Here is a 57,671-nt window from a genome sequence, read left to right on the forward strand (position 1 = left end):
GCATACACCACAGGGCGGGGAGATGTCCTTGCCATTACGGGAACCAACGGGAAGACCACCACTACCACACTGCTCGGTGAGATTATGAAAAACTATAATGAGAGCACCTTTGTGGTGGGAAATATCGGTAATCCCTATACCAGTATTGTGACGCAGACTACGGATCACTCGGTGATTGTCGCGGAGATGAGCAGTTTCCAGCTGGAGACCATACATAGTTTCCGCCCGAAGGTGAGCGCCATTTTAAATATTACGCCGGACCATCTGAACCGGCACCACACCATGGAGGCGTACATTGCCGCCAAGGAGCGGATCGCGGAAAACCAGACAGAAGAGGATACCTGCGTACTCAATTACGAGGATGAAGTGCTGCGCGTATTTGCGGAAAATGTGAAGGCAGATGTTCTATATTTCAGCAGCCGGCGTAAACTGAAAAGAGGGCTTTATCTGGAAGACGGGGAGATTGTCTGTGATCTGGGAGAGCGGATGGTGCTCTGCCGCACGGATGAACTTAAGATTCTGGGAACCCACAATTATGAGAATGTGATGGCTGCCGCGGCAATGGCTCTCGCTTACGGTGTTCCGGCGGACGTTGTCCGCAGCACGGTGAAGGAGTTCCAGGGAGTTGCCCACAGGATTGAATTCATTGCAGAGAAAAACGGCGTTGCCTATTACAACGATTCCAAGGGAACCAATCCGGATGCTGCAATCCGGGGAATACGCGCCATGAACCGCCCTACGGTCCTGATCGGCGGGGGATATGACAAAGATTCCACCTATGACGAGTGGATTGAAGCTTTCGACGGAAAAGTGAAGAAGCTCGTCCTGCTGGGCGCCACCCGTGATAAGATTGCAGAGTGCGCCAGAAAACACGGATTTACGGAGATAGAGATGGCAGACAGTTTCGAGGAGGCATTTGAGAAATGCGTGGAGTGCGCCTCCCCCGGGGATGCGGTTCTCCTCTCGCCGGCATGCGCAAGCTGGGGTATGTTCAGGAATTACGAAGAACGGGGAGATAAATTCAGAGAACTTGTAAATCAGTTGTAGGGAGTGGATATCTTGGAGCGTTCCGGGAAGAAACGTACATTTGACGACACCCTGTTTGTCGTTGTCCTCATTCTTGTGGGCGTGGGGCTTGTGCTGCTCTACAGTACGAGCGCCTACAACGGCAGGGTGAAATTCCACGATTCGCTTTACTATCTGAAAAAGCAGGGCTTTGCAGCCCTGATCGGGATTACGGGGATGCTTGTCATCGCACGCATCGATTACCATAAATGGGTGCCCTTTGCGATTCCCGGCTATATCACCGCAATCCTGCTCTCGATTGCTGTCATGCTCTTCGGAGACGAATATAACGGGTCCAAAAGATGGCTGTCTTTGGGCCCCTTCTCTTTTCAGCCCTCGGAGTTTGCCAAGGTGGCGGTCATCCTGTTCCTGGCATGTCTGGTAAGCTGGAATGTGAAGCGGATGGGGAGGTTCCGGATGCTTATCCTGACCCTTCTGACGGTTCTGCCCATTGTGGCCCTTGTGGGAGCCAGCAACCTGAGTACGGCAGTCATTATCCTGGGGATCGCCGTGGTGCTGATTTTCGCCGCCAGTCCCAAATATTCGCCCTTTATCTGGATGGGCGGGGCGGGAGTGGCGTTTCTGGGGATCTTTCTCGCCCTGGAGAGCTACCGCCTGGAGAGGATCGCCATCTGGAGGAATCCGGAGAAATACGAGAAGGGTTATCAGACCCTTCAGGGGCTCTATGCCATCGGAAGCGGCGGCCTTTTCGGAAGAGGGCTGGGGAACAGCGTGCAGAAGCTGGGATTTCTCCCCGAGGCCCAGAATGACATGATCTTCTCGATCATCTGCGAGGAACTGGGACTGGTGGGAGCCTCCCTGATTATCCTGCTCTTCCTTATCCTGATCTGGCGCTTCTTCGTGATCGCCACAAAGGCGAAGGATCTTCTCGGGGCGCTGATCGCTGCGGGAGCCATGGCTCATATGATGATTCAGGTGATCTTAAATATCGCCGTGGTTACGAACACCATACCGAATACCGGGATCACCCTGCCCTTCATCAGCTACGGAGGCACATCCATCGTTTTTCTGCTTCTGGAAATGGGGCTTGTCTTAAGTGTGTCCAATCTGATAGAATAGGGCATAAGGAGGAATTGGATGAAGAAAGCAAAGCACAGAAGGAAAAGAATATGGCCGGCAGTGCTCACTGTCCTGGGTGCCATCGTCCTCGCGGGACTGATCGTCGTCTTCGGGTTCCGGACCCGGGACTTCGAGGTGGAGGGAAACAGCTATTACGGCGAGACGTCCATCACCACATGGCTCCAGAAGGATGAACTCTCGGTCAACACGCTGTACATTCTGTTGAAATATAATTTTACGAAACCGGAGCTTCCCGCTGCGGTGGAGAGCATGGACGTATCCCTTAAGAATCCCTGGACCATCCATGTGAAGGTGAAAGAGAAAGAAATGGCCGGATATGTGGACTATGACGGCGCCTACCTCTATTTTGACGGGGAGGGCACCGCGACGGTGAGGACGAGCCAGGTGATCGAGGGCGCACCCTATATTGAGGGTCTGGAGTTTGATGCCTCGAAGGTGGTGATCGGAGAGCGGCTTCCGGTGGAGGATGACAGTATCTTCGGAAAGATTGTGGAAGTGTCCCGCTACCTGAAAAAGTACAGTCTTGCCCCGGACCGGATGTCCTGCGCGGGGGGAGATGTCCAGGTTTACTTCGGAAATGTGGAGGTCCTGCTCGGAAGCGGAAACTACGACGACCGTCTTGCCCAGGTGGAACCGATTCTGGAGAAACTTGCCGAACGGTATCCGGATACGCCGGGAACACTGCACCTGGAGAATTATGACTCGGCGTCAACATCCATACGCTTTGTGCCTTCTGCATAAACAGTATAAAAAATTCAGAAAAATAAGAAAAAATCTATTGATTATTTGCCAAAAAGACTTTATTATATACTTATTGAATTATAGCGTTCAATCTTAATAAGGGATGTATAAGAAATTAATAGGACGACAAAGGAGGAAATACTCTTGTTAGAAATTAAAACCAACGAATCGGAAGCAGCCGCTAGAATAATCGTTGTCGGGGTAGGCGGAGGCGGAAACAACGCCGTGAACCGCATGATCGACGAGCAGATTGCGGGTGTGGAATTTATCGCAGTGAATACAGATAAGCAGGCACTGCAGCTTTGCAAGGCGCCGACACTGATGCAGATCGGCGAGAAACTCACAAAGGGACTGGGCGCAGGCGCGCAGCCGGAAGTGGGAGAGAAAGCGGCAGAGGAGAGTTCAGAAGAGATTTCGGCAGCGCTCAAAGGTGCGGACATGGTGTTCGTTACCTGTGGTATGGGCGGCGGTACAGGAACCGGTGCGGCTCCGGTTATCGCCCGGATCGCAAAAGAGCAGGGCGCTCTTACCGTCGGAGTTGTGACAAAGCCGTTCCGTTTTGAATCCAAGACGAGAATGCAGAACGCTCTGGCCGGAATTGACAAGCTGAAAGAAAATGTGGATACGATCATCGTCATCCCGAATGACAAGCTGTTGGAGGTTGTGGACAGACGCACAACCATGCCGGAGGCCCTCAAGAAAGCGGATGAAGTGCTTCAGCAGGGTATCCAGGGTATTACGGACCTGATCAATGTTCCGTCCCTGATCAACCTGGATTTCGCAGATATCCAGACCGTTATGAAGGACAAGGGTATTGCCCATATCGGAATCGGTTCCGGGCGCGGAGACGACAAGGCTCTCGAGGCGACAAAGGAAGCCGTTGCCAGCCCGCTGCTTGAGACAACTATCCAGGGCGCATCCAACGTCATTGTCAATGTATCCGGTGATATCACCCTTATGGATGCATCGGATGCGGCAGATTATGTACAGGAACTGGCAGGAGAGAATGCAAGCATTATCTTCGGTGCCATGTATGATGATACGAAGTCTGACGAATGTACAATCACAGTTATCGCTACAGGCTTACATAATGTAGGCGGAAGCGCGTCGAAGCTGAAGGCGAGACTGGAAGGCCAGCAGAAACCGGGATCCATTCTTCCGCAGGGAGATTCTCCGGTGAGGAACCGCCTTGACAGCGAGAGAAAGACAGGCACGGCGGCGAGACCGCAGGGAGGCACGATGCCGACACTGCAGCCGAGAACTCCGTCCAGCCATGTGAAAGAACAGCAGATCAAGATTCCGGATTTCTTCAAGAAATAAAGCGGATCTGAGACTTTTATAAGAATACGGAAAGAAGAATGCAGGGCTCCTGCAGACGGGAAATATCAGTTTCCCTGTCTGCGGGGGCCCGTTTTTGTGCGCTTCAGAACCGGTTTCGCCGCTTCGAAACGTTGTTTTTCGGCGGAATATAATGTCGAAATATATTTCTTTTTATCTCCCATCATCTGACAAATTCCATTCTGTTCCCGGACTATAATAAACCACGTACCGATACAAAGGAGAAAGAAGGTGAGTCATGTATTATGAACTATACATAGATTTGTTTTTCCTTGAAAACTTTATGATGGACAGTCTGATCCTTCTTGCGGTAAACCGTATTATGAAATGCGGGGCAGGGTTCGGGCGTGTCCTTCTGGGCGGAGCGTCCGCAAGTGCGCTGACCTGTCTCGTAACAGCCGTGCCGTTTCCGGCAGTCATAAAACTGTTTCTCTTCCATATTGTCATCAGCGGATTCATGCTGGCAGCAGGACTGGGGATCCGAAATACCGGACAGTTTGTGAAGGCGTTTGTCCTTCTCTGGTTTTCTGCGGTCTGCATGGGAGGAATGATGCAGATCCTGCGGCCGCATATGAGATACATGAGTGTTTTTTATGCGGCAGCGGTGATCAGCTGGTTTGCTTTTACACGGCTGTGGAGGGCGGCGGTCTGTATACGTCGCCGGGAAGAGACGGTACTGGAAGTGGAACTCTATACCCGGACGAGAACAATCAGGGCGAAAGCTCTGTGGGATACGGGGAACCGGCTTGTGGACGGACTTACGGGAAGTCCGGTAAATGTACTGGACCCGGCGTTTGCCAGGGAGGCATTTGAGCCGGAAGAGAGGAAAAGAGGAATCCGCTATATTCCGTTCCGGTGTGTGGGCGGAGAGAGCGCGATGCAGATCTTCCGTGTCGAAAAGATGTGTATTCACATGGAGGGGGAGTATTGGATCATGAATCCGGTGTTGGGGATCAGCGGGGAGTCGTTCTCCTGTGAGGGGGAATATCAGATGATCCTGAGTCCGGGTGTGCTTGATCAGTAGTAGAAAATCAGACCAGGAGGAAGACAAAAATGTTTGTAAAAGTAGCAGTAGGGCAGCAGTTCAGACTGCGTGTCATGCCGGATATCAAAAGTCTCATATTCGGCGGAGGAAAAGAGGTCCACTATATCGGAGGGACCGAGGTGCTGCCTCCGCCGCTGGAGGGGAGCCGGGAGACGGAGATGATCCGGAAACTCGGGACGGAGTGTGACGAGGAGGCTAAGAAAACGCTTATCGAGCACAATCTCCGCCTTGTGGTGTATATTGCCAAGAAGTTTGACAATACAGGAGTGGGGGTGGAGGACCTGATTTCCATTGGGACAATCGGTCTGATCAAATCCATCAACACCTTTAATCCGAATAAAAAAATCAAGCTTGCCACCTATGCGTCCCGGTGCATTGAAAATGAGATTCTGATGTACCTGCGCCGCAACAGCAAGACGAAAATGGAAGTTTCCATAGACGAGCCCCTCAATGTGGACTGGGACGGCAACGAACTGCTCCTGTCGGATATCCTCGGGACAGAGGAGGATACCATATACAGGGATCTTGAGAACGAGGCGGAGCGCAGGCTCCTCATCAAGGCGCTGGGAAAGCTCTCCGGCAGGGAAAAACTGATCGTACGGATGCGGTTCGGACTGGACGACCCGGAAGGGAAGGAGAAGACACAGAAGGAAGTGGCAGACCTTCTGGGGATTTCACAGTCCTACATATCCAGGCTGGAGAAGAAGATCATGCAGCGCCTGAAGCGCGAGATGGTCAGATATGAATAAGTTAAGAGCTTTTTAAATGTCCGCCGGGGGACCGGCTCGGCCGCCCTGTATTGCCACGAAGGTCCGTAGAGGCAATACAGGGCGGTTCAGCCTGGTCGGCGGCAGGCATATGAAAAAGCTGCCTGCGCCTTACTCTCCCAGGAGGTACTGGCGCATGGTTTTCAGGGCGTTTTTCTCCAGGCGGCTTACCTGGGCCTGGGAGATGCCGATCTGATCTGCCACTTCCATCTGGGTCTTGCCCTCGAAAAAGCGGAGGGTTATGATATAGCGCTCCCGTTCGTTGAGCCGTTCCATGGCAGCTTCCAGGGAGAGTTCTTCCACCCAGTTTTCTTCTTTGTTCTTTTTGTCGCTTACCTGATCCATCACATAGAGCGTATCCCCTCCGTCATTGTAAACCGGTTCGTGCAGGCTCATGGGCGCCTGGATCGCATCCAGGGCAAAGACTACATCTTCCTTGGCGATGCCGATCTCATCGGCGATCTCCTGGACGGTGGGTTCCTTCATATACTGGCGGATATAACCTTCCCGGGCATAGATCGCCTTGTAGGCGGTGTCCCGCAGGGAACGGCTTACCCGGATGGAGCTGTTGTCCCGCAGATATCTCCGGATCTCTCCGATGATCATAGGGACGGCATATGTGGAGAAGCGGACCATCCGGTTCGGATCGAAATGGTCCACTGCCTTCATCAGCCCGACACACCCGATCTGAAACAGATCGTCCGCATTTTCACTGCTTCCCTCAAAGCGGCGGATCACGCTTAAGACAAGCCTTAAGTTCCCTTTGATATATTTCTCACGCGCTTCTTCGTCCCCGGCCTTGATCCGGGAGAAGAGCTCTTCTTTCTCCTCTTCTTTGAGCAGGGGAAGCTTCGATGTATTTACCCCGCACAGTTCAACCTTGTTCATCGTCATTGCAAGAATCCTCCTAAGCCATTTTCTACTTAGAATGATTCTCACTCCGGAACGAAGATATTCGGAACCGCCGGAAATTTTATAAACTTTTAGACCTTGACAAAACGGGCTGCCTGCAGGGAAACTCCGCGTCAGGCATCCGGGCTGCCGGCTGGTCAGTCATCCCACTTGTCGGCCAGGTTGTTGATCTGGCTTTCGAATTTCGCCTTGTCTTTGTTGGACAGTCCCTCGTGGCTGTAGATTACTTCAAGCAGCCGTTTTCCTGCCGCCACAAGACGGTCGAAAGCGGTATCCGCCTTTCTCTGTGCCGCCTTCTTCGCCTTTACCGGGATCCGCACGCCCTCGGCCGTGATCTCGTTTGTGATCAGGTCCGCCTCGCACTGGGGATAAGGCGCCCAGGTCTGATAGCCGAATTTCTCGGTTATGGTGCGGGCGAATTCTTCCGTCACCTCATCTTCCCCGTGGACGACAAAGACCCGGGAGATGGGAGAGTGGAATGCTCCGATCCACTGGAGGAGTCCGTTCATGTCCGCGTGTCCGCTGACCCCGTGGAGGCTCTCGATTCTGGCGTGTACCTCAATGGGTTCGCCGAACAGTTTTACATTTTTTTCTCCCTCAAGAAGCCTTCGCCCGAGGGTTCCGGCAGCCTGGTACCCGACGAAGAGAATGGTACATTCCGGCCGCCACAGATTGTGCTTCAGATGATGGCGGATCCGGCCTGCATCGCACATGCCGGAGGCGGAGATGATGACCTTGGGTTTCTCGATAAAATTGATCATCTTCGAGTCATCGCTTGTGGTTGATGTGTGGAGTCCGGGAAATACGAGGGGATTGATCCCTGCCCGGACCAGTTCCATGGCCTCCTCGTCAAAACAGTCCCGCATGTTCAGGCTGAACACCTTTGTCGCCTCGATGGCAAGAGGGCTGTCGAGATATACGTCGAAATCCGGATATTCCGGAAGCAGGTTCTTCTCCTTGATCTCCCGGATGAAGTAGAGCATCTCCTGGGTTCTGCCCACCGCAAAGGAGGGAATGACAACGTTGCCTCCCCGTTGGAATGTCTCTTTCAGAATCCGGGTGAATTCTCCGATGTAATCCGGTTTTTCCGCGGTGTGGATCCGGTTTCCGTAAGTGGATTCCACGACCACGTAGTCGGCGGATGTGGTGTAGGCGGGATCTTTTATGATGGGCTGGTCCGTGTTGCCCACATCGCCGGAGAAGACGATCTTTTTCGTCACGCCGTCCTCTGTCGCCCACACTTCAATGCTGGCGGATCCCAGCAGGTGCCCCACGTCTGTAAAGCGGATCTGGATGCCGTCGCAGATGGAGATTCTCTCACCGTACTGGCAGGGGACAAGGAGCTCGATGGCGTCCAGGGCATCCTGCATGGTATAGACCGGTTCGTATTCCGGCTTCCCGGCACGTTTTCCCTTGCGGTTGCGCCACTCTGCCTCGAATTCCTGGATGTGGGCGCTGTCGCGGAGCATGATGTTGCACAGGTCCACAGTGGCGAAGGTGGCGAAGATGTGCCCCCGGAATCCCCTTTTTGCCAGCCTGGGCAGCATGCCGGAGTGATCGATGTGTGCGTGAGTCAGAAAGACGAAATCAACGTCCTTTTCCGGGATGGGAAGACCGGGATTCTCGTACAGGTCCGGCCCCTGTTCCATCCCGCAGTCTATGAGGATGTTCTTTCCCGCTGCCCGGAGATAGTGGCAGCTACCCGTAACTTCGTGGGCTGCTCCGATAAACGTAAGTTTCATTAGTCAATCAACCCCTTTTTTCTTTTTTCTATATTGTAACATTTCCGGAGAAAATATACATCTTTTTTGTGCAGAATTCCCATACTTTTTCGGGCGGGAAGGGATTGAAATTTATACGGTATCATACTATGATAAAGGGGAAATCATTCTGCCGTGCAACAGGCGGGGCAAAAAAACAAGAGAGTAGGGAGGAAACCATGTATAGAGCATGCATATTTGACCTGGATGGAACTTTGACGAATACACTGGATTCTCTGACTTATTCCGTGAATGCAGCGATGCGGGAACTGGGAATGCCCGAGATTACAAGGGAGCAGTGCAGACTGTTTGTCGGAAACGGATCGAGAGTTCTTCTCGAGAAGACGCTTGCGGCGGGAGGAGATGAAAAGCTCGAGAAGCTGCCCGCTGCGATGGAGGCTTACGGAAGGATTTTCGACGAGAACTGCACGTACCGGGTGACTCCTTATGAGGGAGTGCCGCAGATGATTGAGGAGCTCAAGCTTAAGGGACTCAGGCTTGCGGTCCTGTCCAACAAGCCGGACAGGCAGGCGGTACATGTGGTGGAGGAGATTTTCGGGAAAGGGAAGTTTGACCTGATCCGCGGACAGCGGGAGGGCGTGCCGAGAAAACCGGATCCGACGGCTGCGCTCGCCATAGCGTCGGCGCTGGGTGTTACCCCCGGGGAGACCCTCTATATCGGGGATTCCGAGGTGGATGCGGCCACCGGGAAAGCGGCGGGCATGCGGACCGTGCTCGTGTCCTGGGGATTCCGCAGCATGGACGTCTTAAAGGCGGCAGGAGTGAAAGATATTGTGGATTCTGCCCGCGATATCGTGCGGATCGCAGAAGGCGAAAAAGAATGACAGGAGGGAAAGTATGGGAGATTACAGTGAGGAATGTCTGCTTACATTTCTGAAGAACCAGAAAAAACTTTTCGATGAGCCCGTTGCCGGGACGATGGAGGAGGCAGAGGCGTTTCTGGAGGACTGCATGGCAGCCGTTGTGGAATCGATCGAGGAAGTCAGAGAGTATTTCGAGGAGAGCGGAGCCGATGTGGACGGGATGAGCGACGAGGAGCTTGAGGACGCATCTGAGGTGTTCGCCCTTCCGGACGGGACTTATCTGATAGTGGAAGGATAGCAGAAAAAAGCCGCAGTTTCAGTTGACTGTGGCTTTTTCTACGGCTTCCTTTACCGCGTCCAGTATAAGCTGGGACGTATATGGAGTGTCCTGCGGCAGAACAACATCGTCCAGAGACTGGGTCTGGCAGACCTGGTCGGCAATCTCTTCAATTGCGGGCTGGATCAGCGGGAACATGGCGGTTACGGTTTCATCCAGATTGGAGAAGCGGATGGAGTTGATTCGGGATTCATCTACGGATACTTCGACCTCCAGATTCCTGTTTCCCAGCGTGATGGCGGATGTGTAGATGCCGGGGGTGTACTGCCGGCCGCCCGCAGCGCTGCCGTCATCTTCCCTGCGTCCGAACATGACGACGAGGAGAACGATGAGGAGTATGCCAAGAGCAGCGAAAATGGCTGTATAAATGATCTCCTTCATGTGCAGGACGATGATCTTTGTTCTGGAACCCATAGAGATACCTCCCAATACATTCGGCTGCCGGAAAATGCCCGGTCAGCTCTTTTTTTATTAATTGTATGACCGGGAAAGAAAAAATATTCACGTCTTTTGCGTGACAAACCCTGCGCCATGCGGTACAATAGACAGCGGCGCCGGGAGCGGGAAACCGTTTTCACCCGGCAAAGACGGGAAAGGAAAGATGAAACATGTTTATCATAGCAGGGCTTGGAAACCCTACAAAGGAGTATGAAGGCACGAGGCACAATGTGGGCTTCGAGGTCATAGACAGGATTGCGGAAAAATATAATATATCTGTGGACACAAAGAAGCACCGCGCACTGCTGGGGAAGGGGATTATCTCCGGCCGGAAGGTTATTCTTGCAAAACCGCAGACTTATATGAACTTAAGCGGTGAGAGCATCCGCAGTCTTATCGACTACTATAAAGCAGATGAAGAGCATGAGCTTCTCGTGATCTACGACGATATCAGCCTGGATGTGGGGCAGTTGCGGATCCGGGCAAAGGGAAGCGCAGGCGGACACAACGGGATCAAGAATATCATCGCCTGCCTCGGGACCCAGGTGTTCCCGAGGATCAAGATCGGGGTGGGCGAGAAGCCCCGCGGATATGATCTGGCGGACTATGTTCTCGGACATTTTTCGAAGGCAGAGCAGGAGAAGATGGAAGAAGGATACCGGGAGGCAGTTCAGGCGGCGGAGATGATCGTCTCCGGGGAACTTGAGGCCGCCATGAACGAGTACAACCGCAGAAAGAAAGAATAGAGAAATCAGAAAGAAAGCCCCCGGCGGGCAAAAGAAGGGAAGAAAAGAGTCATGCAGGCGTTACTGGCTCCGCTTACGGAACTTGCGGACTATCAGGAGATTTTAAGAGACAGAGGAAAAGAGAACGGATTTATTCAGATTGCAGGGTGCGTCAATTCCCAGAAGACCCATCTGATGTATGCACTGGGCGATGGCTGTGAATACAGAGTCATCGCTTTTTCCAGTGAGGAAAAGGCAAAGAAGGCCTTTGAGGAATACCGTTTCCTCACCGAGGATGTGTGGCTTTATCCGGCGAGAGATCTGCTGTTTTATCATGCGGATATCAAAGGGAAAGTGCTCACCGGGCAGAGGATGGAAGTCCTGCGGGTACTGACAGAGCAGAGGGAGGAATCCTCTGTGACGGTGATTACCACCATGGATGCCTTCCTGGACGGTCTGCCTTCTCCGGAAGAGTTGAAGCGGGCGCGCACGGTGCTCGCTCCCGGGGATGCCCTGGATTTCTCTGAATTCCAGAGCTATCTCGTCTCTGTAGGGTATGAGCGGGAGCCGCAGATCGAGGGACCCGGGCAGTTTGCAGTCCGGGGCGGGATTCTGGATGTGTTCCCCCTCACGGAAGAGCTTCCGGTGCGCATTGAGATGTGGGGGGACGAGATTGATTCCATCCGCAGTTTTGATGTGGACAGCCAGCGGTCCGTGGAGAACCTGGATTCGGTGAGTATCTATCCGGCCTCGGAAAACTGGGATGACACGATGAAAACGGTCTCCTTTCTGGAATATTTCCCCCGGGAAAAGAGTCTTCTCTTTCTGGATGAACCCCCGCGGCTTCAGGAGTCGTCCCAGGTGGTGGAGGAAGAGTTCTTCCACAGCCGTGAGAGCCGCGCCCTGGCGGGAGTGGAAGAAGAGGAGGAGGGAAAAGTGCCGGTCGTCTACGAGACGAAGGGTGTCATCGAGAAGATGAACCGGTACAGCGGGTTTGCATTTACCACCCTGGAGTCAAAATGCGGACTGTTCCGGATCCGCAGGACTTACAGTATCCAGGCAAAAAGCGTGAACCCATACAATAACAGCTTTGAACTTCTGACTAGGGATCTGAAGAGACTGAAGCGCAGCGGTTACCGCACAGTTCTCCTTTCCGGATCCAGAACAAGGGCAAAGCGTCTGGCGGAGGATCTCCGGGATTATGACCTGAGCAGCTTTTACAGCGAGGACATGGAACGGCGGGTGAGCCCGGGGGAGATCATGGTCACATACGGACATGTTTCGGAAGGGTACGAGTATCCGATGCTGAAATTCGTGGTGATCTCCGAGTCGGATATTTTCGGGAGAAAAAAGAAGAAAAAGCACAGGAAGAAGTACGAAGGCCAGAAGATTCAGGATTTCGCGGAGTTAAAGCCCGGAGATTACGTGGTTCATGAGAATCACGGAATCGGTATCTACCAGGGGATCGAGAAGATCGAAGTGGACAAAGTGACCAAAGATTATATGAAGATCTCCTATGCGGACAACGGTGTTCTCTATATCCCCGCCGCACAGATGAACCTGATCCAGAAATATGCCGGCGCGGACGCGAAAAAGCCGAGGATCAACAAGCTTGGAACTGCCCAGTGGGGGAAGACAAGAAACCAGGTGAAAAAGGCGGTTCAGGCGGTGGCGGAAGATCTGGTGAAGCTCTATGCCGTCCGCCAGAAATCCCAGGGCTATGTGTACGGGCCGGACACGGTGTGGCAGAAGGAATTCGAGGAGATGTTCCCCTTTGAGGAGACGGAAGACCAGATTCAGGCCATCGAGGATACCAAGCATGACATGGAGAGCACGAAGATCATGGACCGTCTGATCTGCGGCGATGTGGGATACGGGAAGACGGAGATTGCCATCCGCGCGGCATTCAAGGCCGTGCAGGAGGGAAAGCAGGTGGTCTATCTGGTGCCCACCACCATCCTTGCCCAGCAGCACTACAATACGTTTGTACAGCGTCTCAAGGACTTTCCGGTGAGAATCGATCTGCTCTGCCGGTTCCGGACCGCTGCGGAACAGAAAAAGACCGTGGAGGATCTGAAGAAGGGGCTGGTCGATATTGTCATCGGAACCCACCGGGTTCTGTCAAAGGACGTGGGGTATAAGGACCTCGGGCTTCTGATCATTGATGAGGAACAGCGGTTCGGCGTGACCCATAAAGAGAAGATCAAAAAGCTCAGGGAGAATATCGACGTCCTCACCCTTACCGCCACCCCGATTCCCAGGACGCTTCATATGAGCCTGATCGGAATCCGGGATATGAGCGTTCTCGAGGAGGCGCCCATGGACCGGATGCCCATCCAGACGTATGTGATGGAATACAATGACGAGATGGTGCGGGAGGCCATCGAGAGGGAGCTGTCCCGTGACGGCCAGGTGTACTATGTGTACAACCGGGTCGGAGACATCGCAGATGTGGCGGAGCGGATACAGAAGCTGGTGCCGGAGGCGAATGTCTCCTTTGCCCACGGGCAGATGAATGAGCGGCAGCTTGAGGATATCATGTATGACTTCATCAACGGGGATATTGATGTCCTGGTCTCCACGACGATTATCGAGACCGGTCTGGATATTTCCAATGCCAATACCATGATCATCCAGGACGCGGACCGCTTCGGACTCTCCCAGCTCTATCAGCTCCGGGGAAGAGTAGGGCGTTCCAACCGGATGGCGTACGCCTTCCTTCTGTACCGCAGGGATAAGCTCTTAAAGGAAGTGGCGGAGAAGCGTCTCGCCGCTATCCGGGAATTTACCGATCTGGGTTCGGGCATCAAGATCGCCATGCGGGATCTTGAGATCCGGGGCGCGGGCAATCTTCTCGGGGAGGCCCAGAGCGGCCATATGGAGGCGGTGGGATACGATCTGTACTGCAAGATGTTAAACGAGGCGGTGCGCCGCTTAAAAGGCGGGGAAGAGGAGGAGATCTACTCCACCACCCTGGACATCAATGTGGATGCATACATTCCGGAGTCCTACATCAGAAACGAATACCAGAAGCTGGATGTCTATAAACGGATCGCTGCAATTGAGAGCGAGGAGGAGATCGATGACATGACGGAAGAGCTCATCGACCGCTTCGGGGACATCCCCAGGAAAGTGCAGCAGCTGCTTCATATTGCGGCGCTGAAGAATCTGGCTCACAGCGCCTATGTGACGGCGGTTGAGCAGAAAGGGGAGGACTTCCGTTTTACCATGTACGAGCGGGCGAAGATCGATCCTTCCAGGATTCAGCCTCTTGTGCAGGCATATGCGGGGAAACTTGTATTTAAGGCGGAGGAGCCTCCGTATTTCCTCTATCAGAAACGAAACCGGGCGGTGAAAGAGACCGGGGAGGACATCCTCCGGCTGCTGCGGAAGATTCTGGAGGATATCCGGGGACTGCGTCTGGAAGGATGACAGGATGAAGATTTTGTGTTTTCTACTTGTTAGAAGGGGAAAAACGGAGTATAATAGTCGGGAATGCGGATCGGAAGAAGGCAGAAAGCCGGAACAGACGGGCTGCATCCCGGTCCGGGAAAAGTTACTTAGGAGGCTGTTATGATACGATTTGGAAAAAAAGCAGCGGCCGTCGCAGCGTTTTCCGTCATGGCGTCCATGGCGTTTACCGGCTGCAGCGGTTCGATTAATTCAGATGAAGTCGTGGCGACTGTAGGTGGGGAGGAGATGACTCTCGGAGTAGCGAATTTCTATGCGAGATTCACCCAGGGGCAGTATGAGACTTATCTTGCCGGCATGATGGGAACTACGGCGGAAGAGATGTGGGCGCAGGATGCCGGGGACGGTTCGACCTATGAGGAGTCCACAAAGGACGGTATTATGGAGAACCTGGAAAATATGTATCTGATTTCCCAGCATGCGGGAGAGTACGGCGTCTCCCTGACCGATGAGGATGAGGAGGCCATTGCAGCCGCTGCAGAACAGTTTGACGCGGATAATTCCGAAGAGGTGAAAGAGACTGTATCCGGCTACCGCAAGGATGTGGAGAAGGTTCTTGAGCTTCTGACGATTCAGAGCAAGATGTATGATCCCATGAGAGAGGGAGTTGATGAGGAAGTTTCCGATGAGGAGGCGGCGCAGAAGAGCATGCAGTATGTGTTCTTCTCCTACACGACAACCGATGATTCCGGAGCCAGCGTGCAGCTGACTGACGAGGAAAAAGAAGCGCTGCTCTCCACAGCACAGTCATTTTCTGACCGGGCGGCAGCAGGGGAAGACATGGAAGCACTTGCATCGGAGATGGGAGTTGAGGTGCAGACCGGAACCTTTGATTCGGACAGTACAACTCCGAATGCCGATCTGATTGCGGCGGCGGATGCGCTGACAGCGGAAGGAGAGGTTACGGCTCCGGTTGAGACCGACAACGGAATCTATGTGGCAAAACTGACAAGCCTTCTTGACCGGGAGGCGACTGACGCGGAGAAGGAAACCATAGTAGAACAGCGCCGGAGCGATCAGTACAATTCCCTTCTGGAAGAGTGGAGGGATGCTGCGGATATCAAGGTGAAGGAAAGAGTCTGGAAGAAGGTGGACTTCACCTACCAGGGAATCACCATCACCACTCCGTCAGAGGAGGATACGTCGTCGGATAGTGGCACAGACGGTGCTGCGGACAACAGTACAGACGGGACAGCAGAAGAATAAAAAAACAGCCTGGCATCTTCGATGAGATGCCGGGCTGTTTTTTTAGAATATTCTGAATCCGGATATTTTAAATATATTCCAGTTTTTCAAAATAGTGCATGAGGATATCCGCACAGTTCTCCACGCCGAGCTGGGACGTGTCAATGATCATGTGATAGTCGTTCACATCCCCCCAGGTCTTCCCGGTGTGCTCGTAATAGTAGGAAGCTCTCTCTTCATCAGTCTTTTCCACTTTTTCCTTCGCCTCGTCATAGCTCAGGCTGTCCTTCTCCATGATCCTGCGGATCCGGTCCTCCTTGTCCGCGCACACGAAGATATTCAGTACGTTCATCCGGTCTTTGAGGATGTCGGATGCGCACCGGCCAAGGATGATACAGGGCTTCTCCGCCAGTTTGCGGATGGCTTCCGCCTCGCTCTCATACATGTGGTCCGAGAGCTGCTCCTCGATATACGCTTTGTCATATACAGGGATGTCAAGCCGTTCGGAAAGCTCTTTTGCGATAATGCTGGCGCCCGTTCCGAAACGGCGGCTCATCGTGATAACTAATTTCATAAGAACTCCTCCTTCGTAGATGTAAAATCACTGAACTTCCGGTGTCCGGCAGAAAAGAAAGCCGGACAATCCGTTCGGTGCAGAGTATCTTTATTATAACACTTCCTGGGCGATTTGTCTGCTGAGAGATTTCAATTCTTCCATCTGTGCGTCCTTCAGGGAAGACTTGACCGTAACAGCGCCGTCCAGGACTGTCATTCCCTTCATCTCCCCGAGTTTGGATGTGATCAGCTTCGTGGACTGGGGAGCCCAGGAGCCGTTGCCGAGAACTGCCACCGTGCGGTTCTTAAGAGCCAGGGCCTTCATATCTTCCAGGAAATTATCCATCAGAGGATAGATGCCGTTGTTGTATGTAGGAGCTGCAAGAACGATGTGGCTGTACTTGAAGCTGTCGGAGATCAGTTCGGACACATGGGTTTTGGAGATGTTGTGCATGCAGATGTTCTTCACTCCTGCCTCGGAGAGCATCATGGCAAATACTTCCGCCATATTCTCCGTGTTGCCGTACATGGAAGCGTATGCGATCATGACGCCTTTTTCCTCCGGCTCGTATTTGCTCCAGATATCGTATTTCCCGATGATGTAGTCCAGATTGTTTCTCCAGATCACGCCGTGAAGCGGGCAGATGATCTGAATGTCAAGGGAAGCGGCTTTCTTCAACACATTCTGTACCTGCATTCCGTATTTTCCTACGATGTTTGTATAATAGCGGCGCGCTTCGTCCAGCCAGTCGCGGTCAAAGTCTACCTCGTCGTTGAAGATTCCGCCGTTTAACGCCTTGAAGGAGCCGAAACCGTCGGCAGAGAAGAGCACCTTGTCCGTCTCGTCATAGGTCATCATGACTTCCGGCCAGTGTACCATGGGCGCCATGACGAAATGCAGGGTGTGCTTTCCGGTGGAGAATGTGTCTCCTTCTTTGACGGTAACCATCTTTCCCTCCAGGTCAAAATCAAAGAACTGGCTGATCATGGGGAACGTCTTGGCGTTTCCGATCAGCTTCATATCCGGGTAGCGCAGAACCAGGTCGCCGATCATGGCACAGTGGTCCGGCTCCATATGGTTTACAACGAGGTAGTCCAGTGTGCGTCCGCCGAGAACGGCCTGTACATTCTCAAGGAACTGTCTTCCCACAGCATAGTCCGCCGCGTCAAAGAGAACAGTCTTCTCATCCATCAGCAGATAGGAGTTGTAGGAGACGCCGTCCCTTAACGGAAAGATATTCTCGAACAGCTCCAACCGGCGGTCGTTGGCGCCGACCCAGTACAGAGCATCGGTTACTTTTCTAAAACAATACATCAGATATTCCTCCTTTGGATTCCATTATGTATGGTGAATACTATTTCGACGTATCTATTCTATACACAAAAGTAAATTTTGGCAAGTTAAGACTTGATTTTTCCCGGAAATGCCTTGTTTTTTTCTCTGTACAGAAGCAAAATAATCTAGTATGCTTGTAGGGAAGCAAATGATTCAGAAGAAAAATCTGAAAAGTCTGTCTTTAAAAACATCGGAATAAAAACAGGAAATGGAGGAGATTACACATGTTGTTTATCTGTTATCCCAGATGCAGTACGTGCAAAAAGGCGCAGAAGTGGCTGGATGAAAAGGAAATCAGCTATGAGCTGCGCGATATCAAACAGGAGAACCCGTCAGCGGAGGAGATCAGTGCCTGGCATGAGAAAAGCGCTCTGCCGCTGAAAAAATTTTTCAATACCAGCGGGAATCTCTACAAAGAGATGAAATTAAAGGACCGTCTTCCGCAGATGAGCGAGGAGGAGCAGCTGCAGCTGCTCGGCACGGACGGGATGCTTGTGAAGCGCCCGCTGCTCATCGACGGAGATACGGTCCTGGTGGGATTCAGGGAAAAAGAGTGGGAGGAGAGGCTCCTTTGACGGGAGTTACTGGTCCCCGATACTGATATTCCCGTATTCTGTTGTAAATGTAATCGATTTTCCGGAGGACTCTTCTCTCTCGAAGAAGGGTTCTCCGTCTTCGTCCCGGAGAATGCGTCCCGGAACGCTCACGGGGAGGGAGATATCCCCGTACTCGGTGGAAAGACGGTAGGAATAGTCTGCCGCGCCGTCGGAGAGAATCAGGGAGATGTCCCCGTATTCGCTGGTCCCGTTTAATGTCTGAAGCCCGGAAGCCTCCAGGTCAAAATTCCCATACTCCAGCTCGATGTCCGCGTCTTTCACGGTCATCTTCCTGAGCGTGCAGTTTCCGTATTCACTGGAAAGAACCAGGGTATCTGCGGTGGTTTCCCGGATATCTGTATCACCGGATCCGAGATCCAGGGAAAGGGTTCCGAAGGTGGATCCGCTTAAGGTGAGATCCCCGTAATCCATATGGATGTCTGCAGCTTTCGCCGAGAGGGCGCTGCAGGAAAAATCACCGTAACTGCTTGTGATCTCCAGGTCGGAAAGAACGCTTCCTTCCGGCAGATAGAGGCGGACGCGGGGATTCGCATCTCTGGAGAAGATATCGGTGCCGAAGAGGAACACACCGCCGCGGGAGCGGGACTGCTGCGTCAGGACCAGTCTGCCGCCGGACACCTCCCAGGAAGGTTCCTGCCCGGACCCGTCCAGGAGATATTCCAGATAACAGTTTCCGTCATCCGAGGAAAGAATCTGGATGTCGGCAGAGCAGGACAGATCCATCTCTGCCGCAGAGAAGGGATCGATCTGTGTTTTCTCAAGAATATACGGTTCTTCCGAGCGGGAGGCAGGCTGAAATCCTTCGGATGAGATGAGGATGCCCGGGACGCCTCCGCAGAGCGCGCCCGCTCCGGCGAGGAGCAGCCCGGCTCCCATACAGGAGAGAGATACGGTAAGGATCAATTTACTTCTGAGCTTCATTTTGGCGGCCTCCTTTCGTGATTCTGCCTAAGAGTACGGAAAGCTTCCGGATAATCCAGCGGAACAGGGCGACTGCTCCCCAGGTCAGAAGAATGCCTGCGCCCAGGAAGAAGAGCCCGAATCCGATATTGCACAGTCCGTCGGCAAAAGATGTAAAGAGGAGAACCCCGCCTCCGACAACCGAGAGGACTGCTCCTGCCACGATGGAAGCCGCTGCGATGACAAGAGAGAGCACGACGGCAAGTGCGGTAATTCCCAGGACTGCTGTGACGATCACGAGAACCAGCGCCAGGGGAAGGACGATGGGGGAGGCACACACGCCGAGGATGCCGATCCAGACGGCGGACAGTCCCCGCTTTACGGTTTTCGGAGGTTCGGATACGGTCTGTTCGGCCAGATCCATGACAAGACCGCGGGCTGCCTCCTGGGGCGGGCCCAGATCCTGAATGGCCTGCTGTTCGTTTTCCGCACCTGCATCTTCAAAATATTCTTCGAAATACTCCATGGCTTTTTTGTAGTCTTCTTTCGGGAGCCTTCGCAGTTCCCGGGAAAGTTCGCTCATGTATTCAGTTCTGTTCAATGCTGTCCCCTCCTTTTACAATGTCATCGATGATAAATTTGTATTCTTCCCATTCCCTGAGAAGCTCCTGCTGTCTTGCGCACCCTGTTTCGGTGATCCGGTAATATCTGCGGTTCCTGCCCTGGTACTGTTCGTCGTAAGTGACGACCAGGCCCTGTTCCTGGAGGCGCCTGAGCACCGGGTAGAGAGTGGAGTCCCTGGCGGACGCCGCCCGCCTGATGATCTGGCTGATCTGGTAGCCGTAGGCGTCTCCCTCAGCGATAACAGAAAGCACGAGAAAGTCCAGCATGGGGCCGTTGAGTGTGAATGTCATGGTCTTCATCCTTTCTGCAGCATCAGATAGATAAAATTGCTGTATATGTGTTTCTTAAACATATTATATTTTATATAATATGTATTGTCAACATATATGTGGGGAAATTATGTATCGGTGCCGGTTTTATTACCTGTCCTGCCGTGGCAGCCGGATACTGATTCGGGTATCTGTTTAATTTCTTCCCCGCAACCCTGGAAAACATGATAAAATGTGAGTGTCCGGATCCTGGACGGGAGATGGAACCGCGGGAATGGCAACGGAACTGCGGGAATGGCAACGGAACCATGAGAACGGCAATGGAACAGGTGACGTGACGGAAAGGCAGGATGGTTGATTCAGGAGGGTGATATTTATATGGAAGAAAGATACAGTGCGCAGAAGGTAATTGACGAGGTGGAGAAGGCGGTTGTCGGAAAGACTGACGTGCTCACAAAGATTATGATGGCAGTGCTGGCAGGAGGCCATGTGCTGATTGAAGATATACCGGGAACGGGAAAGACGACGATGGCTCTGGCCTTTTCCAAAGCCATGCAGCTGGAGGAGAAGCGGGTGCAGTTTACCCCGGATGTGCTTCCGGCGGATCTCACCGGATTTACCGTGTACCAGAAGGAGACCGGGGAGTTTGCCTATCAGCCGGGAGCGGTTATGTGCAACCTGCTTCTGGCGGATGAGATCAACCGGACGTCTCCAAAGACCCAGTCTGCCCTGCTCGAGGTAATGGAGGAACAGCAGGTTACGGTGGACGGCGTCACAAGGCGGACAGGCAGGCCGTTCATCGTGATCGCTACGGAGAACCCGGCGGGATCGGCGGGAACCCAGCTCCTCCCGGAGTCCCAGCTGGACCGGTTTATGATCTGTGTCAGCATGGGATATCCCACGGTGGAGGAAGAGATGGAGATCCTGAAGAGGAATCAGAACGGAAGGACCGATGAGGAGGTCTATCCGGTGATCAATGCCCAAATGCTTCTGGAGATGCAGAGAGAGGTGAGGGGAATCTTCGTGCATGAGAGGATTTTCCGGTATATTGCCGAACTGGCGAAAGCCACCCGGGAGAATGAGTGGACGGAGCTGGGGTTAAGTCCCAGGGGAACGGTGGCGCTGACTGCCATGGCGAAGGCGTGCGCTTACCTGAAAGGACGGCAGTTTGTAATCCCTGCAGATGTAGCCGAGGTATTTCCCTGTGTGGCAACCCACAGGCTGTTTCTGACCATGAAAGCAAAAGTGGGGCATATCCAGGTCTCCGAGCTGGTCCGCCGGATACTGGAAGACGTGCCGGTCCCGTCGGACAGGACAAGGCGGCAGTGACATGGCGGGGCGGATTGCGGGGTACGTTCTTGTACTCCTTTTGACGGGATATCTTTTCTTTATGTACAATGATACCGTGCTCTCGGGCATTCTCATTTTCATCGTCCTCTATCTGCCGCTCTCCCTGGGCTATCTTCTGGCGATACAAAGGAAGATGGAGGTTCATGCCTCGAGAGTCCCTGCCATGGGAGAACAGGGAAAACAGATCCGGGCGGGAATCACGGTGAAAAACCGGGGCAGGTTTTCCGGGGCACGCTACTGCATTTCTGTGGTGGTCAGAAATACACGGACCGGGAGAAAGGAAACATGCCGGTTCCGGGGGAGCGTCGGCGCGGGATGCGAGGAGACTGTATGGTGCGGCTTTTCCTCAAAGTACTGCGGAAATATGGAAATAACGGTGAAGAGTGTCTGTATTTATGATTTTCTCGGTATCTTCTGTATCCGGAAAAAGCTGAAAGAAAAGGCAACGGTGAAGATTATGCCGTCCTTTGAGATCATGCCTCTGGAGATCACGAAAAAGACCCGGGATTTCCAGGCGGATGCGGATGAGTATTCCGGGGAGAAAAAGGGAGACGATCCCGCCGAGATCTACCAGGTGAGGGAATACCGGCTGCATGACTCCATGCGTGACGTGCACTGGAAATTAAGCGCCAAGGAAGATGAACTGATGGTGAAAGAGCGGGGGTTCCCGCTGGGATGCGTGGTGCTGGTGTGGATTGATCTGGCGGAAAAGGACAGCTCTCCGGAAGGCTTTTCCAGAGCCCTTGAGACGGCTGCATCTCTGTCGGTTACTCTGGCGGAGGAGAAGTGTATCCACCTGGCGGCATGGTATGAGGAAAAGGAGATGCGGGTGGTCAGCAGGAGAGTCCGGGATGAGGAGAGCGCCTATGAGATGATCTGGCGCCTGATGGAGGCAAAGCCCTACAGGGACGCGGAAAAGAAGCAGATCTGTTTTGAGGAGGCGTTTAAAGGACACAATTTCAGCAGCGTGGTAACCATTGACGGAAAAGGAGTTCTCAGAAAAGACGGGGAAATTCCGGAACTGTTAAGGCTGTAAGGGGGACAAAGATGAGCAGAAAATCCGGCATTAAAATCGAGAAAGACAGCGGCAGAAAAAAGAGGAAGAGCGGGAGCGTGCTCCTGGGACTGCTCCGGTTTCTGTGCGTGCTTCTGGCAGCTTTTGCCTGGTGGAATGCCTTTCTGTCAGTATTCCCTGCGGGAATCGGGAAAGTTTCACTTTTCACAGCTCTGACAGGGGTCATCCTGGTCCTTATTGCGCTGAATCTTCTGAAATGGAAATGGAGAATTCCGGCGATGCTAGTCCTTCTGTGGGCGGCAGCTTTCCCGGGAAGAGCGCTTTTTTCCGACCTGGCTGTACAGATTGCCTCGGAAGTCTCTTTCGCCGTGTCTTCCGGCACTGCAGGAGTGACGGGAAGCTTCTACCGGGAGGGGGATTCCGTGAGAATGGGGATAGCTGCGGCTTTGGCCTTTGCCCCTGTCCTGGAACTGTGGATTCTGGCGCAGAAAAGCGGAAGAGGAAAGATCCTTTCGGGGATTCTGATGACAGTGCCCTTTCTTGCGGCTGCATGTGCAGGTTTTTTCCCGGAGCCGGCCGCGTCCTGGCTGCTCCTTCTTGCAGAAGGGGGATACTTTGCCTGCAGGACGGATGACAGGACAGCAGGAACGGCTGTTGCGAAGACAGCCGTGACGGGAAAACCTGGGGCAAAGGCATCAGCGGCAGGGACAGCGTGGATGATGGCAGCGGGCGCTCTTGTGCTCCTCGGAGCGGCTGCCCTTCTGTCATCCCGGATGGGAGCTCTGCTCGACCGGAATCGGGAAGTGCCGGGCGGATATTACCAGACAGCAAGAACATTCCTTACAACGGAACTGGTGGGGGCAGTGGAAGAGATGCTGTACGGTCCGGAAGAACAGCGGCAGGAGCAGCAGACCGAACCGGAGCCGGAAGAGGAGGAGCCGACCCCGGAAGAGGAACAGCCGGATCCGGCGGATGCTTTGCAGCAGGAACCGGAGACCGCGGATGAGGGGGAAGATCTGCCCTCTACGGATTTTACCGGGCAGAGCAGTACTTCCGGGAGCAGTATGGAGCATCTCAGGGACCTGAAGGAATATGTGCCTTCTGACGCGGTTCTCCCCATCGAAATTACTATGGAAGAAAGACCTGCGGAAACGGTGTATTACCCTGTACGTTACGGTCTGGAGTACCGTGGGGACTCCTGGGAGGAGATTACAGAGGAAGATCTCAGCTTAAGACCCTCTTCCTCTGCGTGGGGCGCGTATCTGGACAGGTGCCGTACTGAGCCGGAAGGGCTGGATCAGCTTTCCGCTCTCTGTGAAGGATGGAGGGGGCTGTCTGCAGATGAAGTGTCCTCCCGGATAGACCGGGCATTTTCAGAACTGGCAGTATATGACACCCGTCCCGGTGCTGTGCCGGACGGTCAGGATTTTGTGGAATATTTCCTCTTTGAAAACCACCGGGGATTCTGTGTACACTTTGCCTCCGCGGCCACCCTGCTCTACCGGATGAGCGGATATACCGCAGCATACGTGGAAGGGTATGCGGTGCCGCCCTCGGCCTTTGCGCCTGCGGAGGACGGCACCGGGTATACGGCGCGGGTGGACGGGACCATGGGGCACGCCTGGTGTCAGACCTTTGATGAAAATACTTCGGAGTGGACCGTGCGGGAGCACACCCCGGCATCTTCCGACGCCCCGGCGGGAACAGACCGACAGGGGAACGGGGCAGTTGCAGCCGCTCTTTGCAGCCGGGTGGAAGAGATCCTGCCGGCTGTGGGAACTGCCGTGGCAGCAGTTCTTGTACTTGCCGCAGCAGTGGCGCTTCAGGCTGCGTTTCGCAGAAAGAGAAAAGACCGGATCTTCCGTGGAAAAAATGCGGAAAAAGGCATTGCGGCCATGTATCGGGACATCTGCCGGACAGCCGTCCGGCAGGGCATGGCTCCGGCAGATCCATACGGGGAAGAAGCGCCTGCCCTCCTTGCCGGTTCTTTCCCTATCCTTAGTGCGGAGGAATGGGAATGGCTCTGCAGCTGTGCGGTGAGAGATCTGTTCTATCATCTGGAAGACCCCTTTTCGGACCGCACGGAGATGTACCGCCTGTACACCCGCTTCATCCGGGATATATACGCCGGCCTCACTCCCTGGAAGCGCTTCCTGTATAAATATATCTATATAGAATAGAAATGTATACGTGTATACAACTCGAAAATTAAATTCTTTGATTCCCCATTGAACAAGGAAAGCAATAATGCTATAATTCATAGTAGCGTCTTTTTGCCTTTTCTGGCAGGGACAAGTATTTTGAGTAGGTGACGGACTTTGAAGAATAAGATCAAGCGTTTTGCAAAAGGAGATTTTCATATCCCCCAGCCGGAGATCATTTTTCCGGAAACGCATATCACCATGCGGGTCGGGGAGGGAGAAGAATACAGAGGAAGCTTTTCGCTTCAGAATCAGGGGGAGGGCACGATCCGCGGTCTGGTCTATCCCTCGTCTTACCGTGTACACTGTGATGAGCAGGGGTTTGACGGCAACCCGGTGAATATCTACTATACATATGACGGCACCGGGCTGGTTCCCGGACATGTGGAGCACGGAAAGTTTACCATTGTCTGCAACGGCGGGGAATTTGACATCGCCTTTACGGCTGTTATCGAGAAGCCTTATGTCATGACCAGCTACGGAAAAGTTCAGAGCCTGGAAGATTTCAAGAAGCTTTCTTTCCGGGACGGGGCAGAGGGAGTCAAGCTTTTCCGCTCCAGAGATTTCTACGAGATATTAAAATATGAAGATAAACGGATCCAGGCGCTCTACGACAACATGCGCAAGTGGGAACTGGACCAGCATGCCCTTGAGGAATTCCTTGTGGGATGCAAGCAGAAGGAAAAGATATTCCTCACGTTGGAGGAGGAGAGCCGGGCTTTCATGTCGCTTACGGAGGCCCGCAAAGAGACTTTTACGATCAAGAAGAACACCTGGGGGTATCTGGAGATCGACGTGCGCACGGAGGGCGATTTTCTCACTGTGGAGCACACGCGGATTACCACCGAGGAATTTATCGGCAATTCCTACCGCCTGGAATATTTTATCACTGTAGAAAAGCTGCACAGGGGCAGTAATTTCGGGCAGATCATTCTGGAGACTCCATATGAGACACTGACCTATGAGGTGGTCGTGGAGAAGGATGTGAACCGGGATGAAGACCACAGTGCCAACGACCGGGAATTTGCCGGAATTATCAGAAATTATCTGAAATATGAAGGCGGAAAGATGGATCTGCAGTCCTGGACCGAGGAGGCGCTGCGGCGGATTACCCATCTGCGGGAGGCGGATGAGAACAATGAGTATTATCTGCTTGTCCACGCCCACATCTGCCTGATCGGCGGACGGATGGAGGAGGCAAAGTGGATCCTCGAGTCCTATAATTACAACCGTTTTGCTATCGGCAAAGACGTGGAGCTGAGTTCCTACTATCTCTATCTGACCACACTCCTGAGCAACGATACGATCGGGCAGCGCAGGGTTGCCGAGGAACTTTCCCGCTCCTTTATGAAGCATCCGGACAGCTGGAGAATCCTCTGTATGCTGGTGGAAGTGGATTCGGAGTACAAGATCTACAGCGAGAGGCTGCGCGCTCTGGAGAAACAGTTCTATGAGGACCGCTCCAGAAGTATCTGGTTCTATCTGCAGGCATTCCGCTGCTTTAGGGAGAAGAGTTCTTCCCTGAAAAAACTGGGAATGTTCGAGGTGCGGGTTCTGCTTTTTGCCGTGAAATACAAGCTGATGACAAGGGAGCTGGCTCTCTATACAGCGAATCTTGCCAGCCAGATGAAACAGTTTGATCCTCATCTTTACGATGTGCTTGTGCGCTCCTATGAGATGTATAACGAGTCCATGATTCTCACAGCGATCTGTACGCTTCTGATCAAGGGGAACTGCATGGACACCTGCTATTTTAAGTGGTATGAAAAGGCGGTGGAGTCCGAACTGAAGATCGCCCAGCTTTATGAATACTATATGGCATCCGTACAGCCGGACCGGTTCCACAAGCCGCTCCCCAGATCGGTTTATCTCTATTTCATGCACGGAAATACACTGGATTACCACAAATGTGCATTTCTGTATGCAAACCTTATCACATATGAGGATGAGACAAGCGAGATCTATGCCCACTACCGGGATGAGATGGAGGCGTTTGCCTGGAACCAGCTTGACCGCCGCAACGTGGACGAGCAGCTTCGGATCATCTACAAGAGATTCCTCTCCGAGTCGTCTATGAACAGCGAGAGAGTGAAAGCGCTGTATGATATCTGTCATGCGTACTGGATCACTACAAAAGTGCCCAATATGAAGTATGTACACGTGATCTCCGAGGAGGGAACAGTGACCCAGAAAGCGCCGTACACGGAGAACGGCGCGCGGGTATTCCTGTACTCCAAGACGGACCGCCTTGTGTGGGAGGCCAGGGACGGCAGACATTATACGGACTCCATCCCCTATGAGAGCAAGCGACTATTCTATGAACTGCGGTATATGGACATGTGCAGGAAATATATCAACACGGTCCGCAGAAACCGCGCCCAGGAGGAAGAGGAAGAGCTTACCCTGGAAGTTGTCCGCAGAAAGGGACTTGAGAACTTCCCGGAGGAGGAGATCTTCGGCCTCTGCAGCAGGACGATCCGGGAGAACAATTATGAGAATGACGATTTCCTGACATATATCTGCTTTGATCTGTTTAAGAAGAAGCAGTACGACAAGGTGATTCTGACTTACCTGGCAAACTACTACTGCGGAGCAACACTTGAGATGAAGGAACTCTGGAGAGAGGCCCGGGATTATGAGGTCCATACCCATAAGCTGACCGAGCGGATCCTCACCCAGATGCTCTTCTCCGAGGAACTCTTCCAGGAGGCCCAGGTCTTTGAAGAATACTATGCAGAAGGCGCCTATTTCCGGCTCCAGGAAGCGTATCTTGCCTACGTTTCCAGGGAGTATGTGGTGGAGGAACGCAGGATCGGGCGCAGTGTGATCGACATTATCTGCCGGGAGTACGAGAAGGGAGAGAATACGATCGACATCTGCAAGCTTGCGGTGCTGAAATATTATTCCACCAGGGAGTACAGCTCCCAGACCCGGAAAACGCTGAAGAAATTCCTTCAGGAGCTGTGCGGCAAGCAGATCTATTTTCCGTTCTTCCTCGCCTATGAGAAGGACTGGCTGATCGAGCTGCAGCTCTGGGACAAGACCCTGATCGAGTATAAGGGGCAGAAGGGAAGCAGGGTTATGCTTTACTATCAGCTCCAGAAAGGCGGCAGGGAACAGGCGGACTACTCCACCGAGGTGCTCACACCGATGTATGAGAACCTCTATGTCAAGAAATTTGTGCTTTTCGCCAACGAGAAGCTGAAATACTATTTTAAAGAGACCATTGACGGGAATTCCTACCGCAGCGACAAGGAGACCTGCGTCCGTGAGGTTATGCCGGGCGAACAGGGACGGTATGGACGGATCAATGACATTATTCTGGAAAAGAATGAGAAAGAACGCGAAAAGAAGATGCGGGACTATGCCTTTGAGGACGCTGCGGCAGCCCACATGTTCGTGCAGTATTAATTTGTGCAGTTTTAAGGAGGTTCCTTTTCATGGGACAGGGCAGTATAATCGGATACGAGATAAATGACAAGACATGCCAGATCAGTTACTACAACGACCAGCAGATGGAGCCGGATACACTGGAAGTGGATGCGGACAATTACCAGATCCCGCTGATTATCGGAAAACTCCGGGACACATGGGCGTACGGGAAAGAGGCGAGACGCCTTGTCTCGATCAAAGAGGGATTTACGGTGACAAGGCTTTTAAGCAAGAGTCTTGCCGGCGACAAGATTGATTTCGGCGAGGAGTCCTACGATGCGGTATGGCTTCTCTCCCAGTTTATTCAGATGTCCCTCCAGCCGTTTCCGGAGATCGAGGGAATCGTGTTTACCGTGCCTTCCCTGACGGAGGAACTGGCGCAGATGCTCCGGGGGATTGCGGTGCGCATGAAGATCGACAAGCGGCATATTTTCATACAGGATTACAAGGAGAGCTTCTGCAACTATCTTTTCTACCAGCCAAAAGAACTCTGGCAGTATGACGCTGCCCTGTTCTGCTGTGACAGAAATGAGATCAAAGCCTACATGCTGCGAAGGTTAAAACCCGGGCTGGGCGGCGGAAAGACCACATTTGTGACAGTGGATGAAGTGGCGAGCGCACACATGAAGGAACTTGCCATGGTCTATCCCGTGCTCAACGAGGACAAGGCGAAGGAAGCGGACGCCATGTTCTGCAAATTCATCGAGAGCGTCTTTGACAAGCGCATTGTCTCCTCGGTGTTCCTGACCGGGGAGGGCTTTGAAAACAACTGGTATCCCAAATCCCTGCGGGTCATCTGCAACGGGCGCAGGGCTTTTATCGGAAATAATCTGTACAGCAAGGGGGCCTGCTACACGGCGTACCGGAAGCTGTACATGCACATCGAGAACCCGGTCTATCTCTCGGAGGACAAGCTGACGGATCAGATTACCGTGAACATGAGGGTGGACGGACAGGAAATGTGGTACCCGATCGTGTCCTGGGGCGCCCACTGGTACGAGTCCAACAATCAGTGGGAGGTGATCCTGGAGGATGTGGAGGATATCGAATTCCACGTGGAATCCCTGATTCAGGGGACGGTGCGGACGGAGACCATCTCCCTGGACCATTTCCCGAAACGGGCGGAGTATTCCATGCGGCTTCAGATCGAGACGCTGTTCCTGGATGAAAAGACCTGCAAGATCACGGTCCGTGATGTGGGATTCGGCGATTTCTTTATGGCTACGGATTTCCAGGCGGAGAAGATTATTCACTTAGGAGGAAACGATGGGAAGTTTAATTCTTTGTCATGACAGACATGCCACACATCCCTATGAGATTACAAGGATCCACTGCCGGATATTTACAATCGAAGAGCTTTGCTACTATCTGTGCAACAATCTGTACCTGATCGACTATACGATTATGAACGAGCAGCTCTGCACATGGCTTGACGAGGAACTGGGAATGACCGATCTGGCGAATGCGCTGCGGGATGTCCTGCGCCTGCGGGGGTCGGTGGAGAAATTCGTGCTGACCATCCTCAAATCCTCCCGGATCTACAGGGAGCCGGAGATGATCCGTATCCAGAACGTCCTGGAGCATCTGAAGAACCAGAAGGATATCGAGCGCCAGAAGTACAAGGGCGACAATCTTCTGGAGAGCGGCGAGGTGGAGGAAGCGATCCTTGTGTATCAGGCGATCTTAAACCAGGAGAAGGACGAGAGCGTGGATGAGAAGTTCTACGGCAAGATCTATGCCTGCCTGGGAGCCGCTTACGGAAGGCTGTTTCTGTACCAGGAGGCTGCCCGCATGTATGACCGGGCTTACCAGATCTGCGGGGACAAGGCGCTGCTCAAACCTTATCTCTACGCCTCATACAAGTATATGTCAATGGAGGAGTATCACATCCTGATCACGAAACAGGATGATTATATGGAAGTGAATGCACGGATGAGGCAGGAACTGGATGAGATCCGGAAGAATCTGCAGACAGAGCCGGACCCGTCACTGCTGGAAAAATGGAAGCGGCAGCACAGAAGAAACCACAACTGAAATGTGTTTGACAGATACGCTTCTGCGTGGTAGAATACAACGGTAACTTTACCGTAGTACAGTGACTCATTGGTAGAGAAAAAAAGTATGGCCGGAGAGATACGGCAGTGGAGGGCAATATGAAGAAGAAATTTGTAAGCGTATTACTTTGTGCAGCACTTGCAGCAACTGTGTTTGCAGGCTGCGGTTCCGACAATAATGCAGCGACGGCGGACCAGGGCAAGGCGTCAGATAACGCCGGCGCGGCGGATGACAGCACAGACGACAGCGATATGGCGTATGTGAAGGACAAGGGAACTCTGATCGTGGGAATCACGAATTTTGAGCCTATGGATTACAAGGATGAGAACGGTGAATGGATCGGTTTTGACGCGGATATGGCGAAAGCATTTGCAGAGAGCCTTGGCGTTGAGGCAGAGTTTGTGGAGATCGACTGGGACAACAAGATCCTGGAACTGGATGCAAAATCCATAGACTGCGTGTGGAACGGCATGACCCTGACTGCTGAGGTGACGGCATCCATGGAGTGCACCAACGCTTATCTGAACAACCAGCAGATCGTAATCGTTCCGTCGGATGTGGCGGACCAGTACCAGACAGTGGAGAGCTTAAGCGGACTGAATTTTGCCGTTGAGGCGGGAAGCGCAGGAGAAGAGGCAGTACAGGAACTCGGACTGAACTACACACCGGTGACCGCGCAGTCCGATGCTCTGATGGAAGTTGCCGCAGGAACATCCGATGCTGCGGTGATCGATTCCCTGATGGCTTCCGCCATGGTAGGCGAGGGGACCGGATATGCTGACCTTACATATACGGTAGGCCTGAGCAACGAAGAGTACGGCGTCGGTTTCCGCAAAGGTTCCGATCTTGCAGAAGCTCTGAACACGTTCTTTACAGAGAGCTATGCGGACGGAACGATGCAGGAGACTGCCGAGACATACGGGGTAACGGCAGCACTGATTGAACAGTAGGCGGTAAGATTCATTATGGAACTATTTATTGAGCAGTTTCCGATTGTCATTCATTCTCTGAATATCGGATTCATCCAGACATTAAAACTGTTTTTTGTAACCCTTCTGGGAGCGATCCCGCTGGGGCTTCTGATCGCGTTCGGATCCATGTCCAGATTCCGGCCGGTCAGCTATCTGATGAAGATCATTGTATGGATCATCAGGGGAACTCCCCTGATGATTCAGCTTCTGATCATTTACTATTTCCCGGGGCTGGTGCTCAACGTAACCCTCTGGGTGGGCGAGGAAGGACGTTTCCTTGCCGCTTCCATCGGATTTATCTTTAACTATGCCTGCTATTTCTCGGAGATTTACCGGGGCGGGATCCAGGGAGTACCCCATGGACAGGAGGAGGCAGGGCTTGTGCTTGGCATGACGAAGAGCCAGATCTTTTTCCGGGTTACGCTGCTTCAGATGATCAAGCGCATTGTTCCGCCCATGTCCAACGAGATTATCACGCTGGTCAAGGATACCTCTCTTGCGCGTATCATCGCGCTCCAGGAGATTATCTGGGCCGGGCAGTCCTTCATGAAGGGATCCCAGGGAATTTCAGGGGCAATCTGGCCGCTGTTCTTTACCGCCGTGTACTATCTGATCTTCAACGGCATCCTTACGGTACTGCTTGGCAGACTTGAAAAGAAACTGGATTATTTCCGATAGGAGGTGGACGACATGGCGATTCTGGAAGTCGAACATTTAAGCAAAAGCTTTGAACAGACAGAAGTCTTAAAAGATATAACATTTTCTCTGGAAAAGGGACATGTGCTGTCCATCATCGGATCTTCGGGAAGCGGGAAGACCACTCTGCTCCGGTGCCTGAATTTTCTGGAGAATCCGGGAGGAGGAGTGATCCGGGTAAACGGGGAGACCCTGTTTGACGCGGCAGATCCCTCCACCATGCAGGAGAGCCAGATCCGCAAAAAGCGGCTTCATTTCGGTCTGGTGTTCCAGTCCTTTAACCTGTTTCCACAGTATACGGCGCTTGGGAATGTGATGCTGGCAAAAGAGCTCCTTGCCAAGGCGCAGCCGGATTACAAAGCGCGGAAAAAGGAGATCCACGGGGAGATACAGGCGGAGGCGGAGGATCTGCTGCGGCAGATGGGCCTTGCGGACCGGATGAACAACTATCCCCACCAGCTTTCCGGCGGACAGTGCCAGCGGGTGGCGATCGCCCGTGCGCTTGCGCTCCGTCCGGATATCCTCTGCTTCGATGAGCCTACATCGGCTCTGGACCCGGAGCTGACAGGAGAAGTGCTCAAAGTAATCCGCGGGCTGGCGGACGAGGAGACGACGATGATTATCGTCACGCATGAGATGGCATTTGCACGGGATGTGTCCAGCCAGGTGATCTTTATGGATGACGGGCGCATTCTCGAACACGGCACGCCGTCGGAAGTCTTTGAACATCCGAAGGAGGAGCGGACGAAACAGTTCCTTTCCCGGTTTACACAGGGATAATTCTGACCGGAGGTTCCAAAGACAGTATGTTGTTCCAAAGACAGCATTTGATACAAAAACGATAAGAAAATTAGAAAAAATGCGACTATATATAAGAAGAGGTTATATATGTGCCGCGAATAAAATAATAAGCAGAAAAAGATACGCGGCAGAGGGATTGTTGATTTTCCCTCTGCCTTATATTATAATCGAATGTGCAGAATACTCGACGATATTCAAAGAAGAAGAGAAAGGCAGTAAGGTGTAAGAATTGCATGAATGATTTTGAAAAGATTTCCACGGGACTCGGCGAGGAATGCGGGGTCTTCGGGGCTTATGACATGGACGGGCATGATGTGGCCCCGTCGATTTATTATGGTCTGTTTGCCCTGCAGCACCGCGGTCAGGAGAGCTGCGGCATCGCTGTGACAGACACAAACGGGCAGCGGAAAGTGATCTCACGCAAAGGTCTGGGACTGGTAAACGAGGTGTTCAGTGAGGAGACGCTTTCCGAGCTGAAAGGGAATCTGGGAGTCGGCCACGTGCGTTATTCCACAGCGGGGGGAACCCGGGCGGAGAATGCCCAGCCCCTTGTCATCAACTACGTGAAAGGGACGCTTGCCATCGCACATAACGGTAATCTGGTCAACGCCATTGAACTGCGCCGGGAACTGGAATATACCGGGGCGATCTTCCAGACGACCATCGATTCCGAGGTGATCGCGTACCACATCGCAAGAGAGCGGCTCAACACCCCGAAGGCGGAGGATGCGGTGAAAAATGCGATGCGCAAGATCAAGGGGGCATATGCCCTTGTTGTCAGCAGTCCGAGAAAGATGATCGGCGCGAGAGATCCCTTCGGACTGAAGCCTCTGTGCATCGGAAAGAGGGACAATACCTGGTTCCTGGCGTCCGAGAGCTGCGCGATTGCGGCAGTGGATGCGGAGTTTGTCCGGGATGTGAGACCGGGAGAGATTGTCACTATTACAAAGGAAGGGATTACCTCGGACATGTCCATGGCGCTTCCGGCGGAAAAAGAGGCGAGATGTATATTTGAATACATTTATTTCGCCAGAATGGACAGCACCATCGACGGAGTGAATGTTTACCATTCCCGGATCCTTGCAGGAAAGGCTCTGGCCAGATCCTATCCGGTTGAGGCGGACCTTGTCGTAGGCGTGCCGGATTCCGGTCTGGTGGCTGCAAGAGGATATTCGGAGGAGTCCGGCATCCCCGGCGGTATGGCATTTCACAAGAACAGCTATGTCGGGCGTACTTTCATCAAGCCGAAGCAGAGCGACCGGGAATCCAGCGTCAGGATCAAGCTGAACGTGATACCGGAGGTTGTGAGAGGGAAGCGGATCGTCATGGTGGATGACTCCATTGTGAGAGGAACGACCTGTGCCAACATTATCCGCATGCTGAAAAAGGCAGGGGCCACGGAGGTCCATGTGCGGATCAGCTCGCCGCCGTTTCTGCATCCCTGCTATTTCGGAACTGACGTACCCTCCAACGAACAGCTTATCGCCCATTCCCACACAACGGAGGAGATCCGGAAGATGATCGGGGCGGACTCTCTGGGATACATGGAGATCAGCAAGCTCAAAGACATGGTAGGCGACCTGCATTACTGTGACGCATGTTTTACCGGAAACTACCCCATGGAAGTCCCCGGCAGAGACATCAGCCACGCATTTGAGTAGAGCACCTGGCGAGGTCTCTTCAAGCTTAGGGAGCGGATGCTACCCTGAAAGGCACTTGATGCCCAACATTCAGAAAAGGAGAAAGAATTATGAACCACGACCGTTATATCAGCCCGCTCTCCGAGCGCTATGCAAGCAAGGAGATGCAGTACATCTTTTCACAGGACAAGAAGTTCCGGACATGGAGGAGACTCTGGATCGCCCTGGCGGAGACGGAGCGGGAACTGGGACTCAATATTACCGAGGAGCAGATCGATGAGCTGAAAGCCCATGCAGACGATATCAACTATGAGGTGGCGAAGGAGCGGGAAAAGGTAGTGCGCCACGACGTTATGTCCCATGTCTATGCATACGGGGTGCAGTGCCCGAAGGCGAAAGGAATCATCCATCTGGGTGCGACTTCCTGCTATGTGGGAGACAATACGGATATTATCATCATGGCGGAGGCGCTCCGTCTGGTGAGAAAGAAACTGATCAATGTGATCGCGGAGCTGGCGGATTTCGCTGATACCTACAAGGCACAGCCGACGCTGGCATTTACCCACTTTCAGCCGGCGCAGCCTACCACGGTAGGAAAGAGGGCAACGCTCTGGATGCAGGAGTTTGAGATGGATCTGGAAGATCTGGACTATGTGCTGGGAAGCTTAAAGCTTCTGGGATCCAAGGGAACCACAGGGACGCAGGCAAGTTTCCTGGAGCTCTTTGACGGTGACCAGGAGAAGATTGACCGGATTGACCCCATGATCGCAGAGAAGATGGGATTCAAGGCATGCTATCCGGTGTCCGGACAGACCTATTCCCGGAAGGTGGATACGAGAGTGCTGAATGTCCTGGCGGGAATTGCAGCCAGCGCCCACAAGTTCTCCAACGATATCCGTCTTCTGCAGCACCTCAAGGAGATTGAGGAGCCTTTCGAGAAGACACAGATCGGCTCTTCTGCCATGGCATACAAGAGAAATCCGATGCGCAGTGAGAGAATCGCCTCCCTGTCCCGCTATGTGATGATCGATGCACTGAATCCGGCCATCACTTCGGCAACCCAGTGGTTTGAGAGAACCCTGGATGACTCGGCGAACAAGCGGCTCAGCGTGCCGGAGGGATTCCTGGCTGTGGACGGAATCCTTGACCTGTGCCTGAATGTGGTGGATGGGCTTGTTGTCTACCCGAAAGTGATCGAGAAGCATCTCATGGCAGAACTTCCGTTCATGGCGACGGAAAATATCATGATGGATGCGGTGAAGGCAGGCGGAGACCGTCAGGAACTCCACGAGAGAATCCGTGAGCTCTCCATGGAAGCCGGGAAAAATGTGAAAGAGAAAGGGCTTGACAATAATCTCCTGGAACTGATCGCAGCAGATCCGGCGTTCAACATGAGTCTGGAGGATCTGAAAAAGACGATGGAGCCTGCAAGATATGTGGGACGCGCAAAGGAGCAGGTGGAGATGTACCTCACCCGTGTGATCCGTCCTCTTCTTGAGGAGAACAGAGACGAGCTCGGCATGAAAGCCGAAATCAACGTATAATCGGGCTTTTGGAAGCCGGAAAACAGAATAACTGAAATGGCAAAGGAATGTTGCAGCGGCATTGTGACATTCCTTTTTCTCTGATACTTTATCCGGGTAAAGTACGGGAGCGGTTTCCCGGAGAAGAAATGTGGTGGAGAAGGGACTGAAAGGTATGGAATGGTGTGAGGAACTTTACAGCGGAACGGATATGGGCTCGCTTTTGAGGAGAATCGCAAGAACTGCGGCGGTTGCTCTTGTGCTCTGTCTGCTTTCTGTTGCCGTATGTGCGGAACCATTGGAAAAAGCGGAGGGGATAGCCGGAATAATTCTGCCGGGAAGCGGACGCATATGCGGGAATACAATTGCGGCAGACAGAGCTGTGGCTCTCAGTGATATTGCGGTTCCGGAACTCCCGGCAGAAGTTTCCGGTGATGTGCAGAATCAGAATATTGCAGCGGAAATTGCCGTGGATGTACCGGGAGAAGCAGAAAAGGACCTGAGCGGTGAAAAGGCGGCCGGGGCGCGGAATATTCCCGCGGCGGACCTCCCTGCAGGAGTTCCGGATGCTCCAGGGGCAGATCTTCCATCAGATATAACAGATCTCCCTGCGGCGGATCTCCCCGGGGCTGACATCCCCTCGGATGTGCCGGACGCGCCGGGAGCGGATCTCCCCTCGGATGTGCCGGATCTCCCCGGAACCGATATTCCTTCGGATGTGCCGGATGCACCCGGAACCGATATTCCTTCGGATGCGCCGGATGCGCCCGGAGCCGATATTCCTTCGGATGTGCCGGATGTCCCCGCATCCGACAGCGGAGAGAATGTGCTGCCTGATACACCGGTGGATACAGAGCCCGGCGGGGCGGGCACAGACCCGGAGCATGCCGGCGCCGTGAACGTGGGCGGATTCCTTGTCAGCGAATCCGGTATGATCTGTGGAATCGCGGATGTGGATACGGCAGTGGTGGACGGATATATGGAGCTGCCGTCGGAAGGATGCAGCGGAATTGCAAGAGGTGCTTTTGCCGGTGCGGCGGCAGAGATCTCGGAAGTCTATATCCCGGCGAACATTACTTATGCGGAAGAAGGCGCCTTCCTCGGAACAGACGCCATGCTCTGGTTCGAGACGGAGGCTTCCGGCGGTTCGCTTTTTGCTTCGGACGGAGTACTTTATGCGGACGACGGTGCCTGTCTGCTGGCATTTCCCGCCGGAAGAGTGGGATTCTTTCTTCTGCCGTCACATGTAGAACGCCTGGCAGATGACGCGTTTGCGGGAACGATGCTGGAGATGGTGGACGCCAGAAAGGGAAATGTCACCGATACGGGCAATCTTCCGGCAGATAAGATCATGCTTTGATATCTGTGTGTTTTGTTTATTGAACTATCCCGGGATATGCTTTATAATAGCAGATGAGCCGGGAGCACAAAAAGCGCGCTTTGCCGTCTGGAAAAGCTGTCTGGCTTCAGAAGGAGGGATGGGCTGTGAGAGAGAAGAACATGCTCCGGATTCTGGAGAAAAGCAGATATACAGTTGTCTTAAGCGGAATCGGGATGATGCAGGAGAGCGGATATCCGCTTTTGAGAGACGGAGAAGAATCCTACGATATCGAGGAAAAATACGGGTACTCTTTTGAGGAAATATTCAACAGCGGATTTTATTCCGCCAGAAAAGAACTCTTTTTCAAGTTCTATAAGGAAGTGATCCTGAAGGCTGCGGAGAATCCTCCGGGAGCCGGCTTTTATGATCTGAAGAAGCTTCAGGATTTCGGGCTGGTACAGTCGATTATCACCCGTCGGATCGCCGGGCTTGAAGACCGTGCGGGGTGCAGGAATGTCCTGAATCTGAAGGGGACGGTTTTTGACAATGTCTGCCCGTCCTGCGGCAGGCATTACTCTGTGGAATATGTGAAGAATGCCAGAGGGGTTCCTCTGTGTGAGAAGTGCCTTACCGCGCTGAGACCCCAGGTATGCCTTTTCGGAGAGATGATCGACAACAGCCTTATGACGAAAGCGGCGGAAGAGATTGCAAAGGCAGATGTACTGCTTGTTCTCGGAACAAACCTGAGCACTCCGCTGTGCTCACAGATGCTTCAGTACTATACGGGGACGAACCTGATCCTTGTGGAGGAGATGGAACACTATACGGATCAGCAGGCGGATATTGTGATCCGCAGCCGGTGCGATGATTTTCTGGAGCAGATAGCGGCGGAGTATGAAAGAGAAAATATGGACCAGATTGGAGAAAAGAAATGAACGGAAAAGTAAGAACCAGATTTGCACCCAGTCCTACGGGGAGGATGCATGTCGGAAACCTGCGGACGGCGCTGTACGCCTATCTGATTGCAAAGCATGAAGGTGGGGATTTTATCCTCCGTGTGGAGGACACGGACCAGGAGCGGTTCGTGGAAGGCGCCCTGGACATTATATACAGAACACTGGAAAAGACCGGGCTGATTCACGATGAAGGACCGGACCGGGACGGCGGATACGGACCCTATGTGCAGAGCGAGAGAAATGCGCAGGGGATCTATCTGAAATATGCGAAACAGCTGGTGGAACAGGGAGATGCCTACTACTGCTTCTGCGACAAGGAGCGTCTGGAGTCCCTGAAAACATCGGTATCCGATGACGGCACGGACATTGTGGTTTATGACAAGCACTGCCTGGGATTAAGCCGGGAGGAAGTGGAGGCGAATCTGGCGGCAGGAAAGCCGTGGGTGATCCGCCTGAACGTGCCAAATGAAGGAGAAACTACCTTCCACGATGAGATTTACGGAGATATCACTGTGCCGAACAATGAGCTGGATGATATGATCCTGATCAAGTCGGATGGATTTCCGACCTATAATTTTGCCAATGTGGTGGACGACCATCTCATGAAGATCACCCATGTGGTGCGGGGCAATGAATATCTTTCCTCTGCACCCAAGTATAACCGGCTTTACGAGGCATTCGGCTGGGAAGTCCCGGTATACGTTCACTGTCCGCTGATTACGGATGAGAACCACAAGAAACTGAGCAAACGCTGCGGTCACTCCTCCTATGAGGACCTGATCGATCAGGGCTTCGTCTCGGAAGCGGTGGTCAATTATGTGGCGCTGCTCGGGTGGTGTCCGTCGGACAACCGTGAGATTTTCTCGCTGGAGGAGCTTGTGGAGGCGTTCGATTACCGCCATATGAGCAAATCACCGGCAGTGTTTGACATTGTAAAGCTGAAGTGGATGAACGGAGAATATTTAAAGGCCATGGATTTCGAGAAATTCTATGAGATGGCAGAGCCTTACATCCGCCGCGTTGTGACAAAAGATTATGATCTCAGAAAGATTGCGGCGCTGGTGAAGACGAGAATTGAGATATTCCCGGATATCTGTGAGCAGATCGACTTTTTTGAGGAGCTCCCATCCTACGATACGGCGCTCTATAACCATAAGAAGATGAAGACGGATCCGCAGAAAGCGCTTGAGCTTTTAAGAGAGGTGCTTCCGGTTCTGGAGGAGCAGGAAGACTACAGCAACGATGCGCTCTTCGAGACGCTGAAAGCATTTGCAGGAGAAAAAGGATACAAGATCGGCTATGTGATGTGGCCTATCCGGACGGCGGTTTCCGGAAAGCAGAATACGCCGGGAGGAGCAACCGAGATCATGGAAGTGCTTCAGAAGGAGGAATCTCTCAGAAGAATCGGGCTTGGAATCCGAAAGCTTGAGGAGGAGCTCGGCTGAGCCGGGAAGGATTCGGTACAGAAAGGACATCATGGGTTTTAATCAGGCACAGAAAAAAGCGGTCATGCATGAAAAAGGCCCCTGTCTCGTACTGGCGGGACCGGGGTCCGGCAAGACCCTTACAATTGTAAACAGAATTAAATATCTGATCGAGAGATGTGCTGTGCGGCCGGAAGAAATTCTGGTCGTTACTTTTACCCGTTACGCGGCCGCGGAGATGAAAAACAGGCTTGCGTCACTGATGGGGAAGGGCAGCGCGCCGGTCACAATGGGGACATTTCACGGGATCTATTACGGAATCCTGAAGTGGGCGTACCGGATGGGACCGGAAAATATTCTCTCCGAGGAAGAAAAGTACCAGATTCTGCGGCAGGCGGCTGCCAGGCAGAAGATGGATGTCTTTGACGAGGAGGATTTTATCCAGGATATTGCCGCGGAGATCGGGAAGATCAAGAACAACCGTCTTGATCCGGAGGAATTTGTCTCTGCCAAGTGCAGCGCTGACGCCTTCCGGTCCATTTATGCGGATTATGAGAAGATGAGAAAGGGACTCCGCAAAATTGATTTTGATGACATGCTCGTGCTCTGCTGCGACCTGTTTCAGAAAAGGCCGGATGTGCTGGGACAGTGGCAGAAGAAGTTCCGCTATATACTGATCGATGAGTTCCAGGATATCAACCGGATCCAGTACGATGTGATCCGGATGCTGGCGCGCCCGGAGAACAATCTTTTCGTGGTGGGGGACGACGATCAGGCGATCTACGGATTCCGGGGGGCGGATTCCAGTCTGATGTTCCGCTTCCTTGAGGATTACCCGGACGCGGAGAGGATCCTTCTCGGGACAAACTACCGGTCTGCCGCCAATATCGTGAATAATTCCCTGCGGGTGATCCGGAACAACGAAAAACGCTTTGAGAAGGAACTGGAAGCGGCGCGGGATGCAGGTCCCTGCCTGCATGTGCAGGAAGTGAAGGATCCGGCGGAAGAAGCGGAGTATGTGGCGGACGAGATTGAGAAGATGGCCGGAGGCGGAAAGAACTGGGAGGACGCGGCGGTCCTTTTCCGCGTCCACACGGACGCCAGACCGGTGGTGGAGGAACTGGTCAGCCGGAAGATCCCCTTCCAGATGAAAGAGCACCTCCCCAATCTCTACGATCATTTTATAGCAAAGGATATTATGGCGTATTTTCATCTGGCAGCAGGATCGCGGAGCAGAGGCGATTTCCTTCGGATTATGAACCGTCCGAAGCGGTATATCGGCCGGGACAGCCTTTCCGGAGAAAATGTTTCCTTTGAGGATATCCGCAGGTTCTACTGCGACCGGGACTGGATGATGGACCGGGTGGACCAGTTCGAGTGGGATGTGAAGATGCTGTCCAGGATGGCGCCCTATGCGGCGATCCAGTATATCAGAAAACGGATCGGGTACGATGATTTCCTGAAGGATTATGCGCTGACGAACAAGGTGAAAAAGACGGATCTGACGGATGTTCTGGCGGAGATCGAGGAGGCGTCCCGTCCCATCAGGACGTTGGAAGAGTGGTTCACCCATGTACAGGAGTATACGGAAGCGCTGAAAGAGAAGGAGAGAAACCGCTCCGCGCAGCAGGAGGGAGTGCGTCTTATGACGATCCATGCCGCCAAGGGGCTTGAATTTGATACGGTGTTCATTATCGGTGCCAATGAGGGGAGTATTCCCTATAAGAAGGCGAAGACGGATGAGGAGACAGAGGAGGAGAGAAGGCTTTTCTACGTGGCGATGACCCGGGCAAAGAACACCCTGAAAGTCTGCTATGTAAAGACGAAAAACGGAAAGACCGTTCAGCCTTCCCGTTTCGTCGAAGAACTGCTGGAAGAGTAGAACCGTCAGTCAAGGCGGTTCAGATCGTCCAGGTCGTCCAGATCGATATCCCCGAAATCCTGGCTCTCCATCCATTCATTGAAAGCCTCGGAAGCCAGTTCGAACTCCTCGTCTTCCAGAATGTTCTCCAGTCCGGGCTCCTCATCTTCCCCATTGTCGATCAGGCGGTAGAGATAGATCTGGCCGTCGCCCTCATCGCCGTCTTCTCCCATGGGGAGGAGTGCGATATACTGACGCCCGCCTGCCTCGAATATGGTGAGAACGGAACATTCCAGTTCTCTGTCATCATCAAGAGTCAGTGTTACGGTGAGAGATTCATTTTCATTCATAAGTATTTTCTCCTTGAAAAATTCTGCCGCAGAAGCTGCGGCATATAATAGTTTTATACTGATGTTAGCAAAAAGAACAGAGAATTGCAAGCAGGTGTTTCTATTGACATTCCTCCGAAACCGGGTAGAATGTAGATGAAGGCTTCTTATAATCTTGAAAAATGAGGTAGATGGATGAAAAAGAGGATGACGGCTGCCGTGCTGCTGGCTGTACTGACAGCCTTTGGCGCGGCCGGATGCAAGCAGAATGTAGGTACGCCGGAGGACAATGCGGTGGTGGAACAACCGGAGGAAGGCGGGGAAAACGAGAAGACGCTGAGCGGGAAAGTTTTCGGATTCAGCTGTGCCGATCTCTCAAACCCCTTCTATGAGACACTGGAACAGTCAGTCCGCACGGCGCTGGAAGAGCAGGGGGGACGGCTCGTTGTGAAAGACCCGGACGGCAGTACGGAAACACAGATCTCACAGATCAGCCAGATGATTGAGGAGGGCATCTCCGCGCTTTTTTTGTGTCCGGTGGACGAAACGGGGATCACCCCGGCACTGGAAGCGCTGAAGGAGGCGGATGTCCCGGTGGTCAATGTGGACCGGGAGGTGTCGGATACCGGCCTGATCACCGCTTTTGTCGGCTCGGATAATTATAATGCGGGACATGTGTGCGGCGAGGATCTGACCGCGCAGAGGCCGGAAGGCGGAAGAATTGTGATTGTGGAAAATCCGGATATCAGTTCTTATAATGAGAGAATCACCGGGTTTGAAGAAGCCATAGCGGACGGCGGATTCGAGGTGGCCGGCCGGATCGAAGCGGGCGGCGGGCAGAATATCACGGGCAGCCTCACGCAGATGGTAAGCGCAGAACCGGAACCGGACGCTGTGATGTGCGCCAGTGACCAGATGGCGGAACAGGTTCTGGAAGTTCTGGAGGAGCTGGATTCGGATGATATTCTTGTCTACAGCGTGGACGGATCGCCTGTTACAAAGAGCGCCCTTGCCGATCCCGGAAGCCCCATGGAGGGGGTGGGCGCACAGTCCCCTATCAATATGGGAAAGACTGCAGTGAAAACCGCGGCGGCAGTGCTGGACGGCGGAGACTACGAGGAAGAGACTTATGTGGAGACGTTCTTTATCAATCGGGAAAATGTAGAGATGTATGGAACGGACGGCTGGCAGTAGGAAAGGAACGCAGATTATGAAAAAAACAATAGGACGCCCGCAGCCTTTCGGGGCTGTAGTTGAGAGAGACAGAGTGAATTTCGCCGTGCAGGTTCCGGCGGGAAAGACCTGCGAGCTTCTTGTGTACAGAAGAGGGGAGGAGACGCCCCGGTTCTGTTTTGACATGCCGGAGGAGGAAGGAATCGGCGAGGTGAGATTTCTGGCACTGGAGGAGATCGACGCCGCAGAGTATGAATATAATTTCCGTGTGGGCGGAAGAGTGTATGTAGATCCCTATGTAAAGGAACTGGCAGGCAGGGAAAAGTTCGGAGTGCCAAGAGATGTCCAGCAGCACCAGATCCGGGGGCGGATGGTGTCGGCGGAGTACGACTGGGAGGATGACCGGCCTTTGAAACTTCCCTGGAGCCAGGTGGTTGCGTACAGTCTGCATGTCCGCGGATTCACAAAGCACAGTTCCTCGAAGGCGGCGCACAAGGGAACTTACCTGGGGGTGATCGAGAAGATCCCTTACCTGAAGGATCTTGGAATTAACCAGATCCAGTGCATGCCGGTGTACGAATTTGAGGAGTGCGAAAAAGGAAAGATCAATTACTGGGGCTACGGAAGGGGATATTATTTTGCCCCGAAAGAGGCATATGCCGCAGGAAAAAGTGCGGTCCGTGAGCTGAAGGATATGGTGAAGGCATGCCACCGGGAGGGTATCGAGGTGGTCCTGGAGATGCCCTTTATGGAGGGGATCCCGGCACAGACGGCTCTGGAATGTCTGCGCTTTTATATGTTGGAGTACCATGTGGACGGTTTTGTGGTGAATCCCTACTGTGTGCCCTGGGAACTTCTCAGCCAGGATCCCCTTCTCAGAGGAACAAAGCTGATGAGAAAAGACGACGGCTTTCAGAATGTCATGCGCCGTTACCTCAAAGGCGATGAGAATATGGTGAACGATGTGATCTGGGCGCTGAAACACAATTCCGCCTCCGACGGAAAATGCAGCTATATTACCGCCCAGACCGGGTTTACCCTGTGGGATCTCGTCTCCTACGACGGAAAGCACAACGAGGCGAACGGGGAGGGCAACCTGGACGGACCGGACTATAATTTCAGCTGGAACTGCGGCGTGGAGGGACCGAGCAGGAAAAAGGCGGTGATGACGCTGCGCAGGAATCAGGTGAAGAATGCGTTCTTTCTGCTTCTTACAGCCCAGGGAACGCCGTGCATCCTGGCAGGGGATGAGTTTTACAACAGCCAGAACGGAAACAACAATGTATACTGCCAGGACAATGAAACCGGCTGGGTGAACTGGAGCCGGCTTAAGACGGATGACTCCCTGTTCCGGTTTGTGAAGAGTCTGATCGCTTTCCGCAAGGCGCATCCGTGTCTCCACCGGGACGAGGAGCTTAAGGGGCTGGACCGCACGGCATGCGGGATGCCTGACGTCTCCTATCACGGGGAGAGCGCCTGGCAGGTGCGCGCGGAGGTGTCCAGCAGACAGCTCGGTGTGCTTTACTCACGTTCGGGCGAAGGCGACGAGGAGTGCTTTGCGGCCTACAATATGCACTGGCTGCCCCACAGCTATGCGCTTCCCTCCCCGGGAAAAGAAAAACGGTGGTTCCTGGCGGCCTGCACGGCGGACGGATTTGCCGGGGAACCGAAGCTTCTGGAGGATCAGAAGAGCATGGAACTTCCGGAGAGAAGCGTCGTGCTTCTGGTCGGAAAAGAGGTAAAACAGGAAAAGAGAAGAAACACCCGGAAGACAGCGGCTCCGGAGACAGAAAAGAAGGCAGAAGGCAGGAGTGAAAATGAAGGCAGTACAGCATTTTCGAACGATCACGAAGCATAAATTCCTGGTGATGAAGGAGTGTTTCCGGGTAGGGCTGTATAAGCAGGGGCTGCTCCACGACCTGTCCAAATACAGCTGGACGGAATTCCGTGTGGGATGCCGGTATTACCAGGGAAACCGAAGCCCCAACAATGCGGAGCGGGAAGACCGGGGGTATTCTTGCGCATGGCTCCACCATAAGGGAAGGAACAAGCATCACTACGAATACTGGCTGGACTACAGCCTGGACGGAAGCGGGAAGATGGCCGGAATGAAGATGCCGGTGCGCTATGTGGTGGAGATGTTTCTGGACCGGATTGCTGCAAGCCGTGTATACAAAGGGGACGCTTACAGGAATACGGATCCGCTGGATTACTACAGGAACGGCCGGGCAGGGGAGCTGATGCATCCCGAGACGAGGGAGCTTCTGGAAAAGCTTCTGTACATGCTGGCGGAAGAAGGGGAAGAAAAGACATACCGGTATATCCGGAAGGAGATTCTGAAAAAGAGAAAGTGACAGGCGGTCCGGAGAACCGTGTGGTCAGAATACAGATATAGATATACCGCTGCGGTATCCGAAAGCAGGATGGCGCAGCGGTATACTTTTGCGTTTATGGGTGCAAGAGTGGTTCAGTCCGGATAGTTCAGCCGGAAATCCGGGATATCCGTCAGCACTTCGTCCAGATATTTGCGGGCGAGATATTTTGCCATGGGCAGATTCATGTCCAGATAGTTTCCGCAGTCTTTCGCGCGGGCTCCGGGAACCTCGCCCTCATAGGAAGCGATGAAGGCGAACATTTCCCGGAGAAGAGGTACAATGTCCGCAGATTCGTATTCTCCGATGAGAAGAAGATAAAATCCGGTCCGGCATCCCATGGGACCGAAATAGAGGATCCTGTCTTTCCATTCCCCGTGATTTCTCAGAAATGTGGCGCCCAGATGTTCGATGGTGTGCACCTCTGCGGTGTTCATGACCGGCTCATCGTTGGGGCTTGTCATACGGATGTCAAAGGTGGTGATTACGGTATCGCCCGCCATGTCTCTGCGGGATACGTACACGCCCGGGACGAGACGGATATGGTCTACTGTAAAACTTGTGATTTTTTCCATTTCCATTGTTATCAATTCCTTTCCTGGTCTGTAGTATGTCCGCATCTATTATAGACGCTTCCGGGGCGGATTGGCAAGCGCCGGAAGGATATTGACGGGAAAAAGGGAAGCGCTTATACTGGAGATCGGGTATGAAACGATCTGCCGGCAGCCGGAAAGACGGACGGCGGCAGAAGAAATATGCAGATACATAACAGATATACAGGAGGAGAAGAATATGATGCTATATGTTATCCGCCACGGAGAGACGGACTGGAACCGGGAACACCGGGTACAGGGACGCACGGATATTCCGCTCAATGACTACGGGCGCAGGCTTGCCCGGGAGACGGCTGAGGGAATGAGGGAGATTCCCATTGACCTGGGATTTACAAGTCCCCTTCTGCGGGCCCGGGAGACAGCGGAGATCATTCTGGAAGGAAGAGGCGTGGAACTGACCGCCGACGAGAGAATCCAGGAGATCTGCTTCGGGCGGTATGAGGGGATGTACTGCGGCGGGGAGCAGAAAGATCCGGAAAGTGAAGCGTTTAACCGGTTCTTCGGAGATACGGCAGCCTATGTGCCGCCGGAGGGGGCCGAGTCAGTAGAGGAGCTCTATGAAAGGACGGGAGACTTCCTGCGGGAGATCTGCAGCCGCCGGGATCTGGCAGAAAAGAATATTCTGATCTCCACCCACGGCGCCGCCATGACAGCGCTTCTGAACCGGATCCGGGGGAATCTCTCCGTGGCACATTTCTGGAAGGACGAGGTGCCGCCGAACTGTTCGGTGACAATGGTGGAAGTAAAAGACGGGAACATGACCGTGAAGCGGGAAGGCGTGATCTTTTACCGGGAAAAAGTACATCACTGGAAGACGGTCTGAAAAAAGTTCTTGAAGAATCGCATAGCGTATGATAGAATGAGGGCAGGTATTGACAAAAGGGGTAAGATTTTTGTTGACAATTTCCGGCAGGTGTAATACTATAGTAACAGACACGAACGTATGTTCGATGTATTAGAAGGAGAATGAAATTATGGCGAACAATAACGAAGAGAAGAAGAAAGCTCTCGATGCGGCGATAGCGAAGCTTGAAAAAGATTTTGGAAAGGGAACCGTGATGCGTCTGGGGGAATCCGGAGCACATGTGGCGGTTGAGACAGTGCCTACGGGATGTCTGAGCCTGGACCTTGCCCTGGGACTTGGCGGAGTCCCCAAGGGACGTGTGATCGAGGTGTACGGACCGGAGTCCAGCGGTAAGACGACGGTGGCCCTTCACATGATTGCAGAAGTACAGAAGAGAGGCGGCATTGCCGGATTTATCGATGCGGAGCATGCGCTGGATCCGGTGTATGCGAAGAACATCGGCGTCGATATTGACGAGCTGTATATCTCCCAGCCGGACAGCGGAGACCAGGCGCTGGAGATCGCGGAGACGATGGTGCGTTCCGGCGCGATCGATATTATTGTTATCGACTCTGTGGCGGCGCTGGTTCCGAGACAGGAGATCGAAGGGGACATGGGGGACAGCCATGTGGGCCTTCAGGCGAGACTGATGTCCCAGGCGCTGAGAAAGCTTACGCCTGTGATCAGCAAGTCCCACTGTGTTGTCATTTTCATCAACCAGCTCCGTGAGAAGGTGGGCGTGATGTTCGGAAATCCGGAGACGACGACCGGAGGCCGGGCGCTGAAGTTTTACGCTTCCGTGCGCATGGATGTCAGGAAGATCGAGACGCTCAAGCAGGGCGGCGAGATCGTCGGAAACCGCACCAGGATCAAGATTGTAAAGAATAAGATCGCCCCTCCGTTCAGAGAGGCGGAGTTTGACATCATGTTCGGCAAGGGAATTTCCCGGGAGGGAGATATCCTGGACCTTGCTGCGGGAATCGACATCGTGAAGAAGAGCGGCGCATGGTATGCCTATGAAGGTGAGAAGATCGGACAGGGAAGGGAGAACGCCAAGGCATATCTGACCACCCATCCGGAACTGATGGAGGAACTGGACAGAAAAGTGCGCGCTCATTACCATCTTGGAGAGACGGAGGAAGAGAGCGGCGCAGCACAGGAACCCGGTGCGGACCTGAAGCTTAAGCCGGAGAAGGCAGAATGAGAGTGACACGGACGGAGAACGTGACGAAGACAAAGTCCAGAATTTTCCTGGACGGGGAATTCGCTTTTGTCCTGTACCAGGGAGAGATGAAACGCTTCGGCATACGGGAGGGAGCGGACGTCCCGGAGGAGACGGTCCGGAAAATCAGAAATGAAGTGATATTCAAGCGGGCGAAGCTGCGCGCCATGCATCTGTTAAGCGACATGGACCGCACGGAGTCCGCTCTCCGGGAAAAACTGCGCCAGGGGCTTTACCCGCCGGATGCGGTGGATGCGGCAGTGGAGTACGTCCGCTCCTTCGGATATCTTGACGATGACCGTTTTGCTGAAAATTTCGTCAGGAGCAGGATCGGGACGAAGAGCAGAAAGGAGATCCTTGCCCTGCTGATGCAGAAGGGAGTGTCTGCCGAAAAGGCGCAGCTCGCCCTGGAAGCGTGCAGCGAGGAGGGCGGGGAGGAGGAGACCGTGAGAAGAATCCTGAAGAAAAAAGGCTTCGATCCGGGAACCTCAGACGAGACACAGATTCGCAGAATCTGCGGTTATCTGGCACGAAAAGGCTTTCGTTACGACACAGTCCGTCAAGTGATACAAAATTGTAGTGATGAAGCTTGACATTGTTGTGAAAACAGTATAAAATTTAACTGTTGTATTTAAGTAATATGTACAATGAAAATTGAATAAGGAGGTGCTCCTGTGCAAGTAAGTTTAGGCTTATGTATAGTAATTGCCGTGGCCCTCGCGTTGATAGCCGGCGTGATCACTCACCAGGTAACGGTTTCCAGTCTGAAGAAAAATGCCGAGAACAAGATTGGAAATGCCGAGACCAGAGCGAGAGAGATCATTGACGACGCCGTGAAGACAGCTGAGACGACGAAGAAAGAAGCTCTTCTTGAGGTCAAGGAAGAGTCCATCCGGACGAAGAATGATCTCGAAAAAGAGACCAAGGAGAGAAGAGCAGAACTGCAGCGCTACGAGAAGAGAGTGCTCGCAAAGGAAGAAGCTGTTGACAAACGGTCAGATGCGCTCGAACATCGGGAGACAAAGATCTCGTCGAAGGAAGAGCAGCTGCGCCAGCGTGAGAACAAGGTGGAAGAGCTGAATCAGAAACGTGTACAGGAACTGGAACGAATCTCAGGATTAACCTCCGAACAGGCAAAAGAATATCTGTTGAAAACTGTTGAAGAAGATGTCAAGCATGACACCGCGAAGATGGTCAGGGAGCTGGAGGCACAGGCCAAGGAAGAGGCAGACAAGAAAGCGAAAGAGTATGTTGTCAACGCCATTCAGAGATGTGCTGCTGACCATGTGGCAGAGACGACGATCTCTGTTGTTCAGCTCCCAAGCGATGAGATGAAAGGTCGGATTATCGGGCGGGAAGGAAGAAATATCCGTACCCTCGAGACGCTGACGGGCGTCGAGCTGATTATCGACGATACACCGGAAGCGGTGGTGCTCTCCGGCTTTGACCCGATCCGGCGCGAGGTTGCAAGGATTGCGCTGGAACGTCTGATCGTGGATGGAAGAATTCATCCGGCGAGAATTGAGGAAATGGTAGAGAAAGCGCAGAAGGAAGTTGACGCCATGATCCGCGAGGAAGGAGAGGCAGCTGCACTTGAAGTGGGTGTGCCGGGTATCCATCCGGAGCTGATCAAGCTTCTTGGCCGCATGAAGTTCAGAACGAGCTACGGCCAGAATGCGCTGAAACATTCGATAGAAGTTGCACAGCTTGCCGGTCTCCTGGCCGGTGAGATCGGGCTCGACGTCAGAGTCGCGAAACGTGCGGGACTGCTGCACGATATCGGAAAATCCATCGACCATGACGTGGAGGGATCACATATCCAGATCGGGGTGGATCTCTGCAGAAAGTACAAGGAGTCCCCGATCGTTATTAATGCTGTGGAAGCGCATCACGGCGATGTGGAACCGCAGTCGCTGATCGCTTGTGTGGTCCAGGCGGCAGATACGATTTCCGCTGCCAGACCGGGAGCGAGAAGAGAGACCATCGAAACATATACAAACAGATTGAAACAGTTAGAAGACATTACCAACCAGTTTAAAGGTGTGGAAAAATCTTTTGCCATCCAGGCGGGAAGAGAGATTCGTGTTATGGTAGTTCCAGAGCAGGTATCTGATGATGATATGGTGCTACTGGCCAGGAATATTGCCAAGCAGATTGAGTATGAGCTGGAATATCCGGGGCAGATCAAGGTAAATGTAATCCGTGAGTCACGGGCAACAGATTACGCAAAATAGCATCAGTCGCAGAAAAGGAAAGATATGGCCCTTGTCGAGAGACGAGGGCCTTTGCTATACCGGTTTGCAGTACCGGGAGCAGTATGAAAAGCAAATTGTACAGAAACAGTGTATAATCAGGAGGAGAGAGACATGAGCGAGCAGATCAAACGTCTGAAAAGAGAACTGAAATTTAAAGGATCGATCATTGATTTTTACCAGGATACCATGGAGATCAACGGGGATCACACGGTAATCTGGGATTTTATCAAACATAAAGGAGCGGCGGCGGTCGTCCCGGTTCTTGACGACGGCAGAATCCTTATGGTGCGGCAGTTCCGCAACGCCCTCGACCGGTACACGCTGGAGATCCCGGCAGGCGCTCTCGATGCAGAGGATGAGCCGGGCAGAGATTGCGCAGCCAGGGAACTGGAAGAGGAGACAGGATACAGGAGTGAGAATCTGGAATGGCTTATCACTCTGAGAACGACGGTGGCTTTCTGCAACGAGCGGATTGAAGTCTATGTCGCGAAGAATCTGATCCCCTCGAAGCAGCACCTGGATGAGGATGAATTTGTTGAACTGAAAGCGTATACGATTGATGAACTGAAGGAAAAGATCTATTCCGGAGAGATTGAGGATGCCAAGACGGTTTCCTCCCTCCTTGCGTATGATGTGAAATACAGGAATAAAGAATAAATAAGATACCCCGGCATATAATGAAATATCCCTGGGAGGAAGACGTCCCTGCGATACTGCTGACATGGAGGAAGTGGTGTGAAGATATTTCGTTCAAGAAAACAGCTCCTGGCTTTTTTTATGCCGGGGTTTTTAATTGGAATCATATATGTGAATTTTGTGGCGAAAAAATATGTGGCTGAGCCGGGAATTTTCAGTGATTATTTTCTTCAGCAGTTTCAGAATACGCGGATCGACGGAGGAGAATATATCTGGTATCTCATACGTCTGCGCCTTCTTCCGTTCCTGGCTCTCTTTGGTCTTTCCTGCACAAAGGCAAGGAAGATCAGCGCGGTCCTCTTTCTGATGTGGACTGGCATGTCCGGCGGAATCCTGATTTCCACGGCAGTGCTCAGTCTGGGAATCAAGGGAAGCATGCTTTGTATTGTGGGGATTTTTCCCCAGTTTATTTTTTACATACCGGCTTTTCTTGTACTGCTCTGGTACTGCTGCAGTTATCCCCAGACCCGGTGGAACCGGCAGAAGACCGTGTTCGTTGTTCTGATGCTCGCTCTGGGAATGATTCTGGAAATGTATGTAAATCCGGTTCTGGTCCGTGCGTTTCTCGCGGTAATGTGAAAAACCCGGGAAGACTGCCCCTGTTTAAGAGGCGGTCTTTCTGGGTTTTCTGCTTCTTCCGGCTGTAAAAAGGGTTATGAGCGAAAGCAAAGATACGAGCATCTGGCTTGCCAGAAGACCCCACAGGTATCCCTGGATCCCAAACCGGGGAATTGCCAGAAAGACACTGGCAATGCGGACCAGGAGCCCGGAAGTGCTGATCAGAAAAGTGAATCCTGTTTTCCCGAGACCGTTGATCGTGCTGCCGAGGGCTGCGTTCGTGTACAGGAAGGGGCAGATCCATGCCAGCGTAAGGATGAATTTCCCTGCCGTACTGCTGTGAAACAGGAGACTGCCGATCAGGTTTCCGGTCAGAAGGAAGAAGAGGCAGCAGGAAAGTCCGAGAATGAAGCAGCTCCCCGCGGCGCGGGATATAAGCAGAGCCAGATCTTTCTTTTTCCCGGAGGCCTGCGCTGTGGTGACGGCAGGCAGGAGCATGGTGCTCACGGAACTGGTAATGGCGGAGGGGAAAAGGATGCAGGGCAGTGCCATCCCGGTGAGAACACCGTATGTACTGAGTGATTCGGACGTGCTCATCCCGTAAAGTTTCAGGCAGGCGGGAATGGATGCGGCCTCCACGCTCTGCAGCAGCGTCACTGCTGTGCGGTTGGCTGTGAGCGGTGCAGAGAGCCGGATGAGTCCCGCCGCACTGCGGCAGAGCCGGATGGGACCGGGCCGTGGGGAAGGCCGGAAGTCACGGAAGAGCAGGCGGGAGGAGACGAAGGCTGAGATCAGCTCCCCTGCTACGATGCCCGCTGCGGCGAGCTGGATGGAAGGGATCCGTCCGTTTTCCCGGAGCAGGAAAAAAAGAAGAAGCACCGTGAGGATCCGTCCGGTCTGTTCTGCAAGCTGGGAGAGAGCGGGGATCCGTGTCCTCTGCATTCCGAAGCTGTAACCGCAGATACAGCTGTGGACGGCGGCACAGGGGAGCGCGTAGGTGATGATTACAAGGAGCGGGGCGCATCGGGCATCACCGAGAAAGGTCTCGGCAATAAATACCGTATTCTGCTGAACGATAAGTACTGCCAGAAAGGAGAGAGAGACGGTGAGGATCAGCGCTGCGTAAAGGGCAGATACTGCCTCTGTTTTCCTGCCCAGGGAGATCTTTTCCGCCACGGTGCGGGAAAGGGCTGTCTCAATCCCGGCGATGCCCACAGAGACGCACAGGGCATAGACGGGAAAGACAAGCTGGTAGAGCCCTACGTTTTCCTCGCCGAATGCGTGGCTTAGAAAAATACGGAAAAAGAACCCCATAAAACGGCTGGCAAGCCCGGCTCCGGTGAGAACCAGCGTGCCCCGGATCATCGTCTGTTTCAATGTCATAATTTTCAGGTGCCTCCGAAATAATTTCCGGTTTTTATAACATATTCCGGATTTTGCCTTGACAGAACGGTAAACGGGTGATATTCTACAAAAGGAAATCCTAGTAAAATACTAGGGAATACAATCCGGGAGGATGGAAAATGAAACTTTCTACGAAAGGGAGATATGGTTTGCGTGCGCTGATTGACCTTGCCCGGTACAGTGCCGGCGGACCTGTCTCGATTACGAGTATTTCCGAGAGGCAGGAGATTTCCGAGCGGTATCTGGAACAGCTGATGTCTCTTCTGAAAAAAGCGGGACTGGTAAAGAGTATCCGTGGAGCAGGAGGAGGATATGTGCTTGCAAAAGAGCCCGAACAGATTTCCGTGGGAGATGTGCTCCGCGCCCTGGAGGGCAGCCTGGATCCGGTGGACTGTGCAGGGCTTGACCCGGAGGGCGGCTGTGATATAGCAGACAGCTGTGTGACAAAATATGTCTGGAAGCGAATCAACGAGAGTATCAACCGTACTGTGGATGAGATCCGACTGGACCAGCTTGTGGAGGAGAGCAGAAAGCTGGGCTGCGACAGGAAAGACCTGGCACCGCAGGGGTGCAGGAACTGAAAAAAGAATATCCGGAAATACAGTGGACAATATAAATTTGGAGGGAACAATATGGAAAAACTGATATACCTTGACAATGCGGCGACGACAAAGACAGCTCCCGAAGTTGTGGAGGCGATGCTGCCGTATTTTACGGAACATTTCGGCAATCCTTCGTCTGTGTACGGATTTGCCGCGGCAAATAAAGAAGTGATTACAAAGCAGCGGGATATCATAGCAGGAGTGCTCGGGGCGAAGAACAATGAGATCTACTTTACCGCAGGGGGAACAGAGAGCGACAACTGGGCGCTGATTGCCACAGCGGAAGCATATGCGTCGAAAGGAAAGCATATCATCACCAGCAAAATTGAACACCACGCGGTTCTGCATACCTGTGAGTATCTGGAAAAGCGGGGATATGAGGTGACTTACCTGGATGTGGATGAGAACGGACTGGTGCGCCCGGAAGATGTGGAGGCGGCCATCCGTCCGGATACGATCCTCATCTCCATCATGTTTGCCAACAACGAGATCGGCTCCATACAGCCCATACAGGAGATCGGGAAAATCGCCCGTGCCCACGGAGTTCTCTTCCATACGGACGCGGTGCAGGCTTTCGCCCAGATCCCGATCAATGTGGACGAGTGCTGCATCGATATGCTGAGCGCAAGCGGACACAAGCTGAACGGTCCCAAGGGAATCGGCTTCCTCTATATCCGCAAAGGCGTGAAGATCCGCTCCTTTATCCATGGAGGCGCCCAGGAGAGAAAGCGCCGCGCCGGGACGGAGAATGTGCCGGGAATCGTGGGCCTCGGGAAAGCGGTGGAACTTGCGGCTGCGTCCATGGAAGAGAGGGCCGGGAAAGAGTCTGGGCTCAGGGATTACCTGATCGGCAGAATCGAGGCGGAGATCCCGTACTGCCGTTTAAACGGAGACCGGGAGAAGAGGCTTCCCAACAACGTCAACTTCAGTTTTCAGTTTATCGAGGGAGAGTCCCTGCTGATCATGCTTGATATGAAAGGAATCTGTGCATCAAGCGGGTCAGCCTGCACGTCCGGTTCCCTGGATCCGTCCCATGTACTTCTGGCGATCGGGCTGCCCCATGAGATTGCCCACGGTTCTCTGAGAATGACGCTGGGGGCGGACACGACGAAGGAAGACCTGGACTATACCGTGGACTGCTTAAAAGAAATCGTGGCACAGCTTCGCAGCATGTCGCCGCTTTACGAGGATTTTGTGAAGAAACAGGAAAAGAATAAGTAATCAGACCAGAAAAGAGAGAAAATTACCGGAAGGAGAAAAAATAATGTATACAGAAAAAGTAATGGATCATTTTCAGCACCCGAGAAATGTAGGAGAGATTGAGAACGCAAGCGGCGTGGGAACCGTTGGCAACGCAAAGTGCGGGGATATCATGAGAATCTATCTCGATATCGATGAGAACCAGATTATCCGCGATGTGAAATTCAAGACATTCGGCTGCGGCGCAGCGGTTGCTACAAGCAGTATGGCAACCGAGCTGGTCAAAGGAAAGAACATCCAGGAAGCCATGCAGGTGACAAACAAGGCGGTTATGGAAGCGCTGGACGGACTCCCGCCGGTGAAGGTGCACTGTTCCCTGCTCGCGGAGGAGGCCATCCACGCGGCTCTCTGGGACTATGCCGAGAAGAACGGAATTAAGATCGAAGGCCTTACGAAGCCGAAATCAGATATCCATGAAGATGAAGAGGAAGAAGAGGAATACTGATGAAGACAGTTGTGGTGGGAATGTCCGGGGGCGTCGACTCGTCTGTGGCGGCATACCTTCTGAAAAAGGAAGGATACCGTGTCATCGGCGTCACAATGCAGATCTGGCAGGATGAGGAGCCGGAGCATATGGAGGAAAACGGGGGATGCTGCGGGCTAAGCGCGGTGGATGACGCCAGGAGAGTGGCTGCTGCACTGGAGATCCCCTACTATGTGATGAACTTTAAAGAAGAGTTCCGGAAGTATGTTATCGACTATTTTGTGAAAGAATATGAGAACGGACGGACGCCAAATCCGTGCATTGCCTGCAACCGTTTTGTAAAATGGGAGGCTCTCCTTTCGAGAAGCCTCTCTATCGGCGCGGACTATATTGCCACCGGGCACTACGCCCGGATCGAACAGCTCCCGAATGGCAGATATGCGCTCCGCCGTTCGGCGGTTCCGGTAAAGGATCAGACCTATGCACTCTACAATCTGACCCAGGAGCAGCTTTCCCGGACACTGATGCCTGTGGGAGCATATTCGAAGGATGAGATCCGCTCCATTGCGGACGAGATCGGTCTGACGGTAGCGCAGAAGCCGGACAGTCAGGACATCTGTTTTGTGCCGGACGGGGATTATGCCTCCTTTATTGAGGAAGAAACCGGCAAAAGAGCACAGGAAGGAAACTTCGTGGCGCCGGACGGGACGGTTCTGGGCAGGCATAAAGGAATTATTCACTATACGGTGGGACAGAGAAAGGGGCTGGGGATTGCCCTGGGGCATCCGGTCTACGTGCTGGAGATCCGCCCGGAGACCAACGAGGTGGTCCTTGGGACCTACGAGGAATCTCTGACCCGTACTGTCCGGGCAGTCAGCCTGAATTTCATGTCGGAGCCGGATCTGCCGGAGCCGAAGCGGGTGTTCGCCAAGATCCGCTACAATCACAGAGGAGCCTGGTGTACGGCGGAGAGGACCGGAAAGGATGAGATCGTCTGTACCTTCGACGAGCCCCAGAGAGCGGTGACGCCGGGACAGGCGCTGGTTCTTTACGACGGCGAATATGTCCTGGGAGGCGGGACGATCGTATAGGGAAGGCGGGAAAAAACCGCTTCTGTGCGAAAAAGGCATAGTAAAACATGGCAAAAATCTATTTTGGTACTTGAATTTTTGTCCCTTGTTTAGTACAATTATTTCGTAGTTGATGAATCTTTAACAATCATGGATCTGTTAAGGGTTCATTGCCATGACTGGTATACAGTCAAAATTTTTAAAACTTTTAGGAGGAATTAATCATGGCAGTAAAAGTAGCGATTAATGGATTTGGACGTATCGGACGTCTTGCTTTCAGACAGATGTTTGGGGCAGAGGGATTTGAGATTGTTGCAATCAACGATCTGACATCCCCGAAGATGCTTGCTCACTTACTGAAATATGACTCAACACAGGGCAAATATGCACTGGCTGACAAGGTTGAGGCAGGAGAGGATTCCATCACTGTTGACGGAAAAGAGATCAAGATCTATGCTGAGGCTGACGCTAAGAACCTTCCGTGGGGAGAGATCGGCGTTGACGTAGTTCTCGAGTGTACAGGCTTCTACACAAAGAAAGAGAAAGCTCACGCACACATCGAGGCAGGTGCTAAGAAAGTTATCATCTCCGCACCGGCAGGAAATGATCTTCCGACAATCGTTTACAATGTAAACCACGAGACACTGACAAAGGATGACGACATTATTTCTGCTGCATCCTGTACAACAAACTGCCTGGCTCCGATGGCTAAGGCTCTGAACGACCTTGTACCGATCAAATCCGGTATCATGTGCACAATCCACGCTTACACAGGCGATCAGATGACACTGGACGGACCGCAGAGAAAAGGCGATCTGAGAAGATCCCGTGCAGCTGCAGTTAACATCGTTCCGAACAGCACAGGTGCTGCTAAGGCAATCGGTCTTGTTATTCCGGAACTGAACGGCAAACTGATCGGTTCTGCACAGCGTGTTCCGACTCCGACAGGATCCACAACAATCCTGACAGCAGTTGTTGACGGAGAAGTTACAGTTGATCAGATCAACGCAGCTATGAAGGCAGCAGCTAACGAGTCCTACGGATACAACGAGGATCAGATCGTATCCAGCGATATCGTTGGTATGACATACGGCTCTCTGTTCGACGCTACACAGACAATGTGTCTGCCGGTTGGCGACGGCACAACAGAGGTTCAGGTTGTTTCCTGGTATGACAACGAGAACTCCTACACAAGCCAGATGGTAAGAACAATCAAATACTTTGGAAAACTTCTTGAGGCTTAATTGTCCGTAAGGAACAGCTTGAGTATCATAGTTTTTTGAATTATTGACTCACAATGGGGTCCGGTCTTATTGTAGGACCGGACCCTGTTTCGTGAAAAAGCAGGGTATATGCCCTGCTGGCATGATAGAAACAGGAGGCTATAAAAATGGCAGCACTTAACAAAAAAACAGTAGATGATATCAATGTAAATGGGAAAAGAGTCCTTGTAAGATGTGACTTCAACGTACCGCTTCAGGACGGAAAGATCACAGACGATACCCGTATCGTTGCGGCACTTCCGACGATCAAGAAACTGATCGCTGACGGAGGAAAGGTTATCCTCTGCTCACATCTTGGAAAACCGAAGG

Annotated in this window: 53 protein-coding genes (2 of these 53 only partly in view); 42 read left to right on the forward strand and 11 right to left on the reverse strand. The window is 52.9% G+C overall.

The window, feature by feature from the left end:
* The 6 genes from murD to sigE form a co-directional block, all read left to right on the forward strand.
* Positions 1-1,047 carry the 3' portion of a UDP-N-acetylmuramoyl-L-alanine--D-glutamate ligase gene (murD, locus tag B5F07_RS00790; RefSeq protein ID WP_087159371.1) on the forward strand. It extends 327 nt beyond the left edge of the window, so only the last 1,047 of its 1,374 coding nucleotides appear in the window; its start codon lies off the left edge, out of view; the stop codon is at positions 1,045-1,047.
* A 12-nt stretch (positions 1,048-1,059) separates the two neighbouring features.
* Positions 1,060-2,145: an FtsW/RodA/SpoVE family cell cycle protein gene (locus B5F07_RS00795; RefSeq protein WP_087159533.1), complete on the forward strand. Its 1,086-nt coding sequence runs from the start codon at positions 1,060-1,062 to the stop codon at positions 2,143-2,145.
* Between the two features lie 18 nt (positions 2,146-2,163).
* The gene (locus B5F07_RS00800) at positions 2,164-2,907 is read left to right on the forward strand and encodes a cell division protein FtsQ/DivIB (RefSeq protein WP_087159372.1); all 744 of its coding nucleotides are present in this window, start codon (positions 2,164-2,166) and stop codon (positions 2,905-2,907) included.
* A 144-nt stretch (positions 2,908-3,051) separates the two neighbouring features.
* The gene (ftsZ, locus tag B5F07_RS00805; RefSeq protein ID WP_087159373.1) at positions 3,052-4,227 is read left to right on the forward strand and encodes a cell division protein FtsZ; all 1,176 of its coding nucleotides are present in this window, start codon (positions 3,052-3,054) and stop codon (positions 4,225-4,227) included.
* A gap of 256 nt (positions 4,228-4,483) precedes the next feature.
* On the forward strand, positions 4,484-5,269 hold the full coding sequence (locus B5F07_RS00810; protein WP_087159374.1) for a sigma-E processing peptidase SpoIIGA: 786 nt from the start codon (positions 4,484-4,486) through the stop codon (positions 5,267-5,269).
* A gap of 29 nt (positions 5,270-5,298) precedes the next feature.
* On the forward strand, positions 5,299-6,039 hold the full coding sequence (gene sigE, locus B5F07_RS00815) for an RNA polymerase sporulation sigma factor SigE (protein ID WP_087159375.1): 741 nt from the start codon (positions 5,299-5,301) through the stop codon (positions 6,037-6,039).
* Between the two features lie 129 nt (positions 6,040-6,168).
* On the opposite strand, the gene sigG is transcribed toward sigE, so the two are convergent.
* Entirely contained in the window at positions 6,169-6,951 is a 783-nt protein-coding gene (gene sigG / locus B5F07_RS00820; RefSeq protein ID WP_087159376.1) for an RNA polymerase sporulation sigma factor SigG, read from the reverse strand.
* Between the two features lie 155 nt (positions 6,952-7,106).
* A complete protein-coding gene (locus B5F07_RS00825) occupies positions 7,107-8,711 on the reverse strand; it encodes an MBL fold metallo-hydrolase RNA specificity domain-containing protein (RefSeq protein ID WP_087159377.1) in 1,605 nt (534 codons plus the stop codon).
* A 197-nt stretch (positions 8,712-8,908) separates the two neighbouring features.
* Here B5F07_RS00825 and B5F07_RS00830 point away from each other — a divergent pair, with 197 nt between their 5' ends.
* Together B5F07_RS00830 and B5F07_RS00835 are read left to right on the forward strand one after the other, a co-directional pair.
* On the forward strand, positions 8,909-9,574 hold the full coding sequence (locus B5F07_RS00830; RefSeq protein WP_087159378.1) for an HAD family hydrolase: 666 nt from the start codon (positions 8,909-8,911) through the stop codon (positions 9,572-9,574).
* Between the two features lie 13 nt (positions 9,575-9,587).
* On the forward strand, positions 9,588-9,851 hold the full coding sequence (locus B5F07_RS00835; RefSeq protein ID WP_087159379.1) for a glyoxalase: 264 nt from the start codon (positions 9,588-9,590) through the stop codon (positions 9,849-9,851).
* 18 nt (positions 9,852-9,869) lie between these two features.
* On the opposite strand, the gene B5F07_RS00840 is transcribed toward B5F07_RS00835, so the two are convergent.
* A complete protein-coding gene (locus B5F07_RS00840) occupies positions 9,870-10,304 on the reverse strand; it encodes an FMN-binding protein (RefSeq protein WP_087159380.1) in 435 nt (144 codons plus the stop codon).
* 194 nt (positions 10,305-10,498) lie between these two features.
* Between B5F07_RS00840 and pth the strand changes: the two genes are divergently transcribed.
* The 3 genes from pth to B5F07_RS00855 all read left to right on the forward strand — a co-directional run bounded on the left by pth (position 10,499) and on the right by B5F07_RS00855 (position 15,730).
* The gene (gene pth / locus B5F07_RS00845; protein ID WP_087159381.1) at positions 10,499-11,074 is read left to right on the forward strand and encodes an aminoacyl-tRNA hydrolase; all 576 of its coding nucleotides are present in this window, start codon (positions 10,499-10,501) and stop codon (positions 11,072-11,074) included.
* A 51-nt stretch (positions 11,075-11,125) separates the two neighbouring features.
* On the forward strand, positions 11,126-14,485 hold the full coding sequence (gene mfd, locus B5F07_RS00850) for a transcription-repair coupling factor (protein WP_087159382.1): 3,360 nt from the start codon (positions 11,126-11,128) through the stop codon (positions 14,483-14,485).
* Positions 14,486-14,626: 141 nt separating this feature from the next.
* Positions 14,627-15,730: a peptidyl-prolyl cis-trans isomerase gene (locus B5F07_RS00855; protein ID WP_087159383.1), complete on the forward strand. Its 1,104-nt coding sequence runs from the start codon at positions 14,627-14,629 to the stop codon at positions 15,728-15,730.
* Between the two features lie 67 nt (positions 15,731-15,797).
* On the opposite strand, the gene B5F07_RS00860 is transcribed toward B5F07_RS00855, so the two are convergent.
* Both B5F07_RS00860 and B5F07_RS00865 read right to left on the reverse strand, forming a co-directional pair.
* Positions 15,798-16,283: a cytidylate kinase-like family protein gene (locus B5F07_RS00860; protein ID WP_087159384.1), complete on the reverse strand. Its 486-nt coding sequence runs from the start codon at positions 16,281-16,283 to the stop codon at positions 15,798-15,800.
* A gap of 93 nt (positions 16,284-16,376) precedes the next feature.
* Entirely contained in the window at positions 16,377-17,579 is a 1,203-nt protein-coding gene (locus B5F07_RS00865) for an FprA family A-type flavoprotein (protein ID WP_087159385.1), read from the reverse strand.
* 245 nt (positions 17,580-17,824) lie between these two features.
* Between B5F07_RS00865 and B5F07_RS00870 the strand changes: the two genes are divergently transcribed.
* Positions 17,825-18,175, forward strand: coding sequence for an arsenate reductase family protein (locus B5F07_RS00870; RefSeq protein WP_087159386.1), 351 nt, complete (start codon positions 17,825-17,827; stop codon positions 18,173-18,175).
* 6 nt (positions 18,176-18,181) lie between these two features.
* Here the strand turns inward: B5F07_RS00870 and B5F07_RS00875 are convergent, their stop codons facing one another.
* Genes B5F07_RS00875 through B5F07_RS00885 form a run of 3 tightly spaced genes read right to left on the reverse strand, consistent with a single transcriptional unit; the run spans position 18,182 to position 20,031 of the window.
* Positions 18,182-19,138 (reverse strand): DUF4097 family beta strand repeat-containing protein, encoded by a 957-nt coding sequence (locus tag B5F07_RS00875; protein ID WP_087159387.1) that lies wholly within the window; start codon positions 19,136-19,138, stop codon positions 18,182-18,184.
* Entirely contained in the window at positions 19,122-19,718 is a 597-nt protein-coding gene (locus tag B5F07_RS00880; RefSeq protein WP_087159388.1) for a DUF1700 domain-containing protein, read from the reverse strand. Before B5F07_RS00880 ends, B5F07_RS00875 begins: the two co-directional genes overlap by 17 nt.
* Positions 19,705-20,031, reverse strand: a complete 327-nt coding sequence (locus B5F07_RS00885) for a PadR family transcriptional regulator (RefSeq protein ID WP_191404789.1) — start codon at positions 20,029-20,031, stop codon at positions 19,705-19,707. The genes B5F07_RS00880 and B5F07_RS00885 overlap by 14 nt, the downstream gene beginning before the upstream one ends.
* Before the next feature lie 357 nt (positions 20,032-20,388).
* On the opposite strand from B5F07_RS00885, the gene B5F07_RS00890 reads away from it, so the two are divergent.
* The 15 genes from B5F07_RS00890 (at position 20,389) to B5F07_RS00960 (ending at position 41,277) form a co-directional block, all read left to right on the forward strand.
* A complete protein-coding gene (locus B5F07_RS00890; protein ID WP_087159390.1) occupies positions 20,389-21,339 on the forward strand; it encodes an AAA family ATPase in 951 nt (316 codons plus the stop codon).
* A gap of 1 nt (position 21,340) precedes the next feature.
* Positions 21,341-22,396, forward strand: coding sequence for a DUF58 domain-containing protein (locus B5F07_RS00895; RefSeq protein WP_087159391.1), 1,056 nt, complete (start codon positions 21,341-21,343; stop codon positions 22,394-22,396).
* Between the two features lie 11 nt (positions 22,397-22,407).
* Positions 22,408-24,555, forward strand: a complete 2,148-nt coding sequence (locus B5F07_RS00900) for a transglutaminase-like domain-containing protein (RefSeq protein WP_087159392.1) — start codon at positions 22,408-22,410, stop codon at positions 24,553-24,555.
* A 138-nt stretch (positions 24,556-24,693) separates the two neighbouring features.
* Entirely contained in the window at positions 24,694-27,987 is a 3,294-nt protein-coding gene (locus B5F07_RS00905) for a DUF5717 family protein (RefSeq protein WP_087159393.1), read from the forward strand.
* Between the two features lie 29 nt (positions 27,988-28,016).
* Positions 28,017-29,300, forward strand: coding sequence for a DUF5716 family protein (locus B5F07_RS00910; protein ID WP_087159394.1), 1,284 nt, complete (start codon positions 28,017-28,019; stop codon positions 29,298-29,300).
* Positions 29,275-30,042 carry a hypothetical protein gene (locus B5F07_RS00915; protein WP_087159395.1) on the forward strand — a complete coding sequence of 256 codons (768 nt, stop codon included), beginning with the start codon at positions 29,275-29,277 and terminating at the stop codon, positions 30,040-30,042. Before B5F07_RS00910 ends, B5F07_RS00915 begins: the two co-directional genes overlap by 26 nt.
* Positions 30,043-30,161: 119 nt before the next feature.
* On the forward strand, positions 30,162-31,013 hold the full coding sequence (locus B5F07_RS00920; protein ID WP_087159396.1) for a transporter substrate-binding domain-containing protein: 852 nt from the start codon (positions 30,162-30,164) through the stop codon (positions 31,011-31,013).
* Between the two features lie 15 nt (positions 31,014-31,028).
* Entirely contained in the window at positions 31,029-31,712 is a 684-nt protein-coding gene (locus B5F07_RS00925) for an amino acid ABC transporter permease (RefSeq protein WP_087159397.1), read from the forward strand.
* Between the two features lie 12 nt (positions 31,713-31,724).
* The gene (locus B5F07_RS00930; RefSeq protein WP_087159398.1) at positions 31,725-32,510 is read left to right on the forward strand and encodes an amino acid ABC transporter ATP-binding protein; all 786 of its coding nucleotides are present in this window, start codon (positions 31,725-31,727) and stop codon (positions 32,508-32,510) included.
* Between the two features lie 254 nt (positions 32,511-32,764).
* The gene (gene purF / locus B5F07_RS00935; protein ID WP_087159399.1) at positions 32,765-34,192 is read left to right on the forward strand and encodes an amidophosphoribosyltransferase; all 1,428 of its coding nucleotides are present in this window, start codon (positions 32,765-32,767) and stop codon (positions 34,190-34,192) included.
* A gap of 89 nt (positions 34,193-34,281) precedes the next feature.
* The gene (purB, locus tag B5F07_RS00940; protein WP_087159400.1) at positions 34,282-35,715 is read left to right on the forward strand and encodes an adenylosuccinate lyase; all 1,434 of its coding nucleotides are present in this window, start codon (positions 34,282-34,284) and stop codon (positions 35,713-35,715) included.
* A 133-nt stretch (positions 35,716-35,848) separates the two neighbouring features.
* Positions 35,849-37,054, forward strand: coding sequence for a hypothetical protein (locus tag B5F07_RS00945; protein ID WP_162613025.1), 1,206 nt, complete (start codon positions 35,849-35,851; stop codon positions 37,052-37,054).
* A 125-nt stretch (positions 37,055-37,179) separates the two neighbouring features.
* Positions 37,180-37,950, forward strand: a complete 771-nt coding sequence (locus B5F07_RS00950) for an SIR2 family NAD-dependent protein deacylase (RefSeq protein WP_087159402.1) — start codon at positions 37,180-37,182, stop codon at positions 37,948-37,950.
* The gene (gene gltX, locus B5F07_RS00955) at positions 37,947-39,416 is read left to right on the forward strand and encodes a glutamate--tRNA ligase (protein WP_087159403.1); all 1,470 of its coding nucleotides are present in this window, start codon (positions 37,947-37,949) and stop codon (positions 39,414-39,416) included. The genes B5F07_RS00950 and gltX overlap by 4 nt, the downstream gene beginning before the upstream one ends.
* A gap of 31 nt (positions 39,417-39,447) precedes the next feature.
* A complete protein-coding gene (locus B5F07_RS00960; RefSeq protein WP_087159404.1) occupies positions 39,448-41,277 on the forward strand; it encodes an ATP-dependent helicase in 1,830 nt (609 codons plus the stop codon).
* Between the two features lie 5 nt (positions 41,278-41,282).
* Here B5F07_RS00960 and B5F07_RS00965 read toward each other — a convergent pair whose 3' ends face one another.
* Entirely contained in the window at positions 41,283-41,606 is a 324-nt protein-coding gene (locus B5F07_RS00965; protein ID WP_087159405.1) for a DUF1292 domain-containing protein, read from the reverse strand.
* Between the two features lie 174 nt (positions 41,607-41,780).
* Between B5F07_RS00965 and B5F07_RS00970 the strand changes: the two genes are divergently transcribed.
* The 3 genes from B5F07_RS00970 to B5F07_RS00980 are packed head-to-tail and all read left to right on the forward strand — an operon-like array spanning position 41,781 to position 45,112.
* Positions 41,781-42,779, forward strand: coding sequence for a substrate-binding domain-containing protein (locus tag B5F07_RS00970; protein WP_087159406.1), 999 nt, complete (start codon positions 41,781-41,783; stop codon positions 42,777-42,779).
* Positions 42,780-42,795: 16 nt separating this feature from the next.
* Positions 42,796-44,616, forward strand: a complete 1,821-nt coding sequence (locus tag B5F07_RS00975; RefSeq protein WP_087159407.1) for an alpha-amylase family glycosyl hydrolase — start codon at positions 42,796-42,798, stop codon at positions 44,614-44,616.
* The gene (locus B5F07_RS00980; RefSeq protein ID WP_087159408.1) at positions 44,576-45,112 is read left to right on the forward strand and encodes a DUF5662 family protein; all 537 of its coding nucleotides are present in this window, start codon (positions 44,576-44,578) and stop codon (positions 45,110-45,112) included. The genes B5F07_RS00975 and B5F07_RS00980 overlap by 41 nt, the downstream gene beginning before the upstream one ends.
* A gap of 113 nt (positions 45,113-45,225) precedes the next feature.
* On the opposite strand, the gene B5F07_RS00985 is transcribed toward B5F07_RS00980, so the two are convergent.
* On the reverse strand, positions 45,226-45,705 hold the full coding sequence (locus tag B5F07_RS00985) for an S-ribosylhomocysteine lyase (protein ID WP_087159534.1): 480 nt from the start codon (positions 45,703-45,705) through the stop codon (positions 45,226-45,228).
* Between the two features lie 217 nt (positions 45,706-45,922).
* Between B5F07_RS00985 and B5F07_RS00990 the strand changes: the two genes are divergently transcribed.
* The 6 genes from B5F07_RS00990 to B5F07_RS01015 all read left to right on the forward strand — a co-directional run bounded on the left by B5F07_RS00990 (position 45,923) and on the right by B5F07_RS01015 (position 51,340).
* Positions 45,923-46,567 carry a histidine phosphatase family protein gene (locus tag B5F07_RS00990; RefSeq protein WP_087159535.1) on the forward strand — a complete coding sequence of 215 codons (645 nt, stop codon included), beginning with the start codon at positions 45,923-45,925 and terminating at the stop codon, positions 46,565-46,567.
* Between the two features lie 151 nt (positions 46,568-46,718).
* Positions 46,719-47,792: a recombinase RecA gene (recA, locus tag B5F07_RS00995; protein WP_087159409.1), complete on the forward strand. Its 1,074-nt coding sequence runs from the start codon at positions 46,719-46,721 to the stop codon at positions 47,790-47,792.
* The gene (locus B5F07_RS01000) at positions 47,789-48,403 is read left to right on the forward strand and encodes a regulatory protein RecX (RefSeq protein ID WP_087159410.1); all 615 of its coding nucleotides are present in this window, start codon (positions 47,789-47,791) and stop codon (positions 48,401-48,403) included. Before recA ends, B5F07_RS01000 begins: the two co-directional genes overlap by 4 nt.
* A gap of 81 nt (positions 48,404-48,484) precedes the next feature.
* The gene (gene rny / locus B5F07_RS01005; protein WP_087159411.1) at positions 48,485-50,044 is read left to right on the forward strand and encodes a ribonuclease Y; all 1,560 of its coding nucleotides are present in this window, start codon (positions 48,485-48,487) and stop codon (positions 50,042-50,044) included.
* A gap of 132 nt (positions 50,045-50,176) precedes the next feature.
* Positions 50,177-50,722: an NUDIX hydrolase gene (locus B5F07_RS01010; protein ID WP_087159412.1), complete on the forward strand. Its 546-nt coding sequence runs from the start codon at positions 50,177-50,179 to the stop codon at positions 50,720-50,722.
* A gap of 78 nt (positions 50,723-50,800) precedes the next feature.
* The gene (locus B5F07_RS01015) at positions 50,801-51,340 is read left to right on the forward strand and encodes a hypothetical protein (protein ID WP_087159413.1); all 540 of its coding nucleotides are present in this window, start codon (positions 50,801-50,803) and stop codon (positions 51,338-51,340) included.
* Positions 51,341-51,364: 24 nt separating this feature from the next.
* Here B5F07_RS01015 and B5F07_RS01020 read toward each other — a convergent pair whose 3' ends face one another.
* The gene (locus tag B5F07_RS01020; RefSeq protein ID WP_087159414.1) at positions 51,365-52,702 is read right to left on the reverse strand and encodes a polysaccharide biosynthesis protein; all 1,338 of its coding nucleotides are present in this window, start codon (positions 52,700-52,702) and stop codon (positions 51,365-51,367) included.
* 140 nt (positions 52,703-52,842) lie between these two features.
* On the opposite strand from B5F07_RS01020, the gene B5F07_RS01025 reads away from it, so the two are divergent.
* From B5F07_RS01025 to B5F07_RS01050, 6 genes are all read left to right on the forward strand, one after another.
* Complete coding sequence (locus B5F07_RS01025; RefSeq protein WP_087159415.1) at positions 52,843-53,304, forward strand: RrF2 family transcriptional regulator; 462 nt, start codon at positions 52,843-52,845, stop codon at positions 53,302-53,304.
* Positions 53,305-53,355: 51 nt separating this feature from the next.
* The gene (gene nifS, locus B5F07_RS01030; protein ID WP_087159416.1) at positions 53,356-54,546 is read left to right on the forward strand and encodes a cysteine desulfurase NifS; all 1,191 of its coding nucleotides are present in this window, start codon (positions 53,356-53,358) and stop codon (positions 54,544-54,546) included.
* A 43-nt stretch (positions 54,547-54,589) separates the two neighbouring features.
* On the forward strand, positions 54,590-55,030 hold the full coding sequence (gene nifU / locus B5F07_RS01035; protein WP_087159417.1) for a Fe-S cluster assembly scaffold protein NifU: 441 nt from the start codon (positions 54,590-54,592) through the stop codon (positions 55,028-55,030).
* Positions 55,030-56,100, forward strand: coding sequence for a tRNA 2-thiouridine(34) synthase MnmA (gene mnmA / locus B5F07_RS01040; protein ID WP_087159418.1), 1,071 nt, complete (start codon positions 55,030-55,032; stop codon positions 56,098-56,100). Before nifU ends, mnmA begins: the two co-directional genes overlap by 1 nt.
* A 203-nt stretch (positions 56,101-56,303) precedes the next feature.
* Positions 56,304-57,323: a type I glyceraldehyde-3-phosphate dehydrogenase gene (gene gap / locus B5F07_RS01045; RefSeq protein WP_087159419.1), complete on the forward strand. Its 1,020-nt coding sequence runs from the start codon at positions 56,304-56,306 to the stop codon at positions 57,321-57,323.
* A 146-nt stretch (positions 57,324-57,469) separates the two neighbouring features.
* A protein-coding gene (locus B5F07_RS01050) for a phosphoglycerate kinase (protein WP_087159420.1) crosses the window boundary here: on the forward strand, positions 57,470-57,671 show its beginning. It continues 998 nt past the right edge of the window; only the first 202 of its 1,200 coding nucleotides appear in the window; its start codon is at positions 57,470-57,472; the stop codon falls past the right edge of the window.

The organism is Lachnoclostridium sp. An169, assembly GCF_002160525.1.
Lineage (GTDB): Bacteria > Bacillota > Clostridia > Lachnospirales > Lachnospiraceae > Mediterraneibacter > Mediterraneibacter cottocaccae.

Coding starts and splice junctions, on each gene's coding strand:
- nifS (WP_087159416.1), top strand. CDS start 53,356: ATGGAAAAACTGATATACCTTGACAATGCGGCGACGACAAAGACAGCT.
- B5F07_RS00890 (WP_087159390.1), top strand. CDS start 20,389: ATGGAAGAAAGATACAGTGCGCAGAAGGTAATTGACGAGGTGGAGAAG.
- B5F07_RS01020 (WP_087159414.1), bottom strand. CDS start 52,702: ATGACATTGAAACAGACGATGATCCGGGGCACGCTGGTTCTCACCGGA.
- B5F07_RS00810 (WP_087159374.1), top strand. CDS start 4,484: ATGTATTATGAACTATACATAGATTTGTTTTTCCTTGAAAACTTTATG.
- B5F07_RS00930 (WP_087159398.1), top strand. CDS start 31,725: ATGGCGATTCTGGAAGTCGAACATTTAAGCAAAAGCTTTGAACAGACA.
- gap (WP_087159419.1), top strand. CDS start 56,304: ATGGCAGTAAAAGTAGCGATTAATGGATTTGGACGTATCGGACGTCTT.
- B5F07_RS00865 (WP_087159385.1), bottom strand. CDS start 17,579: ATGTATTGTTTTAGAAAAGTAACCGATGCTCTGTACTGGGTCGGCGCC.
- gltX (WP_087159403.1), top strand. CDS start 37,947: ATGAACGGAAAAGTAAGAACCAGATTTGCACCCAGTCCTACGGGGAGG.
- B5F07_RS00875 (WP_087159387.1), bottom strand. CDS start 19,138: ATGAAGCTCAGAAGTAAATTGATCCTTACCGTATCTCTCTCCTGTATG.
- B5F07_RS00825 (WP_087159377.1), bottom strand. CDS start 8,711: ATGAAACTTACGTTTATCGGAGCAGCCCACGAAGTTACGGGTAGCTGC.
- recA (WP_087159409.1), top strand. CDS start 46,719: ATGGCGAACAATAACGAAGAGAAGAAGAAAGCTCTCGATGCGGCGATA.
- B5F07_RS00965 (WP_087159405.1), bottom strand. CDS start 41,606: ATGAATGAAAATGAATCTCTCACCGTAACACTGACTCTTGATGATGAC.
- purB (WP_087159400.1), top strand. CDS start 34,282: ATGAACCACGACCGTTATATCAGCCCGCTCTCCGAGCGCTATGCAAGC.
- B5F07_RS00985 (WP_087159534.1), bottom strand. CDS start 45,705: ATGGAAAAAATCACAAGTTTTACAGTAGACCATATCCGTCTCGTCCCG.
- mnmA (WP_087159418.1), top strand. CDS start 55,030: ATGAAGACAGTTGTGGTGGGAATGTCCGGGGGCGTCGACTCGTCTGTG.
- B5F07_RS00920 (WP_087159396.1), top strand. CDS start 30,162: ATGAAGAAGAAATTTGTAAGCGTATTACTTTGTGCAGCACTTGCAGCA.
- purF (WP_087159399.1), top strand. CDS start 32,765: ATGAATGATTTTGAAAAGATTTCCACGGGACTCGGCGAGGAATGCGGG.
- B5F07_RS00860 (WP_087159384.1), bottom strand. CDS start 16,283: ATGAAATTAGTTATCACGATGAGCCGCCGTTTCGGAACGGGCGCCAGC.
- B5F07_RS00870 (WP_087159386.1), top strand. CDS start 17,825: ATGTTGTTTATCTGTTATCCCAGATGCAGTACGTGCAAAAAGGCGCAG.
- B5F07_RS00895 (WP_087159391.1), top strand. CDS start 21,341: ATGGCGGGGCGGATTGCGGGGTACGTTCTTGTACTCCTTTTGACGGGA.
- B5F07_RS00800 (WP_087159372.1), top strand. CDS start 2,164: ATGAAGAAAGCAAAGCACAGAAGGAAAAGAATATGGCCGGCAGTGCTC.
- mfd (WP_087159382.1), top strand. CDS start 11,126: ATGCAGGCGTTACTGGCTCCGCTTACGGAACTTGCGGACTATCAGGAG.
- B5F07_RS00990 (WP_087159535.1), top strand. CDS start 45,923: ATGATGCTATATGTTATCCGCCACGGAGAGACGGACTGGAACCGGGAA.
- B5F07_RS00900 (WP_087159392.1), top strand. CDS start 22,408: ATGAGCAGAAAATCCGGCATTAAAATCGAGAAAGACAGCGGCAGAAAA.
- B5F07_RS00915 (WP_087159395.1), top strand. CDS start 29,275: ATGGGAAGTTTAATTCTTTGTCATGACAGACATGCCACACATCCCTAT.
- B5F07_RS00925 (WP_087159397.1), top strand. CDS start 31,029: ATGGAACTATTTATTGAGCAGTTTCCGATTGTCATTCATTCTCTGAAT.
- B5F07_RS00960 (WP_087159404.1), top strand. CDS start 39,448: ATGGGTTTTAATCAGGCACAGAAAAAAGCGGTCATGCATGAAAAAGGC.
- B5F07_RS01000 (WP_087159410.1), top strand. CDS start 47,789: ATGAGAGTGACACGGACGGAGAACGTGACGAAGACAAAGTCCAGAATT.
- B5F07_RS01025 (WP_087159415.1), top strand. CDS start 52,843: ATGAAACTTTCTACGAAAGGGAGATATGGTTTGCGTGCGCTGATTGAC.
- sigE (WP_087159375.1), top strand. CDS start 5,299: ATGTTTGTAAAAGTAGCAGTAGGGCAGCAGTTCAGACTGCGTGTCATG.
- B5F07_RS00975 (WP_087159407.1), top strand. CDS start 42,796: ATGAAAAAAACAATAGGACGCCCGCAGCCTTTCGGGGCTGTAGTTGAG.
- sigG (WP_087159376.1), bottom strand. CDS start 6,951: ATGACGATGAACAAGGTTGAACTGTGCGGGGTAAATACATCGAAGCTT.
- B5F07_RS01010 (WP_087159412.1), top strand. CDS start 50,177: ATGAGCGAGCAGATCAAACGTCTGAAAAGAGAACTGAAATTTAAAGGA.
- B5F07_RS00980 (WP_087159408.1), top strand. CDS start 44,576: ATGAAGGCAGTACAGCATTTTCGAACGATCACGAAGCATAAATTCCTG.
- B5F07_RS00970 (WP_087159406.1), top strand. CDS start 41,781: ATGAAAAAGAGGATGACGGCTGCCGTGCTGCTGGCTGTACTGACAGCC.
- B5F07_RS00885 (WP_191404789.1), bottom strand. CDS start 20,031: ATGACATTCACACTCAACGGCCCCATGCTGGACTTTCTCGTGCTTTCT.
- pth (WP_087159381.1), top strand. CDS start 10,499: ATGTTTATCATAGCAGGGCTTGGAAACCCTACAAAGGAGTATGAAGGC.
- nifU (WP_087159417.1), top strand. CDS start 54,590: ATGTATACAGAAAAAGTAATGGATCATTTTCAGCACCCGAGAAATGTA.
- B5F07_RS00855 (WP_087159383.1), top strand. CDS start 14,627: ATGATACGATTTGGAAAAAAAGCAGCGGCCGTCGCAGCGTTTTCCGTC.
- B5F07_RS00830 (WP_087159378.1), top strand. CDS start 8,909: ATGTATAGAGCATGCATATTTGACCTGGATGGAACTTTGACGAATACA.
- B5F07_RS00835 (WP_087159379.1), top strand. CDS start 9,588: ATGGGAGATTACAGTGAGGAATGTCTGCTTACATTTCTGAAGAACCAG.
- B5F07_RS00910 (WP_087159394.1), top strand. CDS start 28,017: ATGGGACAGGGCAGTATAATCGGATACGAGATAAATGACAAGACATGC.
- B5F07_RS00840 (WP_087159380.1), bottom strand. CDS start 10,304: ATGGGTTCCAGAACAAAGATCATCGTCCTGCACATGAAGGAGATCATT.